The sequence below is a fragment of the Enterobacter sp. 22452 genome, from assembly GCF_052045065.1.
Classification (GTDB): domain Bacteria; phylum Pseudomonadota; class Gammaproteobacteria; order Enterobacterales; family Enterobacteriaceae; genus Enterobacter; species Enterobacter mori.
Map to the genome: position 1 here is coordinate 1 of NZ_JBQEOB010000005.1, position 57,671 is coordinate 57,671.

A 57,671-nucleotide genomic window follows, 5' to 3' on the forward strand; every position below is an offset into this window, starting at 1 on the left:
GCATAAGCGACTCCATAAACGGGTTCTTATGCCTTAGTTGTAAGTGTCTACCATGTCCCCGAACAAGTGTTCACTATGTCCCCGGACCGTACACCCACAGGGAGAGGGAGGAAATGGGATTTACCCTTCGTGCAGCCCGCACTCGCGCTTCAGCCCAAAGAATCGCGTCTCTTCTTCCGCCATTCCTGGTTCCCATTTGCGCGTGGTGTGGGTATCCCCCACCGACAGATAGCCCTGGTCCCACAGCGGATGGTACTTCAGCCCGTGTTTTTGCAGGTACTGATACACGGTGCGGTTATCCCAGTCGATGATCGGCAGCACTTTGAACACGCCGCGTTGAACCGCCAGCACCGGCAGCGTAGCGCGGCTTCCCGACTGCTCGCGGCGCAGACCCGCAAACCAGGTCTGAGCCTTCAGCTCTTTCAGCGCGCGGTTCATCGGCTCGACTTTGTTGATCTCATTGTATTTCTCAATGCCCTCAACGCCCTGCTCCCACAGCTTGCCGTAGCGCGCCTCCTGCCAGGCCGCACTTTCCGTCGCGCGGTAGACTTTCAGGTTCAGCTTGAGCTTGTCCGTGAGCTCATCGATAAACTGGTAGGTTTCCGGGAACAGGTAGCCGGTATCGGTGAGGATCACCGGAATGTCCGGGCTGATCTGATTCACCAGATGCAGGCTGACCGCCGCCTGAATACCAAAGCTCGACGACAGCACATAGTCTCCCGGCAGGTTTTCCAGCGCCCACGCCACGCGCCCTTCGGCGTCCAGCTTTTCCAGTTGAGCGTTGGTTTCTGCCAGCGCCAGAATGCGTTCGACTTTTGGCAGGTCATTAAGGGCGTTTAGATCGAGTACGGACATAAGAACCTCGTTTGCCTGTTTTGCCGGGCGGCACTGCGTTTGCCCGGCCTACAAAACCCGTAGGCCCGGTAAGCGAAGCGCCACCGGGCAAAGGATGGGTTACTCCCAGAAATCCCGTGCGGGATCGAGCACAGGGCGAATGATGCCCGCACGCACCGTAAAGTCGCCGAAGCCTTCACCCGCTTCGCGCTCTTTCGCCCAGCGCCCGACAAGCTCGTCGATGGAATCGAGAATTTCCGGTTCCGTAATATTTTCACGGTACATACGCGGAATGCGCGTCCCCATACGATTGCCGCCAAGGTGCACGTTGTAACGACCCGGCGCTTTGCCAACCAGTCCCAGCTCGGCCAGCATTGCACGACCGCAGCCGTTCGGGCAGCCGGTGACGCGCATCACGATATGCTCGTCCGGAATACCGTGTTTTTCCAGAATCGCTTCTACCTTGTCAGTAAATGACGGCAGGAAACGTTCCGCTTCGGCCATCGCCAGCGGGCAGGTCGGGAACGACACGCAGGCCATCGAGTTTTCACGCTGCGGTTTAACCGCATTCATCAACCCATGATCGCGCGCCAGCTTCTCGATTTTAGCCTTCTGGCTCTCCGGCACGCCGGCAATGATGAGATTCTGGTTGGCGGTAATGCGGAACTCACCTTTATGGATCTTAGCAATTTCCAGCAGACCGGTTTTCAGCGGGCGGCCCGGATAATCCAGAATACGACCGTTTTCAATAAACAGCGTCAGGTGCCATTTATTGTCGATACCTTTCACCCAGCCAATGCGATCGCCGCGACCGGTAAATTCGTAAGGGCGGATCGGCTCAAACTTGATGCCTGCGCGACGCTCCACTTCCTCTTTGAACGTCTCTACGCCCACGCGCTCCAGGGTGTATTTGGTTTTCGCGTTTTTACGGTCGGTACGGTTGCCCCAGTCGCGCTGCGTGGTCACTACCGCTTCCGCCACGGCCAGCGTGTGCTCCAGCGGCAGGAAGCCGAACTCGCTCGCGGTGCGGGCATAGGTTTTCTTGTTACCGTGCTCAATGGACAGGCCGCCGCCCACCAGCAGGTTAAAGCCAATCAGCTTGCCGTTTTCGGCAATCGCCACGAAGTTCATGTCGTTGGCGTGCAGGTCGATATCGTTCTGCGGCGGGATCACGACAGTAGTTTTAAACTTACGCGGCAGATAGGTCTGGCCAAGGATCGGTTCTTCGTCCGTGGTCGCGACTTTTTCCTGATCGAGCCAAATCTCTGCGTAGGCGCGCGTGCGCGGCAGCAGGTGCTCAGAGATCTTCTTCGCCCACTCATAGGCTTCGGCGTGCAGCTCGGACTCATACGGGTTCGAGGTGCAAAGCACGTTACGGTTCATGTCGTTGGCGGTTGCCAGCGCGTCCAGCCCGACCGAGTGCAGCATCTGGTGCACCGGCTTCACGTTCTTCTTCAGAATGCCGTGGAACTGGAAGGTCTGACGGTTGGTCAGGCGGATGCTGCCGTAAATCGTGTTTTCACCGGCGAACTTGTCGATCGCCTGCCACTGTTTGGTGGTGATCACCCCGCCCGGCAGACGGCAGCGCAGCAGCATTGCATGACGCGGCTCCAGCTTCTGTTCAGCACGCTCGGCGCGGATGTCGCGGTCGTCCTGCTGGTACATACCGTGGAAACGGATCAGCAGGAAGTTGTCGCCTTTGAAACCGCCGGTCAGACCGTCATTTAAATCTTCGGCAATGGTACCGCGCAGGTAGTTGCTCTCTACCTTCATGCGCTCGGCATCAGTCAGTTTGCCTTCGACCACCAGTGGGCCAGGATGTTTTTCGCTCATTAGTAGACATCTCGCTGATAACGGCGCTCAACGCGCAGCTCACTTAAAAATTCATCCGCCGTTTCGGCATCCATACCGCCGAATTCGGCAATCACTTCCAGCAGTGCCTGCTCAACGTCCTTCGCCATGCGATTGGCGTCGCCGCAGACATAAATGTGGGCACCGTCATTGATCCAGCGCCACAGCTCTGCGCCCTGTTCGCGCAGTTTGTCTTGTACGTATACTTTTTCTTTCTGGTCGCGGGACCAGGCCAGATCGATGCGGGTCAGTACGCCTTCTTTAACATAGCGCTGCCATTCAACCTGGTAGAGGAAATCTTCGGTAAAGTGCGGGTTGCCGAAGAACAGCCAGTTTTTACCTGGCGCTTCATCTGCCGCGCGCTGCTGCATAAAGGCGCGGAACGGCGCAATGCCGGTGCCCGGGCCAATCATGATGACCGGCGTTTCCGGGTTCGCAGGCAGACGGAAGTTGTCGTTGTGCTCAATGAAGACGCGCACTTCGCCCTCTTCTTCCACGCGGTCCGCCAGGAAACTTGATGCCCCACCCGCGCGGGCGCGGCCTTCGATGTCGTAGCGCACCACGCCGACGGTAACATGCACTTCACTCTCCACTTCGGCCTGCGAAGAGGCGATGGAGTACAGGCGCGGGGTCAGCGGACGCAGCAGGCCGATCAGCGCATCGGCATCCAGCTGAGCCGGAGAGAAACGCACCATATCGACAATTGGCGTCGTCGCGGCGTAATGCTGCAGTTTCGCTTTGTCGCCCACCAGCGGCAGCAAGGATTCGCTGCGCGTTAAGGTGGCGTAATTTTCGACGATATTCGGGGTGTTCACCGTCAGCTCGAAATGCCGCTGCAGCGCGTCTGAAAGCGGCTGGGTTTTGCCGTCAACGGTGACGGGCTCGTCACCCTTCAGCCACAGCAGCTCAACCAGCTCTTTCACCAGCGCCGGATCGTTCTGATACCAGACGCCCAGCGCATCGCCCGGCTGATAGCGCAGGCCAGAGTCGCCGAGATCGATCTCGATATGGCGCACGTCTTTTTCCGAGTCGCGGCCGGTAATTTTCTGATTCACCGACAGGCTTGCCGTCAGCGGTGCCTCTTTGGTGTACGGGCTGGTGTGAATGTCGTTGACGGCACCCGTTGCGGTGAAAGCGGCCTGCGCCGACGTCTCTTTCGGCACGCGCGCTTTCAGCACCTCAACAATGCGGGCACGCCATTCCGCGGCGGCGGTCTGGTACTCGACGTCCGCGTCAACGCGGTCCAGCAGGCGCTCCGCGCCCAGCTCCGCCAGCTTGCTGTCGAAGTCTTTACCGGACTGGCAGAAGAATTCATAGGAAGTATCGCCAAGGCCGAACACGGCAAAAGCCGTTCCATCCAGCTTCGGCGCTTTTTTCGAGAACAGGAACTTGTGCAGCGCAACCGCTTCTTCAGCGGGTTCACCTTCGCCCTGCGTTGAGGCCACAACCACCAGCAGTTTTTCTGACGCAATTTGTTTAAATTTATAATCCCCGGCGTTGACCAGGTTCACGTTCAGTTTAGCGGCGAGCAGGTCATCACGCAGCGCTTCGGCCACGCGGCGGGCGTTACCCGTTTGCGAGGCGGAAATGAGCGTAATGGCAGGAATTTCAACGGCCGTTGCCGGTGCACCCGCCACAGCGCCAGGCTGCTGATTGAGCATTCCCCAGAAATAACCGGAGACCCAGGCAAGCTGAGTGGGAGAAAAATCAGAGGTGGCAGCCTGAAGGCGCGCCAGTTGCTCCGGGTTCAGGGGAAGCAAATTTGAAGGTGGGGCCTGTGTTGTCATGCGTCGTTATGTTCCAGTAGCCAAGCGGACTTTAAGCGAATAAATCCAAACTGAAGATAAGGTTAACGGCGAGGATAATAACAATTAAAGAAGGGATGGAAATAATAAATAACCAAATGGACTAACCTGTTTTACTTATCGTTCTTAACAGTAAAAGTGATTAATTAACCTATTGAAATGTAATACGAAAATTAACAAAAAAAGGGCATGTCGCGGTTCAGTACCTATTGAGCCGTTTTAGTTAATGCTAAAAATTGTGCTTTCCGGTACTATGCGGCGGTTTTTTCCGCATTACTGAGAGCGATCATGTCCACCACACTGTTTAAAGATTTCACCTTCGAAGCCGCCCACCACCTTCCGCATGTCCCTGAAGGGCATAAATGTGGCCGCCTGCACGGGCACTCGTTTATGGTGCGTCTTGAGATCACCGGTGAAGTCGATCCGCATACCGGTTGGATCATGGATTTTGCCGAGCTGAAGGCCGCGTTTAAGCCGACCTACGATCGTCTGGATCACTACTATCTGAATGATATTCCAGGTCTTGAAAACCCGACCAGCGAAGTGCTGGCAAAATGGATTTGGGATCAGATGAAGCCGCTGGTGCCGCTGCTGAGCGCGGTGATGATCAAAGAGACCTGCACGGCAGGCTGCGTGTATCGCGGGGAGTGATGCTTGCCGGGTGGCGCTAACGCTTGCCCGGCCTACAAGAGCCTCGAACCGTAGGCCCGGTTAGCGCTAGCGCAACCGGGCTTTTTTTATGCAATATTCAGGTACTTGTGCGTCTGCATCGACAGGCGCCAGTTACGCGCAATACAGGTTTCAATGCACAGGCGCGTCGCGTCGTCTTTCTGGCTGATCGGCTGTAGCGCAATGACGCGCTGCTTTTCATCCGCAAGCGTTGCCAGCAGTTCATCCAGCGCTTCGATATCACGCACACGACCTACCGGATGTTTGATCTCATCAGCACGCTCAAGTGCCTGAGAGAGAACGTCATACCCGCCGCGCATATTCACTTTTGGCGATACCGTCACCCAGGTCGTATGTGAACAGCGCACTTCATGGGTGCCGCTGGTTTCAATCTGGCAGCTGTAGCCGTTCTTTTCGAGCAGCTCGGTCAGCGGCGTCAGATCGTGGATGCAGGGTTCACCGCCGGTGATAACCACGTGGCGCGCCGTCCAGCCCTGACGACCAATAATGGCCAGCAGATCTTCTGGACTGCCCGCGCCCCATTTATCGCTCTCTTTGGTTTTCGCCAGTATGCTAAACAGCGACACTTCCCGATCTGCGAGCTTATCCCACGTATGTTTGGTATCACACCAGGCACAGCCAACCGGGCATCCCTGTAAACGAATGAAAATAGCGGGAACGCCGGTAAAGTAACCCTCGCCTTGCAGGGTCTGGAACATCTCGTTAATCGGGTACTGCATAGTCATCTCAGTAAAGGGGATAAACGATAAGTATCGCAGATCCCCGCCGGATGGTCATGCTCCATCGGTGCTTTGCGAGCCAATCGCCGCCATAAAACGCTCGGTAATTTGCTGTGGACGGGTGATCGCGCCGCCGACGACGACCGTATGCGCGCCCAGCGCCAGACATCTGGCCGCGCGTTCAGGGGTATCCACATTGCCTTCGGCAACCACGGGAACCGTCACGGCAGCCAGCACGGCCTTCAGGAACGCGCAGTCATTCTCAGGAAGCGAATGCCCCGCCGTTTCCGCCGTATAGCCGTAAAGCGTGGTGCCAACGCAGTCAAAGCCAAGCGCCTGTGCCGTCACGGCTTCACCCACAGAGGCGATATCCGCCATCAGCAGTACCGCGGGATACCGTGAGCGGATGCGCGTGACCAGCGTTTCCAGGGATTCCCCACCGGGGCGCTCCCGCGCCGTCGCATCAAGCGCTATGATTTCCGGCGAGACGGTCATCAGCTCATCCACCTCTTTCATCGTGGCGGTGATAAACACCTCGCTTTCCGGGTAATCCCGTTTGATGATGCCGATAACAGGCAAAGATACCTGCTGCTTAATGGCCTCAATATCTACCACGCTGTTGGCACGAATAGCGGCGGCCCCGCCCTGCGCCGCCGCCAGCGCCATCCGCGACATAATAAACGGGCTATGCAGCGGTTCATTCTCAAGCGCCTGACAGGAGACGACCAGTTTTCCCTTCAGGTTATCCAGTACAGTTTTCATTACGATAAGATCTCTTCCACTTCGTTTTTGATAATCGTGACGTGCGGGCCATAAATGACCTGAACACCGTTACCGCGCACGATAACGCCGCGCGCGCCGGTGGCTTTCAGCGCTGCGTCATTCACTTTGCTACCGTCCTTCACCGTGACGCGAAGACGCGTAGCGCAGCAGTCCACCTCTTCCAGATTCTCTTTTCCGCCTAATCCGGCGATCACCGCCGCAGCGCGTTCGCTTTGCGGGAGGGTCACCTCGTCAGCCACTGCCTCCTTTTCACGGCCCGGCGTGGCGAAATCGAAGCGGTTAATCAGGTAACGGAAGGTGAAGTAGTAAAGGAAGAACCACGGCACACCGACCAGCGGAACGAACATCCAGTTAGTTTTGGCCTCGCCCTGCAAAATGCCGAACAGCACGAAGTCGATAAACCCGCCGGAGAAGGTTTGCCCGATGGTGATATGCAGCATGTGTGCGAGCATGAACGCCAGCCCGTCAAACAGCGCATGAATGACATAGAGTACCGGCGCAATAAACAGGAAGGAGAACTCGATGGGCTCGGTAATTCCGGTCAGGAACGAGGTTAACGCCGCAGAGAGCAGCAGCCCGGCAACGCGCTTTTTGTTCTCCGGTTTTGCCGTGTGGTACATCGCCAAACAGGCGCCGAGCAGGCCAAACATCATCGTAATAAAGCGCCCGGACATGAAACGTGACGTACCTTCGTAAAACTGACGCGTGGCAGGATCGGCCAGCTGGGCGAAGAAGATCCGCTGTGTGCCCTCAACCAGGTGACCGTTGACAATCTCACTGCCGCCGAGCGCGGTGGTCCAGAACGGCAGATAGAAAATGTGGTGCAAACCAAACGGACCCAGCATGCGTAGAATAAAGCCGTACAGCAGGGTACCCAGATAGCCGGTGGCATCCACCAGCCCGCCGAGACCAAAAATCAATTTCTGGAAATGCGGCCAGACCACGGTCATGAGCGCGCCGACGAGTATCGCCGCCAGGGAGCTGATAATGGGGACAAAGCGCGAGCCGCCAAAGAACCCGAGGAACTGCGGAAGCGCAATTTTATTAAACCGATGATGGAGCGTGCAGGTCACCAGACCAATCACCACGCCGCCAAACACGCCGGTCTCCAGCGTCTGAATCCCCAGCGTCATGCCCTGCCCCACAGCGCCCGGGTTCTCGTGCGCCAGTTTGCCGGTGAGGATCAGCAGCGCGTTGATGGTGGCATTCATCACCAGAAACGCGAGCAACGCAGCCAGCCCAGCCGTGCCCTTATCGCTTTTTGCCAACCCGACGGCAACCCCAACCGCAAACAGCACCGAGAGGTTTGCAAACACAATTGAACCGGCGCTGCTCATGATAGTGAAAATGGCCTGAAGCCAGCCCACATCTAAAAACGGATAAGCCGCCAGCGTATTGGGATTCGATAACGCACCGCCTATCCCCAGCAGCAGGCCCGCCGCGGGCAACACGGCGATGGGCAACATAAAGGACTTACCAAAGCGCTGCGCTTTTTCAAACCATCCTCCCGAAGAAGCGCCACTGAACATTTGCATCATTTTTTTCATCTCCCCATTAAACGATGAAAATTTTTACCATATAAATATCATGTAGTGAAAATTATCATCAAAAAGCAGGAAGCCGATCATACTTTTTCAAAATGACTGGCATCTTTCCCCTCCTTTCCGCCACACTAGTCGCAGCGAAACACATTAAGGACGTGGCATGTCGGACCATGAAAATCTGCTGCTGAAGCTCCGCCAGGAGGCTTCCGGGTATAGCCCAACGCAACAAAAACTCGGCGAGTTTGTCCTCAGCGATCCTGCCCGGGTGCTCTACCTGACGATCACTGAACTGGCGCGCGAGAGCCACACCAGCGAGGCCAGCGTCACGCGCCTTTGCCGGACGCTGGGCTGCAAGGGCTATAACGAATTTAAAATGGCGCTTGCGCTGGATATACAGCAGGGCCAGCCCGTGCGTCAGGCGGGGGATGAGATTGATAACGTCGTGGATGAGTCGGTGCAGGCTTTGCAGGATACCGCCAGACTCCTCGACCGCACGCTGCTTGAAAAGGCGGCGCTGGCGCTGCATCAGGCCCAATCCGTGCAAATTTATGGCGTCGCGGCCAGCGCGATCCTCGGGGAGTATCTGCATTACAAGCTGTTGCGGCTGGGCAAACCTGCACAGCTGTTTAGCGATATGCACCGCGCGGCCATGAATGCGACAACGCTTTCGAAAGAGACGCTGGTTGTGGCCATCTCCAGTTCGGGTTCAACGCGGGATTTACTCCACGTGGTGAAACTTGCCCGCAAGCGCGGCGTTAAGGTTCTGGCACTCAGCAATACGCCCCGCAGCCCGCTGGCGTCTCTGAGCGACATGCAGCTGGTTGCCGCCAAACCAGAGGGTCCCCTTAGCGCAGGCGCACTCAATGCTAAGGTTGGGGTGATGCTGCTGGTCGAGCTGCTGACCACGTCCATGATTGCGCTGGATGGTCATTACGGCGACGTTAGCCAACAAACAGCCAGCGCCACGCTTCCCTTGTTACTCTAAAAAACCCTTCGCAGGCTAAATAAAACAGCCTGCGATTTATGCCATCTGCTTTTAGTTAAGTGATGTTTAAATCATTTATTTGGTAAATGTTTGGTGTAACAAATTATTATATTTCTTACATTTTTAATCACGTTTTCCATTTGAGGAATACGCTACAAAAAACATTAAATTCAAAAGGTTAAAAATTAAATTTTAATAAAGTGAATTTTTACCCTTCCACTAATGTCAAATATATCCACTCGATTTCCTTTCCTTAAAATAAGCTTAAGATACTGTCGGTTTCGACGATTTATTATTTAAATGCCGTTTACTTTTGCGCACCTACAATCCGCCTCATCAATCATAATGAGACGGTATTAATGAAGATGTTATTGATTACAGGCGTGACCGGATTTCTGGGTGGTGCAGTTCTTGAAAAAATCCTGACCAACGATCAATCCGAAGAACTCCTTTTGCTTGCACGTGCTGGCGATCCGCAGAGCGGGCTGGAGCGCGTGCTGGAGAATATGCGCAAGTTCAACGTGCCTGAGGACAAACTGGCCTCCCTGAATGTGGATAATATCCTGATTGGCGACCTCAGCCAGCCTGAAGCCTTTCTGAGCGATCCCCGTCTGGATCGCGTCACGCATGTCGTTAACTGTGCGGCTGTCGCCTCATTTGGTAATAACCCGCTGATCTGGAAGGTCAATGTTGAAGGTACGCTCGCGCTGGCGCGCCGTATGGAGCAGGTCACAGGACTGCAGCGTTTCCTCCACGTCGGCACCGCAATGTCATGCACGCCGGAGCAGGATTCACTGGTCGCTGAAAGCGCGGAATTCAGAGAGAATGCTGAACACCTGGTGGAATACACGTTTTCGAAGTCAACCATCGAACAGCTGATGCGCCAGGAGTGTCCGAACCTGCCGCTGCTCATCGCCCGTCCGTCCATCGTTGTCGGCCATACCCGTCATGGCTGCACGCCGTCGAGCAGCATTTTCTGGGTCTTTAGCATGGGCCTGATGCTGCAGAAGTTTATGTGCTCAATGGAGGACCGGATCGACGTTGTTCCGGTGGATTATTGCGCCGAGGCGATGTTAATGCTGCTCAACAGCAACGCTCGTCCGGGGGAAGTGGTACACATTTCTGCGGGAGAAGAGAACAGCGTTCGCTTTGCGGATATCGATCGGGCTATGGCGCAGGCGCTGGAGAAAGCTCCCGTCGGGGATAAATATGCGCAGGTCAGCTACGAAACGCTGGTCAGAATGCGCCGCGAGTTGAAACATATTTTTGGTCCGTGCAACGAACGTCTGATGCTGAAAGCCATGCGTTTATACGGTGCGTTTGCCACGCTTAACGTGCGCTTCAGCAACGATAAGCTGCTGAGCATGGGGATGCCGAAGCCACCCCGGTTTACGGATTACATCGCCCGCTGCGTGCAAACCACCCAGGGGTTGACCATTCCGGAGCAAATGGCGGTTGATTTTAAATAGCCAAAAAAAATGCCAGTCATTCGACTGGCATTTTCATTTTAAGGCTTAAGCAATTATGCCTGGCCTTTGATCTCTTTCAGACCGTTGTATGGTGCTTTTTCGCCCAGCGCTTCTTCGATACGAATCAGCTGGTTGTATTTAGCAACACGGTCAGAACGGCTCATAGAACCGGTTTTGATCTGGCCTGCAGCGGTACCCACAGCCAGGTCGGCAATGGTAGCGTCTTCAGTTTCGCCAGAACGGTGAGAGATAACAGCGGTGTAGCCAGCGTCTTTCGCCATTTTGATCGCAGCCAGAGTTTCGGTCAGAGAACCGATCTGGTTGAATTTGATCAGGATGGAGTTAACGATGCCTTTCTCGATGCCTTCTTTCAGGATCTTGGTGTTGGTTACGAACAGATCGTCACCAACCAGCTGGATTTTGTCGCCCAGTACTTTGGTCTGGTATGCGAAGCCAGCCCAGTCAGACTCGTCCAGACCGTCTTCGATAGACACGATTGGGTACTGTTTGGTCAGGTCTTCCAGGAAGTGAGTGAACTCTTCGGAGGTGAATGCTTTGTTGCCTTCGCCAGCCAGAACGTATTTACCGTCTTTGTAGAATTCAGATGCTGCACAGTCCATCGCCAGGGTGATGTCTTTGCCCAGCTCGTAGCCTGCTGCTTTAACTGCTTCAGCGATTACAGCCAGAGCTTCTGCGTTAGAACCCAGGTTTGGCGCATAGCCACCTTCGTCACCAACAGCAGTGTTCATACCTTTAGCTTTCAGAACTTTAGCCAGGTTGTGGAACACTTCAGAACCCATACGTACTGCTTCTTTCAGGGATTTCGCGCCAACTGGCTGAATCATGAATTCCTGAATATCAACGTTGTTGTCTGCGTGCTCACCACCGTTGATGATGTTCATCATTGGTACAGGCATGGAGTATTTGCCTGGGGTGCCGTTCAGTTCAGCGATGTGCTCGAACAGTGGCTGGCCTTTCGCTGCTGCTGCTGCTTTGGCGTTAGCCAGGGAAACAGCCAGGATTGCGTTCGCACCGAAGTTAGATTTGTTTTCAGTACCGTCCAGATCGATCATGATCTTGTCGATGCCAGCCTGGTCTTTGGCGTCTTTGCCAAGGATTGCCTGAGCAATAGGACCGTTTACAGCGCCAACCGCTTTCAGTACGCCTTTGCCCAGGAAGCGGGATTTGTCGCCATCGCGCAGTTCCAGCGCTTCGCGGGAACCAGTAGAAGCACCTGATGGAGCAGCAGCCATACCAACGAAACCACCTTCCAGGTGAACTTCGGCTTCAACGGTCGGGTTACCACGGGAGTCGATGATTTCACGACCGATGACTTTAACGATTTTGGACATTAGATTTTCCTCAGTACAAGTTAAACTAAAACTCCAGACAAACAACGCGTACCAGAGGTACGCGTTGCCGTTCTAACTTTTTTTACTTCGCCTGACGCTTCTGGTAGTCGCTGGCGGCCTTCACGAAGCCTGCAAACAGCGGATGCCCGTCACGCGGCGTAGAAGTAAATTCCGGGTGGAATTGGCAGGCAACGAACCATGGATGGTTAGGCACCTCGATGATCTCGACTAACTGATCATCCCCGGAACGGCCCGCAACACGCAGACCCGCAGCTTCAATCGGTTTCAACAACATGTTGTTGACTTCATAGCGGTGACGATGGCGCTCGGTGATGGTTGGCTCGCCATACAGCTTGCGAACCACGCTATCGTCGGACAGCTGGCAGGCCTGTGCGCCAAGACGCATAGTGCCACCCAGATCGCTCTTCTCGGTACGGACTTCGACGTTACCTTCTTCGTCGCGCCATTCAGTGATAAGCGCCACTACAGGGTACTTACAGTCTGGCACAAATTCCGTAGAGTTCGCGTTTTCCATTCCCGCTACGTTGCGCGCAAATTCGATCAGCGCAACCTGCATACCCAGGCAGATGCCGAGGTATGGAATATTGTTTTCACGCGCATAGCGCGCGGTGGCGATCTTGCCTTCTACACCACGGTAGCCGAAGCCGCCAGGGATGAGAATCGCATCCAGATCTTTCAGAATTTCGACGCCACGCGTTTCAACATCCTGCGAATCAATCAGCTTGATGTTCACGGAGACGCGGTTCTTCAGACCACCGTGCTTCAGCGCTTCGATGACTGACTTATAGGCGTCCGGCAGTTCAATGTACTTGCCGACCATACCGATAGTCACTTCACCAGCCGGATTGGCTTCTTCGTAAATAACCTGTTCCCATTCAGACAGGTTAGCTTCCGGACAGTTCAAGCTGAATCGTTTACAAATATAATCGTCCAGGCCCTGTGATTTCAACAGGCCCGGGATTTTATAAATGGAATCGACGTCTTTCATTGAAATAACGGCTTTTTCAGGCACGTTACAGAACAATGCAATTTTCGCACGTTCGTTCGCCGGAACGGCGCGATCGGAACGGCAAACCAGGATGTCTGGCTGAATACCGATGGAGAGCAGCTCTTTTACTGAGTGCTGAGTCGGCTTGGTTTTCACTTCACCTGCGGCGGCCATGTACGGCACCAGGGTCAGGTGCATGAACAGCGCGTGCTCACGACCAATATCGACAGCCAGCTGACGAATCGCTTCAAGGAATGGCAGGGATTCGATATCACCCACAGTTCCGCCGATTTCGACCAGCACCACGTCGTGGCCTTCGCCGCCCGCAACGATGCGTTCTTTGATTGCGTTAGTGATGTGTGGGATAACCTGAACGGTTGCCCCCAGGTAGTCACCGCGGCGCTCTTTACGCAGAACGTCTGAGTAGATGCGGCCAGTCGTGAAGTTGTTACGACGGGTCATTTTGGTGCGGATGAAACGCTCGTAGTGGCCAAGATCCAGATCGGTTTCAGCGCCGTCTTCAGTAACGAACACTTCCCCGTGTTGGATTGGGCTCATGGTGCCCGGATCGACGTTGATGTACGGATCCAGTTTCATCATGGTCACATTGAGGCCACGGGCTTCAAGAATGGCTGCGAGGGAGGCTGCGGCAATGCCTTTACCCAGAGAGGATACGACCCCGCCGGTCACAAAAATATAGTTCGTTGTCATGCTGAACCTGAGAAGTTAGGGTGAAACGATGGAATAACCAGGACGGGAAAGTAGTATACCCGAACACGGCGAGCGCCACAAACTTTCATTCTCCGTCTCCATTCCAGGCCATGACAAACATAAGGAGTGAGAAAATAGCCCCTTTTGGGTAAATGTTTTTGACGCAAATCAAGCGCTTGTCATTTAAAAAATCACACAAATTGCGCTTGATCGCAAAATCTCGTTAGAGATCATGTTCCTGGCGTTTTACTTCCTGCCAGACTTCTTCCATGGCTTCGAGGTCGATTCCGGTCATTTCCAGGCCGCGCGAGGCCACAATCCGTTCAACTTCGCGAAAGCGTCGCTCGAACTTAATGTTGGCTTTTTGCAGGGCGGTTTCCGCTTTTACACCCAAATGGCGCGAAAGATTGACGGTCGCGAAAAGCAGGTCGCCCATCTCCTCTTCCAGCTTTGCTTCATCCACAACCGCCTGCTGCGCTTCATGCATCACTTCGTCGATCTCTTCATGCACTTTATCCAGCACCGGCCCCAGGGAGTCCCAGTCAAACCCCACGGCGGAGCAGCGTTTCTGGATTTTATGCGCGCGCATCAGCGCGGGCAGACTTAGCGGAATATCATCCAGCGCCGAGTGCTGGGATTTTTCGGCGCGCTCGGCGCTTTTTATCTGCTCCCAGCGAGCCAGCACTTCCGCGCTGTTGCCTGCGGTGGCATCGCCAAAAATATGCGGATGGCGGCGCTCCAGCTTGTCGCTGATGGCAGCGCAGATGTCGTCAAAGTTAAAGCGCCCTTCTTCCTGCGCCATCTGCGCATAGAACACCACCTGGAATAACAGGTCGCCCAGCTCGCCGCGTAGGTCGTCAAAATCCTCGCGTGAAATGGCGTCCAGCACTTCATAAGTTTCTTCGAGGGTGTACGGGGCGATGGTCGCGAAAGTCTGCTCCTTGTCCCACGGGCAGCCGTTTTCCGGGTCGCGCAGGCGTTTCATGATGCCGAGCAGGCGGTCGATTTGAGTCATAATCTGTTCCATTAAAAAACAAGCCGGGTGGCGGCAAAGCCTTACCCGGCCTACATAAGAAAGTGCAGTTAACCGCCGTGCAGACGACGCGCGTCTATCACATCCGGCACCTGGTTCAGTTTGCCGAGCACGCGGCCCAGCACCTGCAGGTTGTAGATTTCGATGGTCATATCGATGGTGGCAAGCTGCTCGCGGGTATCGCTGCGGCTGGCAACGCCCAGCACGTTAACCTTCTCGTTGGCGAGAATGGTCGTGATGTCGCGCAGCAGGCCGCTGCGGTCATTGGCGGTGACGCGCACCACCAGCGAGTAGCCGGCGGAGTAGCTTTCGCCCCAGACCGCTTCCACGATGCGCTCCGGCGCATGTGACTGCAGCTCTGCAAGCTGGTCACAGTCTGAACGGTGGATCGAAATCCCGCGCCCCTGAGTGATAAAGCCGACGATATCGTCACCTGGAATAGGCTGGCAGCAGCGGGCAATGTGGTGCATCAGATTGCCCACGCCTTCCACGACCACCCGGCCGTTATCTTTGCTGCGCTGCTGCGGCGCATGGGTTTTCTGCTGCAGCTGCTTCAGCGCTGCCGCATCCTGCTCCGCCGCACTTGGCTTGTTGAACTGCGCCTGCAGGAAGTTCACCATCTGATTCAGACGGATATCTCCGCCGCCAATGGCCGCTAACAGTTCGTCAAGCTCGTTGAAGTTGTAGCGTGGCAGCAGGAATTTCTCCGCCTCTTTCAGGCTGATCCCCACATGCTCCAGTTCGTCATCCAGGATCTGGCGACCGGCAAGGATGTTTTTATCGCGATCCTGCTTGCGGAACCAGGCGTGGATCTTGGAGCGCCCGCGGCTGGTGGTGACATAGCCCAGGTTCGGGTTCAGCCAGTCGCGGCTCGGGTTGGGCTGCTTCTGGGTGATGATCTCAATCTGGTCCCCCATCTGCAGTTGATAGGTGAACGGCACAATACGCCCACCGATTTTCGCCCCGATGCAGCGGTGCCCCACATCACTGTGGATGTGGTAGGCGAAGTCGAGCGGCGTGGAGCCCGCGGGCAGGTCGACAACGTCCCCTTTCGGGGTAAAGACGTAGACCCGGTCGTCGAAGACCTGGCTGCGCACTTCATCGAGCATTTCGCCGGAATCAGCCATCTCTTCCTGCCACGCAATCAGCTTACGCAGCCAGGCGATGCGGTCTTCGTGGCCAGAACGCGCCCCGCCGGACGTACCCTCTTTGTATTTCCAGTGCGCGGCCACGCCCAGCTCGGCGTCTTCGTGCATCTGTTTGGTGCGGATCTGGATCTCAACCGTTTTGCCGCCGGGGCCAAGCACCACGGTATGAATAGACTGGTAGCCGTTCGGTTTCGGGTTCGCCACATAGTCGTCGAACTCGTCCGGCAGGTGGCGGAAGTGAGTATGTACTATCCCCAGCGCGGCGTAGCAGTCCTGCAGACGCTCCGCCACGATACGCACGGCGCGAACGTCAAACAGCTCGTCAAAGGCAAGGTGTTTCTTCTGCATTTTGCGCCAGATGCTGTAGATGTGCTTAGGTCGACCGTAGACTTCGGCGCGCACATTCTCTTCTTTCATTGACTGACGCAGCCCGCTGACAAACTCGTCGATGTAGTGTTCACGATCGATACGGCGTTCATGCAGAAGTTTGGCAATGCGCTTGTATTCCGCCGGGTGCAGATAGCGGAAGCAGTAATCTTCCAGCTCCCATTTCAGCTGACCGATACCTAAGCGGTTCGCCAGCGGCGCATAGATATTTGTACACTCCTTGGCGGCAAGGACGCGCTCGTCTTCCGGCGCATCCTTCACTTCACGCAGGTGCGCAATACGTTCGGCAAGCTTGATGACCACGCAGCGGAAGTCATCCACCATGGCCAGCAGCATTCGCCGGACGTTATCAACCTGTTCTGAGGAGACGGAATCGGTATGGGCAGCTTTAAGCTGGCGGATGGCCGCCATATCGCGCACGCCGTGGATCAGCGCGACGACGGAGGTTCCGACGCTGTCACCCAGCACGTCTTCGCTGACCACGTCAGCATCGGCGAGCGGGAACAGAAGCGCGGCCTGCAGCGTTTCGATATCCATGTTCAGCATGGAGAGAATTTCGACCATTTCGATGCCGCGCCACAGCAGCAGCTCGGCGTCAGGATGTCCCTGCGTGGTGCGCAGACAATAGGCCCAGGTTTCGGTTAAGCGTTCACACGACTGCTGGCTGGAAATCCCCAGACTTGCGATCCATTTTTGAGGGTCAAACTCACCAGCTTTATTAAGATGTGCACTTCTTACCGCAACCATCGTCCTCTCCTTTAGGGACCAGGGCCTGTCGAAGTCGACAAGCCAAACAAATTAGATGTGCTCAAACAACGCCATCGATTCCAGATGTCCAGTGTGCGGGAACATGTCCAGCATTGCCAGACGCTGAATCTGGTAACCCGCACTGATTAATGCCTCGCTGTCCCGGGCAAGCGTCGCCGGGTTACAGGAAACATAGACCACACGCTTCGGCGCGAGTTTAATAATATGTGCCATTACGCCCGGAGCACCGGCACGTGCCGGGTCGAGCAAAATTTTATCAAAGCCCTGTTTTGCCCACGGCTGTTGAGTCACATCTTCCTCAAGGTTTTGATGAAAAAATGTCACATTTTGCAAGCCATTCTGTAGGGCGTTTTCCTGTCCTTTGGCGACCAGCGCCTCAACGCCTTCCACACCCACCACGTTTGCCGCTTTCTGCGCCAGGGGCAGCGTGAAATTCCCCATACCGCAGAAGAGATCGAGCACCCGGTCGGTCGGCTGGATATCCAGCCAGTCCAGCGCTTTTTCAATCATCTGCTGATTCACGCCGTCATTGACCTGGATGAAATCCCGCGGGCTGAACGTTAAGCGTAGCCCGTTTGACGCGTACCAGGGAGCCTCTCCCGTAACCTGCTCAAGTATCTCGCTTTGTGGTGCCAGGAAAAGCGCAAGCTTGTGGGAATGCGAAAAGCGTTCCAGTTTTTCGCGATCTTTTTCGGACAGCGGCGCAGTATGGCGCAGCACCATCAGCGGGCCGTTGTTAGCCAGAACCAGTTCCACGTGCCCGAGATGGCGTACACCCTCGAGCCCGGACAGACACTGGTGCACATCAGGGAGCAATGCCTCAAGTTGGGGCACCAAAACAGGGCACTGCTTTATATCCACGATATCGCTGGCGCTGGCTTTACGAAACCCCATCTCCAGCCGCTCGGTTTTTGGCTGATAACTGAGGCTCAGGCGCGCGCGCCGACGGTAGCCCCAGGGCTGCCCGGCGATAATCTCGTTAACCTCGTGCTTAAGCTGACGCGCCAGCGCGCTGCTTTTACTTTTTTGCTGTAAAACTACGCTGGCATGCTGTTGCTGGCAGCCCCCGCAGACGCCAAAATGGGGGCAGCGAGGCACTTCGCGTTCCGGGCTATCGCTCAGTCGGCGCTTTACCTGGCCGCGCGCGTACTGGCGTTTATCTTCCGTCAGCGTAATTTCTGCTCGTTCTGATGGCAGCAAACCTGTTATAAACAGTGTCTTACCGTTGTGCCGCGCCACCCCCTGACCAAAGGAATCGAGGTCCGTGGCTTCAACAGTTATGATCTGACGCGTCGTCACGCGTCGCTTTGCAGAGTAGAATTGCGCCATCGCTGAGATTTTTCTCACATATAAACATAATTGTCCTAATTGTCCCATAACGGAACGCCATGACCAACTACAGCCTGCGTGCACGCATGATGATTTTGATCCTCGCCCCCACCGTATTGATCGGTTTGCTGCTGAGTATCTTCTTTGTGGTGCATCGCTATAACGATTTGCAGCGACAGCTGGAAGACGCCGGAGCCAGCATTATCGAACCGCTGGCGGTCTCCAGCGAGTACGGGATGAACCTGCAAAACCGGGAATCCATTGGTCAGTTAATTAGCGTCCTGCATCGTCGTCACTCGGACATCGTGCGGGCTATCTCCGTTTATGATGAAAACAACCGTCTGTTTGTTACCTCGAATTTTCACCTTGACCCGACGTCCCTGAAAATTTCTGACGGCACGCCGTTCCCGCGTCATCTCACCGTATTGCGGCGAGGGGATATTATGATCCTGCGCACGCCAATCATCTCCGAGAGCTATTCTCCCGATGAATCCGCTCAGTCTGAAGCCAAATCCAGCAACAACATGCTGGGATATGTGGCGCTGGAGTTGGATCTCAAGTCAGTCCGGCTGCAGCAGTACAAAGAAATATTTATCTCCGGCGTGATGATGCTCTTCTGTATCGGCATTGCGCTGATTTTCGGCTGGCGACTGATGCGTGATGTGACGGGGCCGATTCGAAACATGGTCAACACCGTTGACCGTATCCGTCGCGGCCAGCTCGACAGCCGCGTGGAAGGGTTTATGTTGGGCGAGCTGGATATGCTGAAAAACGGCATCAACTCAATGGCGATGTCGCTGGCGGCGTATCATGAAGAGATGCAGCACAACGTTGACCAGGCCACCTCCGACCTGCGCGAAACGCTGGAGCAAATGGAGATCCAGAACGTCGAGCTGGATCTGGCGAAAAAACGCGCCCAGGAAGCCGCGCGCATTAAATCCGAATTCCTTGCCAATATGTCACACGAGCTGAGAACCCCGCTGAACGGCGTGATCGGCTTTACCCGTCTGACGCTGAAAAGCGAGCTTAACCCCACCCAGCGCGACCACCTGCACACTATCGAACGTTCGGCCAACAACCTGCTGGCGATCATTAACGATGTGCTGGACTTCTCGAAGCTGGAGGCGGGCAAGCTGATCCTCGAGAGTATTCCGTTCCCGCTGCGCGGCACGCTGGATGAAGTGGTGACGCTGCTTGCACATTCGTCACACGATAAGGGGCTGGAGCTGACGCTCAATATCAAAAACGATGTGCCGGATAACGTCATTGGTGACCCGCTGCGTCTGCAGCAGGTCATCACCAATCTGGTGGGTAACGCGATCAAGTTTACCGAGAGCGGCAATATCGACATTCTTGTCGAAAAACGGGCGCTCAGTAATAACAAGGTACAGATTGAGGTGCAGATCCGCGATACCGGTATCGGCATACCGGAGCGCGATCAGTCGCGTCTGTTCCAGGCATTCCGTCAGGCGGACGCCAGCATTTCCCGCCGCCACGGGGGGACCGGCCTGGGGCTGGTGATCACCCAAAAACTGGTAAAAGAGATGGGCGGCGATATCTCCTTCCACAGCCAGCCTAACCGGGGTTCGACCTTCTGGTTCCATATCAATCTCGATCTCAACCCGAACGTCATGACTGATGGGCCAGTGACCGACTGCCTGAAAGGGATGCGTCTGGCCTACGTTGAGCCAAATGCCGCAGCGGCACAGTGCACGCTGGACGTGTTAAGCACCACGCCGCTGGAGGTTGTCTACAGTCCGACCTTCTCTGCGCTTGCCGTTGAGCACTACGATATCCTGCTGATGGGGATCCCGGTGACCTTTACGGGCGAACTGACCATGCAGCAGGAGCGCCTGGCGAAAGCGGCATCCATGACCGATTACCTGCTGCTGGCCCTGCCTTGCCATGCACAAATTAACGCCGAAGAGTTAAAAAACGACGGGGCTGCCGCCTGCCTGCTCAAACCGCTCACGGCCACACGCCTGCTGCCAGCGCTCACCGAATACTGTCGTCTGAGCCAGCACGCGCTGCCGCTCGTCAGCGACGAGCAAAAGCTGCCGATGAGCGTGATGGCGGTGGACGATAACCCGGCAAACCTGAAGCTGATTGGCGTGCTGCTGGAGGATCAGGTTCAGCACGTGGAACTGTGTACCAGCGGTGCTCAGGCAGTGGAACAGGCTAAACAAATGCAGTTCGATTTGATTCTGATGGATATTCAGATGCCGGGTATGGACGGTATTCGCGCCTGCGAGCTTATCCGCCAGCTCCCGCATCAGCAGCAAACGCCGGTGATTGCGGTGACCGCGCACGCCATGGCCGGACAGAAAGAAAAATTGTTGAGCGCCGGGATGAATGATTATCTGGCCAAGCCTATCGACGAAGAGAAACTGCATAGCCTGCTGGTGCGCTACAAACCAGGGCATATTGGCGGGACGTACACGGTTGCAGCAGAATCGCCGGAGATTAGCGTCAACCAGAATGCCACCTTCGACTGGTCACTGGCGCTGCGCCAGGCGGCTGGGAAAACCGATTTAGCCCGCGACATGTTGCAAATGCTGGTCGCCTTCCTGCCGGAAATCCGTAATAAAGTTGAAGAACAGCTGGTGGGAGAAAACCCTGAAGAACTGCTGGAAGCCATCCACAAGCTGCACGGCAGCTGCGGCTATAGCGGGGTGCCGCGGTTGAAGAACCTTTGTCAGTTGCTGGAGCAACAGTTACGCGCCGGTACGCCAGAATCCGAGCTTGAACCCGAATTTCTGGAGCTGCTGGATGAAATGGATAACGTGACGCGGGAAGCGATGAAGGTGTTGGGGAGCTGATATAAAAGCCCGGTGGCGCTACGCTTACCGGGCCTACAATTGCGGATGCGGCCTGATGCCCTCACCCCGCCCCCACAGGGCTCAGGAATCCCCAGTAATTTTAAACAGAAGCAATAACGTTGTTTCAGAACGACTGAGGCTTTCAGCGATGCCCTGGTCCGGCTGTAAATCGCTGAGGCGTTTGCCTTCCGGCCGGGGCGAGGCGCAGGGATGCGCCGAGAGGGCGGGCTTTACATGGACGTTACCTCCGCCCGTCCCCGATAAGCCGGAAGGAATAAGCCGAGGGCACCGCGAAGCGGCGATTTACCGCCGGGAGCCCGGGTCGCCAGGGTGGTGGCGACTGAGCCACCCTGGCACGTTCACCGGTCATGACGTTGCAAAGTAGCAAGGAACATAAAGTGAACGGAATGACCACCAGAGCCGTATGTTCCCCCTCACCCCAGCCCTCTCCCTCAAGGGAGAGGGGGTCGTCCGTACAGGCATTATTTTGTGGGGAACCTCCAGCCCACAGGGAGAGGGAGAACTACATTCCCTGCCCCACTTTCAGCGCCGCCGCGATATTTCTTGCGGCCATCCTGACATTCTCGCTGGCATTTTCCAGCGCATCCTCCAGTGAACAGATGGTGTAAATCACGCTAAACACGGCGTCGATTCCGTGCTCATGTACCACACCGACATCCGCCGTCAGGCTGCCCGCAATCCCGATAACCGGTTTGTTAAAGCGTTTTGCGACTTTCGCCACGCCAACGGGCACTTTACCGTGGATTGTCTGACTGTCGATGCGGCCTTCACCGGTGATCACTAAGTCGGCATCGGCGACCTGATTCGCGAGATGCAAGGCATCGGTGACGATCTCAATCCCCTGACGCAGCTGAGCGCCGCAAAAGGCGTATAGCGCGGCCCCCATGCCGCCCGCCGCGCCGCCGCCGGACAGGTTCAGAACGTCAATATCCAGATCGCGGGCGATAACCTGCGCATAATGGGCAAGCGCGTTGTCCAGGGTGACAATCATCTCTGGCGTCGCCCCTTTCTGCGGGCCAAACACCGCTGTGGCTCCCTCCTCCCCCGTTAACGGGTTGGTGACATCGCAGGCAACCTCAATCCGGCACGCTTTCAGCCGTTTATCGAGACCGGTAAGGTCAATATGTGCCAGCGTGGCAAGTTCGCCGCCCCCGAGTCCGACAGGCTTCTGAGCGGCATCCAGCAATTTCGCGCCCAGCGCCTGGACCATGCCCGCGCCGCCGTCGTTGGTGGCACTGCCGCCAATGCCAATAATGATATGCTTAACGCCCGCGTCCAGCGCATGACGGATGAGCTCGCCGGTTCCCCACGAGGTCGTTTTCAGCGGGTTGCGCTGCGAAGGTGGCACAAGCTCCAGACCGCTCGCCGCCGCCATTTCAATAAACGCGCTTTGATCGTCACCGGATAACCCGTAGAACCCTTCGACAGGCTCCCCCAGCGGACCTGTCACCGGGACATGAATGATTCGCCCCTGAGTGGCCGCAACCATCGCCTCAACGGTGCCTTCGCCCCCATCGGCAACCGGTAATTTTACGTAGTTAGCCGAGGGAAAAATCTCGCGAAAGCCGCGTTCTATCGCTGTCGCTACCTCAAGAGCACTCAAACTTTCCTTATACGAGTCCGGTGCGATAACAATTTTCATAAGCCATCCTTACGCATAGTCATTACGTTAAGCATACACCACGTAAACGACCGCTCATGGGAGCGGTCCCAATGCGTTTATCGTACCATGCACGGACGTTTATTGTCGAATGTCCAGTCCGGGATCAAATACTGCATGGCTATCGCATCGTCGCGCGCGCCCAGGCCGTGTTTCAGGTACAGTTCGTGGGCTTTCATCACCTGGTCCATATCCAGCTCAACGCCCAGGCCCGGCGTGGTTGGCACCTGCACCATGCCGCCTTTGATTTCAAACGGCTGCTTAGTAAGACGCTGATTGCCCTCCTGCCAGATCCAGTGGGTATCTATGGCGGTGATCGTGCCCGGCGCGGCAGCGGCAACGTGAGTGAACATTGCCAGCGACACGTCGAAGTGATTGTTGGAGTGCGAGCCCCAGGTCAGGCCGAACTCGTGGCACAACTGCGCCACGCGAACCGAACCCTGCATCGTCCAGAAGTGCGGGTCCGCCAGCGGAATATCGACGGACTGAAGGGATAAGGTATGCCCCATCTGGCGCCAGTCGGTGGCGATCATATTGGTTGCCGTTGGCAAACCGGTGGCGCGGCGAAACTCGGCCATCACCTCGCGCCCGGAGAAGCCCTGCTCGGCCCCACACGGATCTTCCGCGTAGGCCAGCACGCCTTTAAGCTGCTTACCGATTTTAATCGCTTCATCAAGCGACCATGCGCCGTTCGGATCCAGCGTGACGCGCGCCTGCGGGAAACGTTTTGCCAGCGCGGTAATGGCCTCCGCCTCTTCTTCCCCTGCCAGTACGCCGCCCTTCAGTTTGAAGTCGTTGAAGCCATATTTTTCGTAAGCGGCTTCGGCCAGACGCACCACCGCGTCAGGAGTCATCGCTTCATCGTGGCGAACGCGGTACCAGTCGCAGTGCTCATCCGGCTGGCTCTGGTACGGCAGCGGCGTCAGTTTGCGGTTGCCGACAAAGAACAGATAGCCCAGCATTTCCACTTCGGTGCGCTGCTGACCCTCGCCCAGCAGGGACGCAACGTTCACGCCAAGATGCTGACCAAGCAGATCCAACATTGCCGCCTCAATACCGGTGACCACGTGGATGGTCGTACGCAGGTCGAAGGTTTGCAGCCCGCGCCCGCCCGCATCGCGGTCCGCAAAGGTGCTGCGCACGCTATTGAGAACATTTTTGTATTCGCCGAGGGTTTTCCCCACCACCAGCGGAATGGCGTCCTCCAGCGTTTTGCGGATCTTTTCCCCGCCCGGAATTTCGCCCACGCCCGTATGGCCGGAATTGTCTTTGATAATCACGATATTGCGGGTAAAGAACGGCGCATGCGCGCCGCTCAAATTCATCAGCATGCTGTCATGGCCCGCAACCGGAACGATCTGCATGGAAGTGACTACAGGGGTAGAAAATGTGCTCATGGTTCAATCCTTTTATCAGTGACGTCCAAAAACAGGGCGCTTACGGTCAAATGTCCAGCCGGGGATCAGGTACTGCATCGGGCCCGCGTCGTTACGCGCGCCGCCTGGCAACCTCTTATACGCCTCGTGCGCTTTGTGGATCTGATCCCAGTCAAGCTCCACGCCCAGCCCCGGCGCATCCGGTACGGCAATGCTGCCGTTTTTGATCTCCAGCGGATTTTTCGTCAGTCGGGCTTTCCCCTCCTGCCAAATCCAGTGGGTGTCGATGGCGGTCGGGTTACCCGGTGCCGCCGCGCCAACGTGGGTAAACATCGCCAGCGAAATGTCGAAATGGTTGTTGGAGTGACAGCCCCAGGTCAGCCCCCAGTCGTCGCACAGCTGCGCCACGCGCACCGCGCCGGACAGCGTCCAGAAGTGCGGGTCAGCCAGCGGAATATCCACCGAATTGAGCATGACCGCGTGCCCCATTTCACGCCAGTTGGTGGCGATCATATTGGTAGCGACCGGCAGCCCGGTGGCGCGGCGGAACTCGGCCATCACTTCACGACCAGAGAAACCCTGCTCGGCACCGCACGGATCTTCCGCGTAGGTCAGTACATCGCCCAGACCTTTACACAGCGAGATGGCTTCATCCAGTAACCATGCGCCGTTCGGGTCAACGGTGATCCGCGCATCGGGGAAACGCTTTTTCAGCGCGCGGGCAGTTTCAATTTCCTGCTCGCCGGGCAGCACACCGCCTTTCAGTTTGAAATCCTTAAAGCCGTAGCGGTCCTGTGCGGCTTCCGCCAGACGCACCACCGCCTCGCCGGTCAGCGCCTCCTGATGGCGCAGGTGATACCACTCATGGTTGCCCGGCGAACGTTCCAGATAAGGCAGATCGGTTTTAGTACGATCGCCAACGTAGAACAGGTATCCCAGCACCGTCACCGCATCGCGCTGTTTGCCTGGGCCCAGCAGTTCGCAGACCGGGACATTCAGCGCCTTACCGAGCAAATCGAGCAGAGCGGCTTCCAGCGCGGCAACCGCGTTGACGCGCAGTTCAAACGTCCAGGCACCTTTTCCGAAGGTATCAAAGTCAGCAGACTGGTTACCCTTATGCACCCGCTGAACCACTTTGTTCAGACGAGCCACTTCCTGGCCCACCACCTGTGGAATGGCATCAACCAGCGTCTGGTAAATCACCTCTCCGCCCGGCGCTTCGCCAACGCCGGTATTCCCCGCGCTGTCGGTCAGTACCACGATATTGCGGGTAAACCAGGCGTTATGCGCGCCGCCAATATTGAGCAGCATGCTGTCCTGTCCGGCCACCGGGATGACCTTCATCTCAGTGACGACGGGGCTTGATTGCGTTGTCATCATCCACGCTCCCCTACAGGTTTAAGTTCGACGCGTTTGATATCGCCGACCAGCACCAGGTAACTCAGCACCGCCACCAGCGCATGCACCCCTACGTAAATCAGCGCACCGTTAAAGGAGCCGGTGGTGCCGACGATGTAGCCGATAGCGATTGGCGTAACAATCCCCGAAATATTGCCGAACATGTTGAACAGACCGCCGCTCAGGCCGCTGATCTCTTTTGGCGCGGTATCCGCCATCACTGCCCAGCCCAGCGCGCCAATGCCTTTGCCGAAGAAGGCCATCGCCATAAAGCCGATAATCATCCACTCAGCGCTCACGTAGTTACAGAACACCATGGTCATGGAGAGCAGCATCCCGAGCACGATAGGCGTTTTACGCGCGATATTCAGCGAGCCGGTGCGGCGCATCAGCCAGTCGGAAATCACCCCGCCGAGCACGCCGCCCACGAAGCCGCAGATGGCCGGGATCGAAGCGACAAACCCCGCTTTCAGAATCGACATACCGCGAGCCTGTACCAGATAAACCGGGAACCAGGTGATGAAGAAGTAGGTTAAGGCGTTGATGCAGTACTGGCCCAGATAGATACCGATCATCATGCGCGAGCCAACGAGCTGTTTGATCTGCGCCCATTTCTGGCTGAACGGGACTTTTGCTTTTGCGGATTTCTGATCCATGTTGATCAGCGCTCCGCCTTCAGCGATGTACTCCAGCTCCTTCTTGTTCACGCCCGGGTGTTGATTGGGTTCATGGATCACTTTCAGCCAGATAAAGCTGATGACGATCCCAAGCCCCCCCATGAAGAAGAAGACGTGTGACCAGCCCACCTCATGCGTCAGCCAGCCCATGATTGGCGCGAAGATCACCGTGGCGAAGTATTGTGCGGAGTTGAAAATCGCGACCGCGGTTCCCCTCTCCTGTGCCGGGAACCAGGCTGCGACAATGCGGCTGTTACCCGGGAAGGAAGGCGCTTCCGCTAACCCTACCAGGAAGCGCAGCGTGAAGAGCGCAACGATAATGCCGAAGCCGCTGAAGATATCGACGAAACCCTGCAGCAGGGTAAACATCGACCAGATAAAGATGGACCAGAAATAGACCCGTTTTGAGCCAAAGCGGTCAAGCAGCCAGCCGCCAGGAATTTGGCCGATGACATAGGCCCATGAAAACGCAGAGAAAACGTAACCCATGCCGACCGGATCAAGTCCGATATCTTTTGCCATCTCAGAACCAGCAATCGACAGCGTGGCGCGGTCACCGTAGTTGAAGGATGTGACGATAAACAGCATCACCACTATCCAGTAGCGAGCGTTAGTGCGCTTTTCTGCGCTGCTCGCCGCCTGGCTTAATGAACTCATAGTTGCACTCCTGAATCATAGCTTTCGCCTGGTTCATTCTGTACAGCACCTGTAGGGTAATCAGAATGAGAGATAAGTGTTCGGCAGTATTGGTACGGCTGAAGGCCGTTTTATGGTGAAGCGCTGCCTTATTGGGTAACTGACGGGAAAAGTATATGAAGGAGTGGAGCTCTTCCTCACCGTGCATCGACACAACATTGAAGGGAGAGTGAGACGTGGTTTGGGGCATAAGCCCAAAGCAGTGGAAGATGGTTCACGGAATTGAGGTTTTCGTGCGGCTTTGTTGCCGGGTGGCGGCTTCACCTGACCCGGCCTACAAACTACAAAACTATTTGAGCAGCGTTGCCCAGTGCTCAACCCACGGGTTTGATTCGCTTTCTGGCTCCGGGTGTTCGCCTGCGTCAATCAGCAGCATCTCGCCGACGCGCTGGGCGCTCTGCTCCTGCAAAAGGGCATCGAACTGTTTACCGCCGCCGCAGAAGTTGGCGTAAGAGCTGTCACCCAGGGCAATGATGCCGTAGTGCACGTTCGGCTGATAGCCAAGCTGGTCTTTAATGCCCTGGAACAGCGGCACGATGCTGTCCGGCAGGTCGCCCTGCCCGGTCGTAGAGGTCACCACCAGAATGTATTTATCTTGATACTTTTCCCAGTCTGCCAGTTCCGGGTCTTCATAGACCGTGGCTTTATGGCCCTGGCTGGCGAGTATTGCCTCAGCTTCTTCCGCTACCAGCAGCGAGTTGCCGTACATTGTGCCGACAAAAATGCCTACTTCAGCCATGCTTTGCTCCCTTAATTATTGCGCTTGCTGTTCATCCTGAACGTTGCCTGATACAAACTCAACCCTTTCATTTTCGGGGAGTTGCCCCAGCCAGCCAAATTGTGACAGCGCCTGCATCCAGACGTCATCCAGCCCCGCGCGGATAGTCAGCGGTTCGCCGGTGAACGGGTGCGTCAGGCTTAACTCACTGGCGTGCAGCATCAGGCGATGGCAGCCAAAATGTTCGGCCGCGCTGCGGTTCTGGCGCAAATCACCGTGCTTGCTGTCGCCAATAATTGGGTGGCGCAGATGCGCAAGGTGGCGGCGAAGCTGGTGCTTGCGCCCGGTTTTAGGCAAAAGCTCAACCAGGCTGTAGCGTGTGGTCGGAAACTTACTGGTCGCCACCGGCATTTCGGTCGTCGCCATGCCGCGATAATCCGTCACCGCTGGCTGCGGGCCTTTATCATCACGGGCAAATTTATCGGCGATTTTATCCAGTTCCTCCACCAGCGGATAATCGAGCGTGGCGGCTTCCGTCAGCCAGCCGCGCACAATCGCGTGGTAGCGCTTTTGCATCTGATGCTGTTCAAACTGCTGCGAAAGCCGACGTCCCGCCTCGCTGGAAAGCCCCATCAGCAGTACGCCGGAGGTTGGACGATCCAGACGATGGGCGGTAAATACATGCTGACCAATCTGGTCGCGAACGGTCTGCATCACCACCACTTTCTCATCGCGATCGAGCCAGCTGCGGTGCACCAGCCAGCCTGACGGCTTGTTGACTGCCACCAGCCACTCATCCTGATAGAGGATCTCAAGCGTCATGCATCGTCACCGGCAAAGAGCGCATCCAGACGTTCTAACTCAACCAGCATAACCTCGCGGGCGGGATGGGTCGCTTCCAGCGCCATTTCATAATAGGGAGAGACGGCAAATGCCTGCGGCAGCGGATGACCACCGTCCAGCAGAGCGTGCATGCGCGGAATCAATACCCACTGCAGCCACTCAAAGGGAGCCAGCTTATCCAGGCAGAATGGCTGGGTACTTGCGAATGCTTCTGGCTGCGGCGCGATCTCCTGCCACAGCTGATGTTGGCGCAAGAGTGCTTCGATGGCGTGCAACTGGGCACGAACGCTATCGTGTTGCGTCATAGTCACCTCAACTGAAAAACTGAACGGCGCGCAGCATAGCATTGCAGAACGCAGAAATAAAAAAGGGAGCACTGTAAAAACAGTGCTCCCGGTTCGTTCCGCAGCATTCCAGCTACAATTCGTGCTCCCTGCTCATCCGTGACAACTTTTCCTGAAGCCCGAAGGCCCGGTCATCCGTCTACCTTTCGCATCCTGCTCACATCATCCTGACGTGATTGTTTCATCCTGAAACGTCCTGGCCGTCCTGACCCACCGACCATCCTGACCGGCTCTCGTTCTCCTTCCTGGAGGTGTCCTTTACGCATCCTGCGCGATCCACTTTGCTTCATCCTGAAGCCTTCCTGCAGCGCCATCCTGAAGCCTTCCTGCAGCGCCATCCTGACGAGTCCTGAGTAAGAAACGCCATCATCCTGATGTTCGTTTCTCGTGTCGGCTTCCTGTCGACGGAGATAGAATCCGCTATTCCGCTTCGTCTTACAACCCACCTCGTGAGCGCTGTAAGACGTCAGGAATCCCTAAAAACGATGCGATGAACAAGTAATCCATTGAAAAACAGCGTAATATTAATCTTAATTAAATGAGGTAATACTGAATGATCCAGCGATCTCTCACAAACCTTGTAAGAGATCTCTCACACGCGCCGTAGCATCATGGATTACAGAAGTGGCTCAAGTTGGGTGAGGAAATCCGCAAGAGAGGGGGCGAGAGTCTCGCGATTGCGGGTACCGATCGTCTCTTTAACCACTTCACCGGACAGGTTGCAGACGGAGATAACATCCAGTTCGCTGTCCAGCGTGGCAATAAAGAGCGTCGGAGAAAGCTTAAGGCGCTTTTGCGTGACCAGGTGACCAATCAGGTTTTCCTGTACACGCTGCAGATCGTCTTCGCTCCAGGTCTGCAACAGCGTCAGCGGAATATCGGCAAAGCGCGCAGGCATATCCCCTGCAAACTGCGCGGTATAAAACGCGTGAACCGCTGGTTGTACCACAATGTCCATTGCCCGTTCAACCGCATTTACATTTTGCTCGCCTGCAAAGGGTTTCGGCTGCCAGATAACGTAATCGTCGAGCGAAGAGATAATGCACGGCGAGGGTACGCCATATAAATCAGCGCTTTGCGGCCACTTCCCCTGTTTTTCATGCCATGCATCGCAATAGCGGGTCGTGAAGGTCGTCAGGGCATTTGCAGTTTCGATATCCACCGATTTCTCTCTTCTTGTAAGACAGGATAAACTCAGGCCATAAGTGTACCTGTAAAGTGGCTATGAAACATGTCTTACGAAAATCATCAGGCGTTAATCGGCTTAACGCTGGGTAAATCGACCGATTACCGCGACACCTACGATGCAAGCCTGCTGCAGGGCGTGCCCCGCAGCCTGAACCGCGACCCGCTTGGGTTACACGCGGACGCGCTGCCGTTTGTCGGCGGCGACATCTGGACGCTGTACGAACTCTCCTGGCTTAACGCGCGCGGGCTGCCGCAGGTGGCCGTCGGCCATGTGGAGCTGGATTACGCCAGCGTTAACCTTGTCGAGTCCAAAAGCTTCAAGCTTTATCTCAACAGTTTTAACCAGACAACATTCAACAGCTGGGAAGACGTCCAGGCTACGCTGGAGCGGGATTTACGCGCCTGTGCACAAGGAAACGTTGCCGTATCGCTGTATCGCCTGAATGAGCTGGAAGGGCAGCCTATCGCCCACTTTAACGGTGCCTGCATTGACGATCAGGACATTGAAGTTGAAAGCTATGAGTTCAGTACCGACTACCTCGAAAACGCGGCAAGCGGGAAGGTGGTTGAAGAGACGCTGGTGAGCCATCTGCTGAAGTCTAACTGCCTGATCACTCACCAGCCAGACTGGGGCTCGGTGCAGATCCAGTATCGCGGGCCGAAAATCGACCGGGAAAAATTGCTGCGCTACCTGGTGTCGTTCCGCCATCACAACGAATTCCACGAGCAGTGCGTGGAGCGCATCTTTAACGACATTATGCGTTTCTGCCAGCCAGAAAAGCTGAGCGTTTATGCGCGCTACACCCGCCGTGGTGGACTGGACATCAACCCGTGGCGTACCAACACCGATTTTGTGCCTGCAACGGGCCGTCTGGTGCGTCAATAATATAAATATTTTCACAATATGCGCGGTATCTTCCGCGCTTTAGGTTGTGAAACGTCACGCGCCAGGGCTATTGTAATCAACAGGGAAAGACGATAATCGTCCCGTAAGGAGCTCACTTGATTACACATATTAGCCCGCTTGGCTCAATGGATATGTTGTCGCAGCTGGAAGTGGACATGCTTAAACGCACGGCCAGTAGCGATCTCTATCAACTGTTTCGTAACTGTTCACTTGCCGTACTGAACTCCGGAAGCCTGACCGACAACAGTAAAGAACTGCTGTCTCGCTTCGAAAGCTTTGACATCAACGTGCTGCGCCGCGAGCGTGGCGTGAAGCTTGAAGTCATCAACCCGCCGGAAGACGCCTTTGTCGACGGGCGCATTATTCGCTCTCTGCAGGCCAACCTGTTTGCCGTGCTGCGCGACATTCTGTTCGTTAACGGGCAGATCCACAACGCTGGCCGTTTCCAGCATCTCGACCTGGAAAGCTCGGTCCATATCACCAACCTGGTGTTCTCGATTCTGCGTAACGCCCGTGCCCTGCACGTGGGCGAAGCACCGAACATGGTCGTCTGCTGGGGCGGCCACTCCATTAACGAGACCGAATACCTGTATGCGCGTCGGGTAGGCACCCAGCTTGGCCTGCGCGAATTGAATATCTGTACCGGCTGTGGTCCGGGCGCGATGGAAGCGCCAATGAAAGGTGCCGCAGTGGGACATGCGCAGCAGCGCTATAAAGAAGGACGTTTTATCGGTATGACCGAGCCGTCCATCATCGCGGCTGAGCCGCCTAACCCGCTGGTTAACGAACTGATTATCATGCCGGATATCGAGAAACGTCTTGAGGCGTTTGTCCGTATCGCTCACGGCATTATCATCTTCCCGGGCGGCGTGGGCACGGCGGAAGAGCTGCTTTATCTGCTGGGTATTTTGATGAACCCGGCCAACAAAGATCAGGTTCTGCCGCTGATCCTGACCGGGCCGAAAGAGAGCGCAGACTACTTCCGCGTACTGGACGAATTTATCGTGCACACGTTGGGTGAAGCCGCGCGTCGTCACTATCGCATCATCATTGACGATGCCGCAGAAGTGGCTCGCCAGATGAAGAAAGCAATGCCACTGGTGAAAGAGAACCGTCGTGATACCGGGGATGCTTACAGCTTTAACTGGTCAATCCGCATCGCGCCGGATCTGCAGATCCCGTTTGAACCTTCGCATGAAAATATGGCGAACCTGAAGCTCTATCCCGATCAGCCAGTGGAAGTGCTGGCAGCCGATCTGCGCCGCGCCTTCTCCGGCATTGTGGCGGGTAACGTGAAAGAGGTGGGGATCCGCGCCATTGAAGAATTTGGGCCGTATAAGATCCACGGTGACCCGGAGATGATGCGTCGCATGGATGACATGCTGCAGGGCTTTGTCGCACAGCACCGCATGAAGCTGCCGGGCTCGGCCTATATTCCTTGCTACGAAATCATCAAATAAGATTTCACCCTGCGCTTTTAAAGCCGGATCCTGTCCATCAGGGTCCGGCTTTTTTATTACTGATGCAATTCATAGACATCATTTATGTTATTTATATCTTTCACCCCCACGCAAACGATTACCTCGTTTTCGGAACCGTAAAATATCAGCCTTAATCTAAATTACCTGCCAGAAAATCCTAAAAACCCATTTCTTTACAGCGTAACCCTCCTAACTCGCGGGCCAGCCTTTCAAGCTACATGTCGTTAATGGTAGCCTTCGCGCCCGTAAATTCTCTTTGACGTTTTTTTGACAGATAAATGGTCTAAACATGCCCACATAGAGAGTGGATTATTGCAATTGGGATCAGGATCACTGAAGGATTCATAACGAAAATGTATCTTTCCGCCCGCCAACAGTTACGGGTGAAAATTATTAAAAAACCGTCACTGAACGAATTTCATATTACCGTCAGGCACTTTTTCATCGGATTTGACTAAAAACCTGACAATTTGCTTCCTCCAGGAGATACAGATGGAAACCACTCAAACCAGCACCGTTGCTTCGATTGATTCCCGAAGTGGTTGGCGCAAAACGGATACCATGTGGATGCTTGGCCTTTACGGCACAGCAATCGGCGCTGGTGTACTGTTCCTTCCTATCAACGCAGGCGTCGGCGGTCTGATCCCGCTGATCATCATGGCTATCATCGCTTTCCCGATGACCTTCTTTGCACACCGCGGCCTGACCCGCTTCGTGCTGTCCGGTAAAAACCCGGGCGAAGACATCACTGAAGTAGTTGAAGAGCACTTTGGCGTCGGCGCAGGTAAACTGATTACCCTGCTCTACTTCTTCGCGATTTACCCAATTCTGCTGGTTTACAGCGTGGCGATCACTAACACCGTTGAAAGCTTCATGACGCACCAGCTGCAGATGACGCCGCCACCGCGCGCCATTCTGTCTCTGATCCTGATCGTCGGCATGATGACCATCGTGCGCTTCGGTGAGCAGATGATTGTGAAAGCAATGAGCGTACTGGTCTTCCCGTTCGTTATTGCTCTGATGGTACTGGCCTGCTACCTGATCCCGCAGTGGAACGGTGCCGCGCTGGAAACCCTGTCCCTGAGCAGCGCATCCGCAACCGGTAACGGCCTGCTGATGACCCTGTGGCTGGCCATTCCGGTCATGGTGTTCTCCTTCAACCACTCGCCAATCATCTCCTCCTTCGCAGTAGCGAAGCGCGAAGAGTACGGCAATGGCGCAGAGAAGAAGTGCTCCAGCATCCTGGCGCGCGCTCACGTGATGATGGTACTGACCGTGATGTTCTTCGTCTTCAGCTGCGTACTGAGCCTCTCCCCGGTGGATCTGGCGGCAGCGAAAGAGCAGAACATCTCTATTCTGTCTTACCTGGCGAACCACTTTAACGCACCGGTCATTGCCTGGATGGCGCCAATCATCGCGATTATCGCTATCACCAAATCCTTCCTGGGTCACTACCTGGGCGCACGTGAAGGCTTCAACGGTATGGTGATTAAATCTCTGCGCGGTAAAGGCAAGAGCATTGAAATCAACAAGCTGAACAAAATCACTGCACTGTTCATGCTGCTCACCACCTGGGCGGTAGCGACCCTGAACCCAAGCATCCTGGGCATGATTGAAACCCTGGGCGGCCCGGTTATCGCGATGATTCTGTTCCTTATGCCGATGTACGCGATTCAGAAAGTCCCTGCGATGCGTAAATACAGCGGCCATATCAGCAACGTATTCGTTGTGATTATGGGTCTGATTGCCATCTCCGCCATTTTCTACTCGCTGTTCAGCTAATATCTCCAGCGCCGTCCTCGGGCGGCGCACTCCTCCCCTCTGACTGATAGCAATGGACGCATCATGATTAGCGTATTCGATATTTTCAAAATCGGTATTGGTCCTTCCAGCTCTCACACCGTCGGACCAATGAAAGCCGGTAAACAATTCACGGATGACTTGATTGCACGCGGCATCTTGCACGACATCACCCGCGTGGTCGTCGATGTATACGGTTCCCTTTCCCTGACCGGTAAAGGCCACCATACCGATATCGCCATTATCATGGGCCTGGCGGGTAACCTGCCGGATACCGTTGATATTGATGCGATCCCTGGCTTCATCCAGGACGTAAACACCCACGGTCGCCTGCTGCTGGCGAACGGCGAGCACGAGGTTGAATTCCCGGTTGACCACTGCATGAATTTCCATGCGGACAACCTGTCGCTGCACGAAAACGGCATGCGCATTACCGCGCTGGCGGGCGACAAAGCGGTATACAGCCAGACGTATTACTCTATCGGCGGCGGTTTTATTGTCGACGAAGACCACTTTGGTCAAACCAACACTTCCGCTGTTGACGTGCCTTATCCGTACAAAAACGCGGCGGATTTGCAGCGTCACTGCCAGGAGACAGGCCTGTCCCTTTCCGGCCTGATGATGAAAAACGAACTGGCGCTGCACAGCAAAGAAGAGCTGGAACAGCACTTTGCAAACGTCTGGGACGTGATGCGCAGTGGTATCGAGCGCGGGATCACTACTGAAGGCGTCCTGCCAGGTAAACTGCGCGTACCACGCCGTGCGGCAGCGCTGCGCCGTATGCTGGTGAGCACCGACAAAACCACGACTGACCCGATGGCTGTGGTGGACTGGATCAACATGTTCGCGCTGGCGGTAAACGAAGAGAACGCCGCGGGCGGCCGCGTTGTTACCGCACCCACCAACGGTGCGTGCGGTATCGTTCCGGCGGTGCTGGCGTACTACGACAAGTTTATCCGCGAAGTGAACGCAAACTCACTGGCGCGCTATATGCTGGTCACCAGCGCGATTGGCTCACTGTATAAAATGAACGCCTCCATTTCCGGTGCGGAAGTGGGCTGTCAGGGTGAAGTCGGCGTAGCCTGCTCCATGGCGGCGGCGGGTCTGGCTGAGCTGCTGGGCGCAAGCCCGGCTCAGGTGTGCATTGCGGCTGAAATCGGCATGGAGCATAACCTGGGGCTGACCTGCGACCCGGTCGCCGGACAGGTGCAGGTACCGTGCATCGAACGTAACGCGATTGCCTCCGTGAAGGCGGTGAACGCGGCACGTATGGCGCTGCGCCGCACCAGCGAACCGCGCGTCTGTCTCGATAAAGTTATCGAAACCATGTACGAAACGGGTAAAGATATGAACGCCAAATACCGCGAGACCTCACGCGGTGGCCTGGCGATGAAGATCGTGACCTGCGATTAAGCTTCTCAGGAAGCCTCGTTTTGCGAGGCTTCTTCCTGTTTTCCCCTCCATTCATAGTTTCATGCTGCTGACAGTGTTACCCTTCACGCATTAGATAGAAGGGAGATTATCTGTGGCCGTTCATTTACTTATCGTCGATGCACTCAACCTGATTCGCCGTATCCATGCGGTACAGGGCACACCCTGTAAGGACACCTGCCTGCACGCGCTGGAACAGCTTATCCGCCACAGTGAACCCACCCACGCGGTCGCGGTATTTGATGACGAAGCCCGCAACACGGGCTGGCGACACCAGCGTCTGCCCGACTACAAAGCCGGACGCGCACCGATGCCGGACGATCTTCATGCAGAGTTACCCATGATACGCGCGGCATTTGAACAGCGCGGCGTCCCCTGCTGGGGCGCACACGGAAATGAAGCCGACGATCTCGCGGCCACTCTGGCCGTAAAGGTAGCGAGCGCCGGGCATCAGGCCACTATCGTTTCAACTGACAAAGGCTACTGTCAGCTGCTCTCGCCGACGGTCCGCATTCGCGACTATTTTCAAAAACGCTGGCTGGACGCGCCGTTTATTGCCGGTGAGTTCGGGGTCTCGCCTGAGCAACTGCCGGATTACTGGGGGCTGGCAGGCATCAGCAGCTCTAAGGTTCCGGGTGTTGCCGGTATTGGGCCGAAAAGCGCCGCGCAGTTGCTGACCGATTTTCAAAGTCTGGAAGGGATTTACGCCCGTCTGGATGAGGTACCGGAAAAGTGGCGCAAGAAGCTGGAGGCGCATAAAGAGATGGCGTTTATCTGCCGGGAAATCGCAACGCTACAGACGGATTTACAACTGGACGGGAATTTACAGCAGTTGCGATTAGAACGTTAAAGCGACTACAGGATGTTGTAGGCCCGGTAAGCGCAGCGCCACCGGGCAAAACAAAGCACGCACTATCGCTCGTCGCGACGTCCGCCGACCGCAGCCCACCAGCGACGAATATGCACCGTCACCTCTTCACGGTCGTGATACAGCTGACGCGCCTGAATCTCCACGTTAATACCGTGTTCATCCATCTGCTCCTTAATGTACGCCAGATTCTGCGAGACTTCCTCGTAGCGCTTTTTCATCGGCAGTTTAAGGTTGAAGATTGTCTCACGACACCAGCCGTTCACCAGCCAGGAGGCCATCAGCGCGGCCACTTTCGCCGGTTTCTCAACCATATCACACACCATCCATGAGATGTTGTTGCGGGTTGGACGGTAGCGGAAACCGTCTTCACGCAGCCAGGTGACCTGTCCGGTGTCCATCAGGCTTTGCGCCATTGGGCCGTTATCGACAGACGAAACCCACATATTGCGTTTCACCAGCTGATAGGTCCAGCCGCCCGGGCACGCGCCAAGGTCGACGGCATACATGCCGTTTGCCAGACGCTCATCCCACTCATCCGCCGGGATAAAGACGTGGAACGCCTCTTCCAGCTTGAGCGTGGAACGGCTCGGCGCATCGGACGGGAAGCGCAAACGCGGGATGCCCATAAAGAAGGGCGAGTTGTTGGTGGTATAGGAATAGCCGGTATAGCAGCAGCCAGGGGCGATAAAGAAGATATGCACCACCGGACGCTTCGGCGTTTCGTAGTTCGTCAGCACGCCCGCGTCACGCAGCGCCGCACGCAGCGGCACGGTAAATTTGCGGCAGAACTTCATCAGTTCTTTGCTTTCGTTGGTATCGGCAACCTCAACGCGCAGATCGCCCCCCTTCTCCACCACGCCCTGCAGCATGCCGACAATCGGCGTGATGCGGTCTTCCGGCGGCAGATCTTTCAGCAGCTCACCCGCGACAAACATCTGACGCGCGAAGATCAGCGAGCTGAAGGGCAGCTCACGTGCCAGCTTGTCGGCATCTTCAGGCTGATAACATTCGAATATCACATAACCCGCGTTCTCTTTTACGCGAGCAAAACCGAAGACTTCGCGCTTCGCGGCTTTATCCGTAATTTCCGCGGCGCACTCTTTCTCAAACCCCGGGCGACAATATAAAACAACCTTATTCATGAACAACGCCCTTGCGTTTCAGACGGATAGCTCCGATAAACATTAATACCCATCCCGCCAGGAAGCTGACGCCGCCGACAGGAGTAACAAACGCCCACAGGCGCAAATGAGAGAGTGCAAGGCAGTACAGGCTACCGCTGAATAGCACGGTACCCAGCGCCATAAACACGCTACTCCAGTAAAACCAGATGCTGATGCGGCGCTGCATTGCCACCGCCAGCCCAAAGATTGCCAGGGTGTGAAACGCCTGATATTCAAGGCCGGTCTGGATCCAGCCCATCTCTACCACCCCTAAAGTTTTGCTTAACACATGCGCGCCAAAAGCACCCAGTGCCACAAAAATAAAGCCACTCACCGCGGCAAAAATCAGCATGAATCGGCTGGTCATGTTTCAGTCCTTAAGTGATGCGTGCACAGCACACAAAAGTTATTGTTCATACCTGAAGCGGAATTTTTCTTGCTCGTTTGCCGCTTTAGACAGGATCCACTGTCGGAAGGCGGCTATTTTACCCAGTTCTGCCTGACTGTCATGACAAACCAGATAAAACGCATTCTTGCTGACCAGAACATCATTAAACGGGCAGACCAGACGGCCAGCCTCAATTTCGGACTGTGCCATCACGTTATTCGCCAACGCGACGCCCTGCCCGTGAATAGCAGCCTGTAACACCATCGCGCTGTGGCTAAAAATGGGTCCCTGCTGCACATTTATATGGTTAAGACCTAATTGGCGGGTATAAGTTTGCCAGTCACGGCGAGAAGCATCATGCAAAAGCGTATGTTGCGCCAAATCAGCGGGCGTTTTCAGCGCCTTGTCGCCTGTCAGCAGCAGCGGCGAACAAACAGGCAGCAGATATTCTGCGTATAATTTTTCAACACGCAAGCCCGGCCAGTTGCCGCGGCCATAAAAAATAGCGACATCCACATCGTCAGCCAGTTTGTCTTCCTGACGATCCACGGCCTGGATTCGAACGTCGATTCCCGGATAAGCTGAGTTAAAGCTTGAGAGTCTTGGCACCAGCCACTGAATGGCAAAACTGGGCAATAAACTGACCGTCAGCGCGCCTTTGGCACTCCTGGCCTGCAGTTTCCGCGTGGCTTCCGTCAGTTGGGAAAAAATCTCTTTAATATCCTGAAAATAGCTCTGGCCTTCTTCAGTCAGAAGCAAGGAGCGGTTGCGTCGACGGAACAGCTTAAGCCCCAGAAAATCCTCCAGGGACTTGATTTGATGACTTACTGCGGCCTGAGTCACAAAAAGCTCATCTGCTGCGCGGGTGAAACTCAGGTGACGTGCTGCTGCATCAAAAACACGTAATGCATTAAGAGGTGGCAATCGCTTCGACATGGTTATCTGGCTTAGATGTTAACAAGATTTAACATATAGGAAACAACGTTTAACCTATTAGTTTTTTTTATCTGAGCCATTATAATTTGTCCGTTGAGGAACTACCAGCAAATACCTATAGTGGCGGCACTTCCTGAGCCGGAACGAAAAGTTTTTTGGAATGCGTGTTCTGAAGGGCTTTTGGCTTACGGTTGTGATGTTGTGTTGTTGTGTTTGCAATTGGTCTGCGATTCAGACCACGGTAGCAACGCTACCAATTTTTCACTTCCTGTACATTTACCCTGTCTGTCCATAGTGATTAATGTAGCACCGCCAACTTGCGGTGCTTTTTTTTCGCTTATCTCGCTGTTAATGCTCGATTTCTTTCATCTCTTTCACATCACTGCGATTGATTTGCTGTTTGTTCCCGTTTGCATCTTTGTACGAAATCATCCCAGTATCATTATCGGTAGACGGTTTCCCTTCCGAAACGATAGATCGACCATCGTTGGTATGCATCACGTAGTTATTACCGGAACAGGCGCTCAGGGCAAAAGTAAACACACAGGCTGAGATGATTGCGGCTGTCTTTTTCATGATTATTCTCCTTTAGCAATTAATGCTATTCAAACCTCGATTTATAACAGGCTAAAACATCCACCTAACACTATTTAGCATAACCTGCTTTTCCGAGGTCGCCAGGATATGCAGACAAATCTTATAGATACCAACCTCCTTGCCCTGCCGATGAAATTGCGCGACGATCTCTTTATCGACACGAGGAATTCCATGAACGCTTTCAGTCCTGCGCACTTTCGCGCACAGTTTCCGGCGCTGGCCGATGCCGGTATTTACCTTGATAGCGCTGCCACGGCCCTGAAGCCTCAGGCGGTCATTGAAGCAACGCAGCAATTCTACAGCCTGAGTGCAGGCAATGTGCATCGCAGCCAGTACGCTGAAGCGCAGCATCTTACTGCGCGCTATGAGGCCGCTCGCGATCGGGTCGCACGGCTGATTAATGCCGAAAGCGGGAAAAATATTGTCTGGACGCGCGGCACCACCGAGGCCATCAATATGGTGGCCCAGTGCTACGCACGTCCGCGGCTTCAACCGGGCGATGAAATCATTGTCAGCGAGGCTGAACATCATGCCAACCTGGTGCCGTGGCTGATGGTGGCAGAGCAAACGGGCGCGCGCATTGTGAAGCTCCCGCTGGGTGCCGATTTACTGCCGGACGTGGCACGTTTACCAGAGCTTATCACCCCCCGCAGCCGGATTCTGGCGCTGGGGCAGATGTCTAACGTTACCGGTGGCTGTCCAGATCTGGCTAAAGCCATTGCGATCGCCCATGCCAGCAATATGGTGGTGATGGTCGACGGTGCGCAGGGCGTGGTGCATTTTCCGGCGGATGTGCAAATGCTGGATATTGATTTCTATGCCTTTTCAGGACATAAGCTGTACGGGCCAACCGGCATCGGGGCCTTATACGGCAAGCCTGAACTGCTGGCGCAAATGACGCCGTGGCTCGGCGGCGGAAAGATGATCGCCGAAGTCACCTTCGACGGCTTTAAAACCCAGGAGGTGCCTTACCGTATGGAAGCCGGTACGCCGAACGTGGCGGGCGTGATTGGCTTAAGCGCGGCGCTTGAGTGGCTGGAAGAAACGGACGTGGCTCAGGCTGAAAGCTGGAGCCGGGGTCTGGCTACGCTTGCAGAAGAAGAGCTTAAAAAACGCCCCGGTTTCCGCTCGTTCCGCGTGCAGGATTCCAGCCTGCTCGCCTTTGACTTTGCAGGTGTGCATCACAGTGATATGGTCACGCTGCTGGCGGAATATGGCATCGCCCTGCGCGCCGGACAGCACTGCGCCCAGCCGCTGCTGACGGCGCTTGGCGTTAGCGGTACGCTACGTGCTTCCTTCGCGCCTTATAACACACAAAGCGATGTTGACGCGTTGGTTGCCGCCGTTGACCGCGCCCTTGAATTATTGGTGGATTAATGACTAGCGCTGCTTTAGCCGGACATCCGTTTGGCACGGTCATCACAGAAGAGACCTTAAAACAGACCTTCGCCCCGCTCCAACAGTGGGAAGATAAATATCGTCAGTTGATCCTGCTGGGTAAACAGCTCCCTGCGCTTTCAGACGATCTCAAAGCGCAGGCAAAAGAGATTGCAGGCTGTGAAAACCGCGTCTGGCTGGGGTATAGCCTCTCCGGCGAGAAACTGCACTTCTTTGGCGACAGCGAAGGCCGTATCGTCAGAGGGCTGCTGGCGGTGCTGTTAACCGCAGTGGAAGGGAAAAACGCGGCGGAATTGCTGGCACATTCGCCGCTGGCCTTGTTTGATGAGCTTGGGCTGCGCGCGCAGCTCAGCGCCTCGCGCGGTCAGGGGTTGATCGCGCTCAGCGACGCGGTACAGGACGCAGCGCGTCAGGCTCAGGCCTGACGTTCCGCCTTCGCCATCATCTTCTTCAGGGCGTGAGAGACCGCCACAAAGCCAAAGGAGGCGGTCACCATGGTGGCTGCCCCAAAGCCGGAGGCGCAATCCATTCGTTTTGGCCCTTCAGCCGTACTCTTCATCGCACAGACAGACCCATCTGCCTGGGGATAAACCAGCGCTTCAGTTGAGAACACACAGTCAACACCCAGCTTGCCTTTGCTGTTCTTCACCACGTTGAAGTCGCTTTTCAGGCGTTCGCGAAGCTTCGCGGCCAGCGGATCCTGGATCGTTTTCGCCAGATCGGCCACCTGGATCTGCGTCGGATCGATTTGACCGCCCGCCCCGCCCGTCGTGACCAGCGGCACCTTGTAGCGACGGCAGTATGCGATCAGTGCCGCTTTTGGCCGCACGCTGTCGATGGCGTCAATCACATAGCTGTAGCCTTTGCTCATGTACTCCGCGACGTTATCTGCCGTCACAAAGTCGTCGATCACCGTCACGCGGCACTCGGGGTTGATGAGACGAATACGCTCCGCCATCACCTCAGACTTCGCCAGGCCGACGTTATCACGCAGGGCGTGAATTTGACGGTTGGTGTTGGTCACGCAAACGTCATCCATGTCAATCAGCGTGATTGCGCCAATACCGGTTCTCGCCAGCGCTTCTGCCGCCCACGACCCTACACCACCAATGCCCACGACGCAGACATGCGCATCCGCAAACAGCTGGAGGGCTTTTTCACCATATAAACGTGCCGTACCGCCAAAACGCTGGCGCCAGGCGTCGCTGATTACCACAGACATAAAACCTCAGATGTAAAAAGGGTGAGGTTTTCCTCACCCTGAACAGTAATCCGTATTGCGCTCAGAATACCACAATCAGCCGCTGAATACGTTTCCGGCACCCGGTGCCGCCTTCAGCACCCATACGCGTCCGTAGTGGTTATACCAGCCCGCACGATGGCCTGCGTCAGGGCCAATACCCTGATAGATGTCGAAGTGCTGGCCTTTGATTGCGCCGCCGACGTCCAGCGCCACCATCAGGCGTAACTCATACTTGCCGTTAAATTTGCCGTTGTTGTCCAGCAGAGGAACCTCAGCAAGCAGCGTAGTGCCCGCAGGAATAATCGACCGATCCGAGGCGACCGATGCGCGACCAATCAACGGTACCGCACTCGCCCCTTTCACCGGCGCGAAGTTTTGCGGTTTAAAGAAGACGAACGACGGGTTCTGCTCCAGCAGCTCACGCACTTCTGCTTCGCTGTGTTTTTCGCCCCACTCGCGGATCGCCTGCATCGACATATCTTCTTTCTTTACTTCGCCACGGTCGATCAGCACCTTACCGATGCTGCGATAGGCATGACCGTTTTTACCGGAATAGCTGAAGAAGTTAAGCGGCGAACCATCACCGAAATCAATGTACCCGCTGCCCTGAACATCCATGATGAAGTTATCCATCAGCGAGTTGCTGTAGGCCAGGATGTAATTTTCGCTCAGCGCACCGGAGTAGATCTCAGCACGAGACGGCAAGCGGCCGCGTTTTGGCGGCATACGGTAGATAGGATACTGGAACTCGCCCTGGCGGGTGTGTCTCGCCTGAATCACTGGCGTGTAATATCCGGTGAACTGAACGTTGCCGTAATTATCCGCCCCTTCCATCTGCCAGGCATCAATACCAAACTGGCGCATATTGCGCGTATCACCGCCCGCACGCAGCCAGTCCTGTACCGCGCTATAGACATTATTCTGTGAGCCATACAGACGCGGTGACGCATTGCGGATCTGGTAGACCTGCTCGGAGAAATCTCCGGCATTGATCGGTGCGCCGACCGCATCAGGCTGATTAACTAAAGAGAAAGGCTGGGATAACTTCCCGTCTTTATACTGTTGACCGCGATCGGTCGGTTTGGAAGAACAGGCCGCAAGAATCGCTACCATTGCGCCCGTCATCAGATACTTCGCCCAACGTCCTTTCATTATATCTCGTCTTTAAGTTGCCCTTATCCGCGTGATGAAGATAACAAACCGCCAGGGCTAATGAAATGCAATCACATGCCCTTTGGCAAATTTTGCGCAAAAAATAGTCCAAACAAAGCCATGTCGTTCAATTTGCATACAAAATCATGATTTATGTGAAAAAGGGGTTGCATCACAAACCTAACCGAGTATAGTGCGCATCCACGGACGCGGGGTGGAGCAGCCTGGTAGCTCGTCGGGCTCATAACCCGAAGGTCGTCGGTTCAAATCCGGCCCCCGCAACCAATTAAAATTTGATGAAGTATCTTCTACGACTGTAGAAAGACGGACGCGGGGTGGAGCAGCCTGGTAGCTCGTCGGGCTCATAACCCGAAGGTCGTCGGTTCAAATCCGGCCCCCGCAACCAATCAAATTTGAAGAAGTAAGTTTCTACGACTGTAGAAAGACGGACGCGGGGTGGAGCAGCCTGGTAGCTCGTCGGGCTCATAACCCGAAGGTCGTCGGTTCAAATCCGGCCCCCGCAACCAACACTTCTAAAAACAATAAACACCCTTAAGGGTGTTTTTTTGTATCTGCAGTTTGTGAAACTGCCGGGCGATAACCCGGCGTACAGCACTAACCACGTCGCGCCAGCGTCGCCCCGTCTGAGAAATACGCCCGAATCCCTGCCAGAATCGACTCCGCCACTTCCTGCTGGAATTTTGCCGTCTTGAGCTTACGCTCCTCTTCAACGTTACTGATAAACGCGGTTTCTACCAGGATGGACGGAATATCCGGCGCTTTCAGTACCGCAAACCCGGCCTGCTCGACGCTGTTTTTATGCAGCTTATTGATATTGCCCAGCTTGCCCAGCACCGCTTTGCCAAATTTCAGGCTGTCGGTGATGGTTAATGATTGCACCATATCGAACATGGTGTGATCGACGTAGCGGTCGCCGCTCTTGCCCACGCCACCAATTAAGTCCGAGGCGTTCTGCGTATCCGCAAGGTATCTTGCCGCAGTACTGGTCGCCCCTTTGGTCGAGAGTGCAAAAACCGATGAACCACTCGGTTGGCGACTGGTAAAGGCATCCGCATGGATGGAGACGAACAGATCCGCGCGCTGCTTCTGCGCTTTCGCCACGCGAACTTTTAGCGGAATAAAGACATCCTCATTACGCGTCATGTAGGCGCGCATATTGCCTTCTTTATCAATCAATGCCTTCAGGCGACGGGCGATCTGCAGCACCACATCTTTTTCACGGGTGTGATATTTCCCGACGGCACCGGAGTCTTCCCCGCCGTGGCCGGGATCGAGCATGATCACAATAGGACGATCGCGCCCTGCTTTACCCGGCTGTGGGCCGCTTTGCGCGGGCGGAACCTGACGTTCGAGATCGCCTTTGTTGTAATCCTCCAGAAGCGCCAGGAGCGGATCCTGGATGTCCGTTGCGTTGGCGGGATAAAGATCCATCACCAGACGCTCTTTAAACGTTGCTACCGGCGCAAGCGCAAACAGCTGCGGTTTCACGTTCTGCTTCAGTTCAAACACCATACGAACCGTCTGCGGATCAAACTGGCCAACGCGCGCTGACTTGATAAAAGGATCGTCACCGCGGATCTGCGCCGCCATCCCCTTAAGCACGGAATTGAGGTTTACACCTTCGAGATCCACGACCACACGTTCAGGATTGCTGAGGGCAAATTGCTTATATTTCAGCACGCGATTGGATTCGACCGTCACGCGCGTATAGGTCGACGACGGCCAGACGCGCACCGCCACCACCTGGCTTGTGGCAGCAAGACCGACCTGACTGACGCTAAGCAACCACATTGCCCCGGCCCCTTTTAACAAACGGCGGCGGCTTATTGCTGAATTGGATCCCGACATGCTTCTCCCGAGCAAGAAAACGAACTGATATACAAAATGTCCAGATTGACCGAAAACTTTAACGAATGACGCATAAACTGTCATCTATAAAAGGGTAAACAATCATACGTTAACACACGGATTACTTATTCTTTTCTGTGTGTCGCAGAAAATTTAGGCTTGCACACGCGGTCATAATCGAATAAAAATACAGAAATTACGAATAAACATTCATTAAGGGTTGTGCCATGGTGAAGGAACGTAGAACCGAACTGGTCCAGGGATTCCGCCATTCTGTTCCCTATATCAACGCCCATCGGGGGAAAACGTTCGTCATCATGCTCGGCGGCGAAGCCATTGAGCATGAAAATTTTTCCAGTATCGTCAATGATATAGGTCTTCTACACAGCCTCGGCATCCGCCTGGTTGTTGTGTATGGCGCACGCCCGCAGATCGATGCCAATCTGGCCTCTCATCAGCATGAGCCTATTTATCACAAACATACCCGCGTGACGGATGCGAAAACGCTTGAACTGGTGAAACAGGCTGCGGGTCTGCTGCAGCTGGACATTACCGCCCGCCTGTCGATGAGCCTGAACAATACGCCGCTGCAGGGGGCGCATATTAACGTCGTGAGCGGCAACTTCATCATCGCTCAGCCGCTTGGCGTGGACGACGGCGTGGATTATTGCCACAGCGGTCGTATTCGTCGTATCGATGAAGAGGCTATTCACCGCCAGCTGGACAGCGGTGCCATCGTGCTGATGGGTCCGGTCGCGGTTTCTGTAACGGGCGAAAGTTTTAACCTGACGTCTGAAGAGATCGCCACCCAGCTTGCTATCAAGCTGAAAGCGGAAAAAATGATTGGGTTTTGTTCCTCGCAGGGTGTCGAAAACGATGAAGGGATGATTGTGCCTGAACTATTCCCCAACGAAGCGCAGGCGCGCGTTGAAGCGCTCGAAGAAGCGGGAGATTACCACTCCGGCACCGTGCGCTTTCTGCGCGGAGCAGTGAAAGCCTGCCGCAGCGGCGTGCGCCGTAGCCACCTGATCAGCTATCAGGAAGACGGTGCGCTGCTGCAAGAGCTGTTCTCCCGCGACGGTATCGGTACGCAGATTGTGATGGAGAGCGCCGAGCAGATCCGCCGCGCGACCATCAACGATATTGGCGGCATTCTGGAACTGATCCGTCCGCTGGAACAGCAGGGAATTCTGGTTCGCCGCTCACGCGAGCAGCTGGAGATGGAGATCGACAAATTCACCATCATCCAGCGCGATAACCTGACCATCGCCTGTGCCGCGCTCTATCCGTTCCCGGAGGAGAAGATCGGTGAAATGGCCTGCGTTGCCGTGCATCCTGACTACCGCAGCTCTTCCCGCGGCGAGATGCTGCTGGAGCGTGTGGCAGCTCAGGCGCGGCAGATTGGGCTCAGCAAGCTGTTTGTTCTGACGACCCGCAGCATTCACTGGTTCCAGGAACGCGGCTTTACGCCGGTCGATATTGATTCACTGCCGGAAAGTAAGAAAGAGATGTACAACTATCAGCGTCGTTCAAAAGTGCTGATGGCTGACCTGGGATAATACAGCGCCCTCACCGTCCGGTGAGGGCGTTTTACTTAGAGGGACTCGAATATCGCACTTAAGCCGCTTCGACGTTCCGTTCGCGCGGCAATGGCCTGTACCAGAACGCGTTCATCGGTATAGAGCGACAGCCGCTGGCGCGCGCGGGTAATGGCGGTGTAAATCAGCTCTCGGGTGATGACGGGTGACAGCTGCGTAGGCAGGATCAGCGCCGCATGATTAAACTCAGAGCCCTGGGATTTGTGTACCGTCATCGCCCACGCCGTATCATGCTCGGGCAGACGGCTTGGCTGTACGGACTTCACGCTTCCCTCCGGCATCATGAACCAGACGCGCAGCCCCTGACCGCGATCGAGCGCAATTCCGATATCCCCGTTAAACAAGCCCAGCGAGCTGTCATTGCGGGAGATCATCACCGGTCGCCCCTCGTACCAGCGCGAATGCGGCAAACAGTTGATTTTACGCTTCTGCGCCAGCAGCTGTTCCAGCCTGTCGTTTAGCCCACTGACGCCAAACGGCCCCTCCCTCAGCGCACACAGGAGCTGATATTCACCGAACGCGGCAATAACCTGCTCCGGCGTATTTTGCTGTTGTACACAGGTCAGGAAGTACTGATATCCCTGCAGCGCGTCATCCAGCATCGCCTGATACTCTTCAGTGCTTTGCAGCGATTTTTTCTCGATGTCGGTAAAGGTGCCGTCAAACACCCCGCGCGTGCTGTGCCGATCGCCGCGGTTTACCGCAGCAGCCAACTGGCCGATGCCGGAGTCGCTGCCGAAACGGTAACTTTTTTGCAGCAGGCACAGGCTGTCGCGCAGCGCCCCCGCTACCGGGGAGTTATCGGGCTCGAGCGCGCAGCCGGTCAGGCGTGCCAGCTCCTGAGCACGCGCAGCGGTATAGCCAAAACTGGCGTAGGTGCAAATGTCCCCCAGCACCGCTCCGGCTTCCACAGAGGCAAGCTGATCGCGATCGCCAAGGAAAATAACCCGCGCGTGAGGCGGCAGCGCATCAATCAGCCGCGACATCATCGTCAGGTCGATCATTGAGGCTTCATCCACCACCAGCACGTCCAGATGCAGCGGGTTGCCAGCATGATATCGCAGCCGCTGGCTGCCCGGCTGTGCGCCAAGCAGACGGTGTAAGGTGCTGGCCTCATTGGGGAAAAGCGCAAGCTGCGCCTCGGTAAGCGGCAATTTTTGCAGCGCCCCACCCAACGACTCCGTGAGTCGAGCCGCGGCTTTACCGGTAGGTGCGGCCAGCCGGATACGGCATTTCTGCTCGCCAGATAGCTGAATCAGCGCCGCGAGGAGTTTTGCCACCGTAGTGGTTTTCCCCGTGCCCGGGCCGCCAGAAATCACCGAAATCCGCCGCGTTAAGGCCACGGCCGCCGCCACTTTTTGCCAGTCGATGGCCTCGCCCGAGCTAAACAGGCCATCCAGCGTTTGGCGAAGCTGCGCTTCATCACACGGAAGCGGGGCATTCGTTTCGCTGAAAAAGCGCGCCACCGTCAGCTCGTTGCGCCACAGGCGGTTAAGGTATAAACGCTCGCCGGTCAGGATCATCGGCGTTTGCGTTTCGGCCCCGCTGACGGCGGGAGAGCCGAGTAATACAGCCTGCCAGTCCACCGATTCCCCCAGCAGAACGAAACAGGACTGCAATGCCGCAGGCATTTGTTCATCTGGCACCAGACGCGAAAGCGGCAGGCAAACGTGCCCTTCTCCCGCGTCTTTGCTGAGGAGAGCGGCAGCGAGCATCACCTCCGGCTCCTCGCCCGCCACCATCATGGCGAACTGAACGTCAAGGGGGCGCAGCACGCGTTGTTCCACGGCTTCCAGCAAAAGTTCCTGCATCGTCATGCCATCTCCTCCGTGGTTGTGGCAAACAACTCATCCATCTTTTCTATCAATGCCGCGTCCGGGCGGGTGCTGAAAATGCCGGAGTTGGGATCCGTAGCGTCCACCCCGCGCAGGAAGAGATAAATAACGCCGCCGAAATGTTCTTCATAACGGTAATCAGCAATGCGGTGGCGCAGATAGCGATGCAGAGCCAGCGTATAAAGCTGATACTGCAAATCGTAGCGATGCTGTTGCATGGCTGATGCCATCGCGTCTTGCGTGTAGGCGTCGCTGCTGTCCCCCAGCCAGTTCGATTTGTAATCCAGCAGGTAGTAACGCCCTTCGTGGCGGAAAACCAGGTCGATAAAACCTTTTAACATCCCCTGTACCTGGCGGAAATTCAAGGGCGGGCAGCCAGCGGAAAGCGGATCGTACTCACGGATCAACGCATCAAGCGCATCGGCTTTAAGCGGGCTGGCGATAGGGAGATAAAACTCCATTTCCACCTGTTTGTCTTTAGCGGTCAACTGGCTGAGCGAAATCCCCTGCTGCGTGAGCGGTGCCTGTAAAATCGCAGTGACCCAGTCGGTGAGGACGGGCTGCCATTTCTCGTCAAAGCCGCCGCTCTGGAGCATTTTCAGCACCCACTCCGTAGAAACCGGCTGGGTGAAATCCAGTTCTTCAAACAGGCTGTGTAAAAAGGTGCCGGGTGACGCGCCGCGTGGGAACTGATGCGGAGTCAGGGCAGGCTCAGGGAGTACGTCTCCCACTCCGGCGGCATCCACATCCAGCTTCGGCATCAGATCCAGCGCAATGCTCTGCCCATGCTGCTGTAAACCGGAGTAACTGGTTACGCGCCAGTCGTCAGCGAGAGTTCGCTGGATTTGCCGGGCATTCAGATCGGCAACAGGCTGCTCCGGCATCTGCCAGCGGCTGTTATCCGGCGATGAGGGAATATGCAGAGCAATATGGTCACCACACAGCGCCTCGATGCACTGGCGCAGGCCAGCCGCATCTTTTGGCTCTCCGAGCTGAATAAGACGTCCCAGCGCGCTTAAGTGGAAATCGGTCTCTCCTGACTTCTCACCACGGCGACGGAACAGCGGCGCAATACCCAGACTGCAGTGCCAGATCGAGCGGGTCAGCGCCACGTAGAGCAGGCGTAAATCCTCTGCCAGACGTTCAGCCTCCGCCAGCTCAATGCTGGATTCCGCTTTACTGAGATCGAGCACGGCTTCAAATGATTCACGGTCATGGTAGAAGGCCTGGTCCTGCACGCGATAGTTGGCGATAAACGGGAGCCAGACCAGCGGATACTCAAGACCTTTCGACTTGTGAATGGTGACGATCTGCACCAGATGCTTATCGCTTTCGAGGCGCATCTGCTGACTGGATGAATTGCTGTTCGGATCGGCAATCTGCTGTGACAGCCAGCGCACCAGCGCATGCTCGCTTTCGAGCTGCGTTCCCGCTTCCTGCAACAGCTCGCTGATATGCAGAATATCGGTCAGGCGCCGCTCGCCGCCTGCCGTGGCGAGCATATTCTCCGCAATCTGACGCTTCGCCATCAGCTCGCGCAGCATGGCCATTACGCCGCGTTTTTGCCAGCGTTCACGGTAGTGGGCAAACTCTTCAACGACATTATCCCAGGCTTCCTCGTCGTTGTTTAGCGCGTCAATATCACGGGCATTCAACCCCATCATTGCGCTGGCCAGGGCGCTGCGAAGCGTGCTTTCACGCTCGGGGGCCAACACGGCCTGCAGCAGCCATAGCATCTCCTGAGCTTCCAGAGTTTCAAAAACGCTGTCACGATTCGAGAGATAGACGGACGGGATGTTGAGCAAGGTCAGCGCATCGCGGACCAGCGCCGCCTCCTGGCGACTGCGCACCAGCACCGTAATATCGGATGCCTTGACGGGGTTCGCCTGCTCCCCTCGCCATAACACGGCTTCACCACGCGCTCCGGCACTCAGCCAGTCGCGGATCTGTGCGGCGCAGTGCTGCGCCATCGCACTTTGATAATCCCCCACGCCACAGCCTTCACCATCAAGTAGCCAAAGGTTCATGGCTGGCTGAGTCACGCCATTGAACTCAAAGCGCAACGAGGCATTTTTTTCAGCAAACTTGACCGGCAGGAAAGGAATTTCACGGAACATAAACGCCGCGTCCATCTGCTTAAAGAGCGTGTTGACGCTTTCCACCATACCCGGAGCCGATCGCCAGTTAGTCTCTAAGGTGTAATGGGCTGCAACTTCGCTACGGGCCTTCATGTAGGTAAAAATGTCGGCACCACGGAAGGCGTAAATCGCCTGCTTCGGGTCACCGATCAACAGCAGCGCGGTGTCGGGCTGCTGACGCCAGATACGGCGAAAAATACGGTACTGCTGGGGGTCCGTATCCTGAAACTCATCGATCATCGCCACCGGAAAACGCGTGCGGATTGCCGCAGCGAGCGCTTCGCCATTTTCACTGCACAGCGCGGCGTCCAGACGGCTTAGCATATCGTCAAAGCCCAGCTCACCCCGACGGCGTTTTTCACGCGCCACGGCTTCACGGATTTCCGTCATGGCGCGGGTAATCATTAAGTCGTTAAGCGTTAACGGCTCAGCCAGTAGACTCTCGATGGCAACAAAAAGAGGATGCTCTGGCACGATGCCATCGGCTTTCGTCCGCTCGGTCAAAAAACGCTGGGAGAACTTTTCCAGAGCATCCGGAAGCTGATAGCCTCGCGTCTCTTCCTGTGCCCAGGCGCTGATCTTGTCGATCCATTTGCCCTGATTGCCGCGGTTAAATTTTTTCCTGTCAATACCGGAGTTTTCAAGGATCGAGGCAATTTCACCGACGGACGCATTCCACTTTTGCTTCAGGGTCGCAATTTGCGTGACGATCTTTTCATGGCGTGATGCGAGCGTTTCGTCCGCTGGCGGCGGTGATTTGATGACGGGCGCTTCCCCCTGGAGATAGCGATCGATAGCACGCAAAAGCTCTTCAGGGCCTTTCCACAACGCATGCACCGCTTCGGCGATGTCACGCTGCAGGGGGTAGCAGTGGCGGCGCCAGAAATCTGCGCAGGCCTGATAGCGAAGCTCAGACTCGTCTTCAATGAGCTGCTGTTCAAATAGCATGCCGGACTCAAAGGCATTCAGGCTCAGCATGCGCTGACAAAAGCCGTGGATGGTGAAAACGGACGCTTCATCCATTTGCCGTTCCGCCAGCAGCAGCCAATGCGCAGCCTGCTGCTTATCGGCAATTTCTTCCAGAAGGCTGGCGTAAAGCGGGTTATCGGTGCTCTGTCGCAGGCAAGCGATGCGCAGCTCGTGAATATTGGCACGGATACGGCCACGCAGCTCGGCGGTAGCTGCTTCGGTGAAGGTCACCACCAGCAGCTCCTCCACGCTTAACGGACGTGGAAAAGCGGCAGTACCGCCAAGCCCTAAGAGCAGACGCAGATAGAGCGCGGCGATAGTGTAGGTTTTTCCCGTTCCCGCTGAGGCTTCAATCAATCGTTCACCCTGTAGAGGTAAACGTAAGGGATCAAGGGACTCAGCGGTATCGGTCATTCTTTCTTACTCCAGGGCATTGATTGCTGCAGCGCAGTGACGCTCTTCCAGATTTTCCAGCCTTTCGGGTTTACGTAATCCGTTTTGCCATTTTGGCTACCGGAAACCTGAGACAGAATGGCGATCCCCTGCGGTTTAATCACCGCCTGATGGAAGAAGTCGGCAACCTTCTGAGGCGTCAGCTGTTTTATTTCGGCCACTACTTTATCACGCGAATCAAACTTCAGATTACCCCGATCAAAATCTTTGCTCAGTTGAGAAGCTTCCTCACCCAGCGTTTGCGGTGCCTGCATCACCTGCGCGATGACCGCCTGCTGGATCTGGGCAAACTCGTCTGGCTTCATGGCGCGCAGTTTTGCTTCCGCCTGCGGGAAGAAAGCCTGATAGCGCTGCCAGAGGTAGGCAGGCTGTTTATCACTGCTTTGCAGCAGGAAGCCAAGACCCCACTGGCGGCCCACGTTCATGGAAAAGGCGAAGACCGCATAGCCAAGCTGCTCTTCAGTACGCAACTGGTTGTAGAACCATGGCTGGATGATTTGTCCGAGAACAGCACTCTGCGCAGAGCTGGCAAACTCATCATACCCGGTCGGAACAAACACGGCGGCCAACGCGGAATCGGTGCTGCTACCCGCTTTTTCGAAAATCACATTCTGCTTTTTCTCAACCAGCACGTCCTGATTGCGACACCACTCGTCACCTTTTGAACCCAGCTGTGTACGGACATTTTGCGCCAGCGTTTTGGCCTGATCCTCACTCATGTTGCCGACGATCAGGAACTCCGGACGCGTGTTGGTTTTCAGCGCCTCACGGTAAGCCAGCACGTCTTTTAAGGTGATCGAAGGCAACAGCGCGCGGCGGTCTTCTCGCTGGAAATAAGGAACTTGCGACAGCATTTGCGCTGGCATAAGCGCCAGATCGTAAGCTTTGCCCTTCTCCGCAGAATCCATCATCTGCGCATACCACGATTTGGCCTGCTCAAGCTGCTCTTCCGTCGGCGTGTAGCTGAAATACCCTTCAAGCAGTGCCTGGAACAGCTGAGGCAAACGCTGGGTATAGCCGTTTGCATTGAGCATCAAACCGTTGTTGGCGTTGGTGGAGAAACTGATGCCGCCCACGGCCGCCTGGTTGCTAAGCTGATCGAGCGCAATCCCGGCGAGATAGTCATTGAGCGCGAACATTACCTGATTTTTAGCGCTATTCATCGCTTTCGGGTTACGCAGCACCACGCTGACATCGGCTTTTGGCTCGCTTGCGAAATAGCGGCTGGGGGTATACACCACGCGCAGCGTCGGCTCATCAATGATAAGCGCCGGATGTGGGTAATCTTTAGTCGTTTTGGTCAGCGAGAAGTCATCCGGAATATAAGGGTTCAGCTCCGGCAGCTTTAACGCAATCTCTCCGGCCTTCTTCTGCCAGTCGGCGAAGGTCTGCGCGCTTATTTTATCCACCTGATAGGGGGCATCGACAAAATATGCCGTCTTGTTATGCGGTTCGTTCGGGCTGATGTACCAGATGCGGGCATTCTCCGGCGTCATCATCGCCAGGCGGGCTTTTACCGCCTCGGCGTCATACCGGTCGGCAATATTGACCGCATCAAGGGTGTGTTCAACCGGCACGCGGATCATGGTGTCCGCCAGCCACTCAACGTAATCCATGTCGCGGGTAATGGACGGGTAACGGAAATCGAGATCCAGCACGTGGGCGAGTTCATCAAAGTAGCGCTTATCGACGCCTTTCTCGCGCAGTAAAGAGAGGTAGCTGAAAATCGCTGCTACCACTTCATCACGGTTTGCCAGCCCTTTGTCGGTGAGGGTGGCGGAGATCGCCAGCACGCCGCTATTGCCGTTCACAACCGGATCGGAATCGGCGCGAATACCTTCCACCAGCCCCTGTTTTTGCAGCCAGTCAGAAAGCGTACCCGGGCTACGGTTCCCTATCAGGTAGGTCACGAGCTCATCGGTTTTACTGCGAAACTGTGCGGTGTTGTTATCGATGCGGAATTCCACGCGCAGCACTTTGCGCGGCAGCGCCGGCACGTAGTGGATAACGATCCCTTTTTGCGCGTCAGTGACTACCGGGACGTCTATCTGCGGCCGGTCGATATTTTTATTCGGCACCCGACCAAACGTTTTAGCCGCCATGCCTGCCAGTTCTGGCAACGGTTTATTGCTGTAGATGACCGCTTTCATCAGGTTGGCGGAGTAATATTTATCGCGGAACGCGTGCAGGGCATCAAGCACCGGGCTGTTCGGTTTGTCGCTTAACGTCTCCAGGTTACCGCCGGAGAAACGCGAACCCGGGTGCGCAGGGTTGATGGTTTCAGCGCTGACCTGGGCCATGCGCATACCGTCTCGCGTGCGGGCCATGGTCAGCTCAGCATTCACCGCATTGCGTTCACGATCGGCATACTTTTTATCCAGCAAGGGGGCGGCGATGGAATCAGCGAGGCGATCGACCGCTCCTTCCAGCGCATCATTTTCGACTTCAAGATAAAAAGCCGTACGGTACGGCGCCGTGCTGGCATTGTGGCTGCCACCATGCATTTTCAGAAATTCGGACAGGCTATCTGGCTGCGGGTATTTTTTTGACCCCATCAGGGTCATATGTTCCAGATAGTGTGCAAGCCCAGGATGAGCCTCAGGATCTTCCAGCGATCCAACCGGCACCACTAATGCCGAAAGGGATTTCACCGCCTGCGGATCGGAAACCAGCAGTACGGTCATGCCGTTATCAAGACGAATAGCCTGATATTGGCGGGTATCTTTTTCGCTTTTACGAATAGTTTCCTGAACGGGTTGCCAACCGGAGTCTGCCTGAGTGACGGGTACCCAGAGGGCGAAAAACAAAACAAACGCTTTAAACAAGGTGCTACCTCTTTATCACGGCTACATCATTAATACATTGCGTGCCGGGCACGCCAACATCTTTTTTATTGGGTACATCAGTCCGTGATAAGAAGTGCATCATAAATGAACACCTCATACTGCGCAATTTTTATACAGCACTCAGGACTGATTAAATTGGAACAACGGTAACAGGTAGCGCTGTGCCTCTTCAGTGATCATGTCGAAGTATTCTGGCTCAAGCGTTCGCCACAAACGTTGATACCAGACATCTTCCCCTTCGCCACGCACCATCATGTTCCCTTCGTAGGCCTGCACAAACTTATTCCGCGCTTTCTGCAGTGAAGCATCATCCGTTAACATGGCATCATTCTGCGCGTCATAACAGGCTTTTATCCACGCGCCACCGCTTTCCGGCAACAGGAGCAGAGGTTTTTTCATTCCCCGGCGGTAACCGTCGATGTAAAGCGACAAATAACACAAAGCCTGCTCAGCCTCCATCGGCGGAAAACGCCATTCGCCCTCTTTGCGCACGAAAATTCGGCTTTCACCCGCATTGCCGCCAGCACTGTAGACAAGATGTTCGAGCCAGAGTTGCAAACCCTGTGAAACGCTGAGCATCGAGGGCCGCCAGCGCAGCAGTCCGTCCGGCTGAACCTGCGTCAGCCAGCCGGTCAAATGGACACCGTTACAGTCAAGGTCGATTTCGATGCTTTTACCGGGTTGTCTGCACTCAATGACGCGTTCAGCAAGTGCCTTCATTTCCTGACACTGCGCCTCCCAGACAATCTCCCCGAACGCACCGTAAGGCAACTGGCCCGCGGCACGGTAGCGGCGAAATAGAGTGGCAGCATCTTCCTGTTCTACCAGGGCATTCAGGAGCTGGAGGTTCAGCTTGTAGCGCTCTAACCCATCCAGAATAAAGGGTTCGGCATCAGGAATTTCACTCTCTTCAGAACGGAAGTTGACCTGCAAACGCTGCTGGAAGAACGCGCGCACCGGGTGTGCCCAAAAACGCTGAAGCTGTTCGAAGGTCAACGTTTCCAGGGGGAGTTCATCCAGTTCCTGAATGAAATCGGTATGCGCCATCCCTTCTTTCTTCGCAGCCGGAAGCCACTCGCGCGCATAGCTCTGGTGTTCATTGGCGACATAGTTCACCGGATCGAAAGGCATACGGCTATGACAGCAGGTAATGTGGGCCTTCACCCGCTGCTCGCTCTCATCACAATTACGTGCTTCGTCTCCCGGCAAATAGTGGCTCTGCCCGATATAGTCCACCAGCTCCTGCACAAGAACCGACGGGAAACGTTCACTGTTGTCCTGAATCGACCGGCCGATGTAGCTGATATACAGTTTGCTCTGCGCTGAAATAAGCGCTTCCAGGAATAGATAACGGTCGTCATCACGGCGGCTGCGGTCGCCCCGCTTCGGTTTAGGACTCATCAAGTCAAAGCCTAACGGCGGTAATGCCCGAGGATAAATGCCGTCATTCATCCCGAGCAGACACACCACTTTGAACGGGATGGATCGCATCGGCATCAGGGTACAAATATTGACCGGCCCTGCCAGGAAACGCTGGCTAATACGCTCCTGATCGAGACGCAGGGTCAACTCATCACGCAGAAGCGACAAAGGCACCGCCTCCTGATAGTGCGAATTCACGCCCTCATCCACGATGGCCTGCCACTGCTTTTCAATGAGCGCCATCGCCGCTTCTGTTTCACTGTCCGGCAGGAAGAAATCTGTGAGCATTTCCCGGCACACTGGCAGCCAGGCGTCCAGCGGGCGCGGCTGCATCAGCTCCCGTCGCCAGCGGTTGAGCTGCATCAGCAACGAGGCTAAATGCCCGACCAGCTCCGCGATTAACCCGGTGGACTCGTCGTAGGGCAGAACGTCATTCCATTCCCCCTGGCTGCTCTCCATTGCGTACCCGAGCAGCATTCGCGTCAGGCCAAACTGCCAGGTGTGCTGCCCCGTTGGTGGGAGTTCAAACTCCTGCACGTTGTCGTCATCAATCCCCCAGCGAACGCCGGATTCGTTAACCCACTGGCGAAGATAGCGTAGCCCCTCTTCATTAATGTTGAAACGGGCGGCCAGAACAGGGACATCCAGTAGCGCCAGCACATCTTCAGAGATAAACCGGCTGTCAGGCAGCGACAGCAGGGAGACAAATGCCTGCAAAGCCGGATGGGACTGACGTGCACGACGGTCAGAAATGGCGTAAGGAAGGTATCTCTCCCCCGTCGCGCTGCCAAAAACGGCCTGAATAAAGGGGCTATAGCTGTCGATGTCAGCCACCATTACCACAATGTCGCGCGGCGTGAGCTCAGGATCGTCCTGTAGCATTGCCAGCAAGCGATCGTGCAGGATTTCCACCTCACGCTGTGGGCTATGGCAAACGTGAAGGGTAATACTCCGATCGTCAGGATCCAGCTTCCGTTTCCTGTCGCTGCATTCGAACTCTTTCTCCGTCACGCCCAT

Annotated in this window: 42 protein-coding genes and 3 tRNA genes (1 of these 45 running past the window's edge); 15 read left to right on the forward strand and 30 right to left on the reverse strand. The window is 55.6% G+C overall.

The features are described 5' to 3' along the window. Positions 1–120 precede the first annotated feature (120 nt). The 3 genes from cysH to cysJ form a co-directional block, all read right to left on the reverse strand. Positions 121–855 (reverse strand): phosphoadenosine phosphosulfate reductase, encoded by a 735-nt coding sequence (gene cysH, locus ACTJJA_RS15090; protein ID WP_010434558.1) that lies wholly within the window; start codon positions 853–855, stop codon positions 121–123. Between the two features lie 99 nt (positions 856–954). Next, entirely contained in the window at positions 955–2,667 is a 1,713-nt protein-coding gene (gene cysI, locus ACTJJA_RS15095; RefSeq protein ID WP_089601195.1) for an assimilatory sulfite reductase (NADPH) hemoprotein subunit, read from the reverse strand. Beyond that, a complete protein-coding gene (gene cysJ / locus ACTJJA_RS15100) occupies positions 2,667–4,472 on the reverse strand; it encodes an NADPH-dependent assimilatory sulfite reductase flavoprotein subunit (RefSeq protein ID WP_440668571.1) in 1,806 nt (601 codons plus the stop codon). Before cysJ ends, cysI begins: the two co-directional genes overlap by 1 nt. Before the next feature lie 306 nt (positions 4,473–4,778). On the opposite strand from cysJ, the gene queD reads away from it, so the two are divergent. Continuing rightward, entirely contained in the window at positions 4,779–5,141 is a 363-nt protein-coding gene (queD, locus tag ACTJJA_RS15105; protein ID WP_010434567.1) for a 6-carboxytetrahydropterin synthase QueD, read from the forward strand. Between the two features lie 86 nt (positions 5,142–5,227). Here the strand turns inward: queD and queE are convergent, their stop codons facing one another. The 3 genes from queE to ACTJJA_RS15120 are packed head-to-tail and all read right to left on the reverse strand — an operon-like array spanning position 5,228 to position 8,220. Beyond that, the gene (gene queE, locus ACTJJA_RS15110; RefSeq protein WP_420985606.1) at positions 5,228–5,899 is read right to left on the reverse strand and encodes a 7-carboxy-7-deazaguanine synthase QueE; all 672 of its coding nucleotides are present in this window, start codon (positions 5,897–5,899) and stop codon (positions 5,228–5,230) included. A gap of 54 nt (positions 5,900–5,953) precedes the next feature. Further along, complete coding sequence (locus ACTJJA_RS15115; protein WP_440668572.1) at positions 5,954–6,661, reverse strand: N-acetylmannosamine-6-phosphate 2-epimerase; 708 nt, start codon at positions 6,659–6,661, stop codon at positions 5,954–5,956. Then, positions 6,661–8,220 (reverse strand): PTS transporter subunit EIIC, encoded by a 1,560-nt coding sequence (locus tag ACTJJA_RS15120; protein WP_100166300.1) that lies wholly within the window; start codon positions 8,218–8,220, stop codon positions 6,661–6,663. The genes ACTJJA_RS15115 and ACTJJA_RS15120 overlap by 1 nt, the downstream gene beginning before the upstream one ends. 166 nt (positions 8,221–8,386) lie before the next feature. Here ACTJJA_RS15120 and ACTJJA_RS15125 point away from each other — a divergent pair, with 166 nt between their 5' ends. Both ACTJJA_RS15125 and ACTJJA_RS15130 read left to right on the forward strand, forming a co-directional pair. Beyond that, a complete protein-coding gene (locus tag ACTJJA_RS15125; RefSeq protein ID WP_421510938.1) occupies positions 8,387–9,211 on the forward strand; it encodes a MurR/RpiR family transcriptional regulator in 825 nt (274 codons plus the stop codon). A 359-nt stretch (positions 9,212–9,570) separates the two neighbouring features. Then, positions 9,571–10,680, forward strand: coding sequence for an SDR family oxidoreductase (locus tag ACTJJA_RS15130; protein WP_440668573.1), 1,110 nt, complete (start codon positions 9,571–9,573; stop codon positions 10,678–10,680). 53 nt (positions 10,681–10,733) lie between these two features. Here the strand turns inward: ACTJJA_RS15130 and eno are convergent, their stop codons facing one another. The 5 genes from eno to rlmD all read right to left on the reverse strand — a co-directional run bounded on the left by eno (position 10,734) and on the right by rlmD (position 18,417). Then, the gene (gene eno / locus ACTJJA_RS15135; protein WP_010434599.1) at positions 10,734–12,032 is read right to left on the reverse strand and encodes a phosphopyruvate hydratase; all 1,299 of its coding nucleotides are present in this window, start codon (positions 12,030–12,032) and stop codon (positions 10,734–10,736) included. Positions 12,033–12,114: 82 nt separating this feature from the next. Then, positions 12,115–13,752 (reverse strand): glutamine hydrolyzing CTP synthase, encoded by a 1,638-nt coding sequence (gene pyrG / locus ACTJJA_RS15140; RefSeq protein WP_010434601.1) that lies wholly within the window; start codon positions 13,750–13,752, stop codon positions 12,115–12,117. Between the two features lie 223 nt (positions 13,753–13,975). Next, positions 13,976–14,767: a nucleoside triphosphate pyrophosphohydrolase gene (mazG, locus tag ACTJJA_RS15145; protein WP_108416369.1), complete on the reverse strand. Its 792-nt coding sequence runs from the start codon at positions 14,765–14,767 to the stop codon at positions 13,976–13,978. 68 nt (positions 14,768–14,835) lie between these two features. Further along, positions 14,836–17,067, reverse strand: a complete 2,232-nt coding sequence (gene relA, locus ACTJJA_RS15150; protein WP_440668574.1) for a GTP diphosphokinase — start codon at positions 17,065–17,067, stop codon at positions 14,836–14,838. A 51-nt stretch (positions 17,068–17,118) separates the two neighbouring features. Next, entirely contained in the window at positions 17,119–18,417 is a 1,299-nt protein-coding gene (rlmD, locus tag ACTJJA_RS15155) for a 23S rRNA (uracil(1939)-C(5))-methyltransferase RlmD (RefSeq protein WP_440668575.1), read from the reverse strand. 59 nt (positions 18,418–18,476) lie between these two features. On the opposite strand from rlmD, the gene barA reads away from it, so the two are divergent. After that, positions 18,477–21,236 (forward strand): two-component sensor histidine kinase BarA, encoded by a 2,760-nt coding sequence (gene barA, locus ACTJJA_RS15160; RefSeq protein ID WP_440668576.1) that lies wholly within the window; start codon positions 18,477–18,479, stop codon positions 21,234–21,236. A 523-nt stretch (positions 21,237–21,759) separates the two neighbouring features. Here barA and ACTJJA_RS15165 read toward each other — a convergent pair. The 8 genes from ACTJJA_RS15165 to syd all read right to left on the reverse strand — a co-directional run bounded on the left by ACTJJA_RS15165 (position 21,760) and on the right by syd (position 30,131). Continuing rightward, positions 21,760–22,899, reverse strand: a complete 1,140-nt coding sequence (locus tag ACTJJA_RS15165) for a glycerate kinase (protein ID WP_440668577.1) — start codon at positions 22,897–22,899, stop codon at positions 21,760–21,762. A gap of 77 nt (positions 22,900–22,976) precedes the next feature. Then, positions 22,977–24,314, reverse strand: a complete 1,338-nt coding sequence (gene gudD, locus ACTJJA_RS15170; RefSeq protein ID WP_440668578.1) for a glucarate dehydratase — start codon at positions 24,312–24,314, stop codon at positions 22,977–22,979. A gap of 15 nt (positions 24,315–24,329) precedes the next feature. After that, a complete protein-coding gene (locus ACTJJA_RS15175) occupies positions 24,330–25,670 on the reverse strand; it encodes an enolase C-terminal domain-like protein (RefSeq protein ID WP_440668777.1) in 1,341 nt (446 codons plus the stop codon). Next, positions 25,670–27,025, reverse strand: coding sequence for a galactarate/glucarate/glycerate transporter GudP (gudP, locus tag ACTJJA_RS15180; protein ID WP_089601178.1), 1,356 nt, complete (start codon positions 27,023–27,025; stop codon positions 25,670–25,672). The genes ACTJJA_RS15175 and gudP overlap by 1 nt, the downstream gene beginning before the upstream one ends. 328 nt (positions 27,026–27,353) lie before the next feature. Beyond that, on the reverse strand, positions 27,354–27,803 hold the full coding sequence (locus ACTJJA_RS15185) for a flavodoxin (RefSeq protein ID WP_221551397.1): 450 nt from the start codon (positions 27,801–27,803) through the stop codon (positions 27,354–27,356). 15 nt (positions 27,804–27,818) lie between these two features. Further along, a complete protein-coding gene (gene truC, locus ACTJJA_RS15190) occupies positions 27,819–28,604 on the reverse strand; it encodes a tRNA pseudouridine(65) synthase TruC (protein ID WP_440668579.1) in 786 nt (261 codons plus the stop codon). Next, complete coding sequence (locus ACTJJA_RS15195; RefSeq protein ID WP_089601302.1) at positions 28,601–28,930, reverse strand: YqcC family protein; 330 nt, start codon at positions 28,928–28,930, stop codon at positions 28,601–28,603. Before ACTJJA_RS15195 ends, truC begins: the two co-directional genes overlap by 4 nt. Before the next feature lie 655 nt (positions 28,931–29,585). After that, positions 29,586–30,131: a SecY-interacting protein gene (syd, locus tag ACTJJA_RS15200; RefSeq protein ID WP_440668580.1), complete on the reverse strand. Its 546-nt coding sequence runs from the start codon at positions 30,129–30,131 to the stop codon at positions 29,586–29,588. 69 nt (positions 30,132–30,200) lie between these two features. Here syd and queF point away from each other — a divergent pair, with 69 nt between their 5' ends. The 5 genes from queF (at position 30,201) to xni (ending at position 36,626) form a co-directional block, all read left to right on the forward strand. After that, on the forward strand, positions 30,201–31,043 hold the full coding sequence (queF, locus tag ACTJJA_RS15205) for an NADPH-dependent 7-cyano-7-deazaguanine reductase QueF (RefSeq protein WP_440668581.1): 843 nt from the start codon (positions 30,201–30,203) through the stop codon (positions 31,041–31,043). Between the two features lie 116 nt (positions 31,044–31,159). Next, complete coding sequence (gene ppnN / locus ACTJJA_RS15210; protein ID WP_100166313.1) at positions 31,160–32,524, forward strand: nucleotide 5'-monophosphate nucleosidase PpnN; 1,365 nt, start codon at positions 31,160–31,162, stop codon at positions 32,522–32,524. Between the two features lie 513 nt (positions 32,525–33,037). Continuing rightward, the gene (locus ACTJJA_RS15215) at positions 33,038–34,327 is read left to right on the forward strand and encodes an HAAAP family serine/threonine permease (RefSeq protein ID WP_010435092.1); all 1,290 of its coding nucleotides are present in this window, start codon (positions 33,038–33,040) and stop codon (positions 34,325–34,327) included. A gap of 63 nt (positions 34,328–34,390) precedes the next feature. Then, the gene (locus tag ACTJJA_RS15220) at positions 34,391–35,758 is read left to right on the forward strand and encodes an L-serine ammonia-lyase (RefSeq protein ID WP_440668582.1); all 1,368 of its coding nucleotides are present in this window, start codon (positions 34,391–34,393) and stop codon (positions 35,756–35,758) included. Between the two features lie 112 nt (positions 35,759–35,870). Further along, positions 35,871–36,626, forward strand: a complete 756-nt coding sequence (gene xni / locus ACTJJA_RS15225; protein WP_253178984.1) for a flap endonuclease Xni — start codon at positions 35,871–35,873, stop codon at positions 36,624–36,626. Between the two features lie 62 nt (positions 36,627–36,688). Here the strand turns inward: xni and rlmM are convergent, their stop codons facing one another. From rlmM to ACTJJA_RS15245, 4 genes are all read right to left on the reverse strand, one after another. Further along, positions 36,689–37,789, reverse strand: coding sequence for a 23S rRNA (cytidine(2498)-2'-O)-methyltransferase RlmM (rlmM, locus tag ACTJJA_RS15230; protein ID WP_440668583.1), 1,101 nt, complete (start codon positions 37,787–37,789; stop codon positions 36,689–36,691). Next, positions 37,782–38,177 carry a DUF423 domain-containing protein gene (locus ACTJJA_RS15235; protein ID WP_010435099.1) on the reverse strand — a complete coding sequence of 132 codons (396 nt, stop codon included), beginning with the start codon at positions 38,175–38,177 and terminating at the stop codon, positions 37,782–37,784. Before ACTJJA_RS15235 ends, rlmM begins: the two co-directional genes overlap by 8 nt. Before the next feature lie 39 nt (positions 38,178–38,216). Beyond that, on the reverse strand, positions 38,217–39,134 hold the full coding sequence (gene gcvA, locus ACTJJA_RS15240; RefSeq protein WP_010435102.1) for a glycine cleavage system transcriptional regulator GcvA: 918 nt from the start codon (positions 39,132–39,134) through the stop codon (positions 38,217–38,219). A gap of 348 nt (positions 39,135–39,482) precedes the next feature. Further along, entirely contained in the window at positions 39,483–39,710 is a 228-nt protein-coding gene (locus ACTJJA_RS15245) for a YgdI/YgdR family lipoprotein (protein WP_010435104.1), read from the reverse strand. Positions 39,711–39,902: 192 nt separating this feature from the next. Between ACTJJA_RS15245 and csdA the strand changes: the two genes are divergently transcribed. Continuing rightward, entirely contained in the window at positions 39,903–41,108 is a 1,206-nt protein-coding gene (gene csdA, locus ACTJJA_RS15250) for a cysteine desulfurase CsdA (protein WP_440668778.1), read from the forward strand. Beyond that, positions 41,108–41,554 (forward strand): cysteine desulfurase sulfur acceptor subunit CsdE, encoded by a 447-nt coding sequence (gene csdE / locus ACTJJA_RS15255; RefSeq protein ID WP_214594573.1) that lies wholly within the window; start codon positions 41,108–41,110, stop codon positions 41,552–41,554. The genes csdA and csdE overlap by 1 nt, the downstream gene beginning before the upstream one ends. On the opposite strand, the gene tcdA is transcribed toward csdE, so the two are convergent. Both tcdA and mltA read right to left on the reverse strand, forming a co-directional pair. Further along, positions 41,545–42,351, reverse strand: coding sequence for a tRNA cyclic N6-threonylcarbamoyladenosine(37) synthase TcdA (gene tcdA / locus ACTJJA_RS15260; RefSeq protein WP_006811804.1), 807 nt, complete (start codon positions 42,349–42,351; stop codon positions 41,545–41,547). The two genes, csdE and tcdA, sit on opposite strands and share 10 nt — an antisense overlap. A 75-nt stretch (positions 42,352–42,426) precedes the next feature. Then, positions 42,427–43,524 carry a murein transglycosylase A gene (gene mltA, locus ACTJJA_RS15265; RefSeq protein ID WP_010435113.1) on the reverse strand — a complete coding sequence of 366 codons (1,098 nt, stop codon included), beginning with the start codon at positions 43,522–43,524 and terminating at the stop codon, positions 42,427–42,429. A gap of 208 nt (positions 43,525–43,732) precedes the next feature. Here mltA and ACTJJA_RS15270 point away from each other — a divergent pair. From ACTJJA_RS15270 to ACTJJA_RS15280, 3 genes are all read left to right on the forward strand, one after another. Further along, a tRNA-Met gene (locus ACTJJA_RS15270) sits at positions 43,733–43,809 on the forward strand. 44 nt (positions 43,810–43,853) lie between these two features. Then, positions 43,854–43,930, forward strand: a tRNA-Met gene (locus tag ACTJJA_RS15275). A 44-nt stretch (positions 43,931–43,974) separates the two neighbouring features. Then, positions 43,975–44,051, forward strand: a tRNA-Met gene (locus tag ACTJJA_RS15280). Between the two features lie 88 nt (positions 44,052–44,139). Here the strand turns inward: ACTJJA_RS15280 and amiC are convergent. Further along, positions 44,140–45,393 carry an N-acetylmuramoyl-L-alanine amidase AmiC gene (amiC, locus tag ACTJJA_RS15285; protein ID WP_089601161.1) on the reverse strand — a complete coding sequence of 418 codons (1,254 nt, stop codon included), beginning with the start codon at positions 45,391–45,393 and terminating at the stop codon, positions 44,140–44,142. Positions 45,394–45,620: 227 nt separating this feature from the next. Here amiC and argA point away from each other — a divergent pair, with 227 nt between their 5' ends. Continuing rightward, positions 45,621–46,952 carry an amino-acid N-acetyltransferase gene (gene argA / locus ACTJJA_RS15290; RefSeq protein WP_010435120.1) on the forward strand — a complete coding sequence of 444 codons (1,332 nt, stop codon included), beginning with the start codon at positions 45,621–45,623 and terminating at the stop codon, positions 46,950–46,952. A 35-nt stretch (positions 46,953–46,987) separates the two neighbouring features. Here argA and recD read toward each other — a convergent pair whose 3' ends face one another. The 4 genes from recD to recC all read right to left on the reverse strand — a co-directional run. Next, entirely contained in the window at positions 46,988–48,808 is a 1,821-nt protein-coding gene (recD, locus tag ACTJJA_RS15295) for an exodeoxyribonuclease V subunit alpha (RefSeq protein WP_440668584.1), read from the reverse strand. Further along, positions 48,805–52,347: an exodeoxyribonuclease V subunit beta gene (gene recB / locus ACTJJA_RS15300; RefSeq protein ID WP_440668585.1), complete on the reverse strand. Its 3,543-nt coding sequence runs from the start codon at positions 52,345–52,347 to the stop codon at positions 48,805–48,807. The genes recD and recB overlap by 4 nt, the downstream gene beginning before the upstream one ends. Continuing rightward, a complete protein-coding gene (gene ptrA / locus ACTJJA_RS15305) occupies positions 52,344–55,211 on the reverse strand; it encodes a pitrilysin (RefSeq protein ID WP_440668586.1) in 2,868 nt (955 codons plus the stop codon). Before ptrA ends, recB begins: the two co-directional genes overlap by 4 nt. A 141-nt stretch (positions 55,212–55,352) precedes the next feature. After that, a protein-coding gene (gene recC / locus ACTJJA_RS15310) for an exodeoxyribonuclease V subunit gamma (RefSeq protein ID WP_440668587.1) crosses the window boundary here: on the reverse strand, positions 55,353–57,671 show its 3' portion. Its footprint extends 1,056 nt past the window's final position; only the last 2,319 of its 3,375 coding nucleotides appear in the window; its start codon lies beyond the right edge, outside the window; the stop codon is at positions 55,353–55,355.

Coding starts and splice junctions, on each gene's coding strand:
- recD (WP_440668584.1), bottom strand. CDS start 48,808: ATGACGATGCAGGAACTTTTGCTGGAAGCCGTGGAACAACGCGTGCTG.
- mltA (WP_010435113.1), bottom strand. CDS start 43,524: ATGAAAGGACGTTGGGCGAAGTATCTGATGACGGGCGCAATGGTAGCG.
- ACTJJA_RS15175 (WP_440668777.1), bottom strand. CDS start 25,670: ATGACAACGCAATCAAGCCCCGTCGTCACTGAGATGAAGGTCATCCCG.
- cysH (WP_010434558.1), bottom strand. CDS start 855: ATGTCCGTACTCGATCTAAACGCCCTTAATGACCTGCCAAAAGTCGAA.
- pyrG (WP_010434601.1), bottom strand. CDS start 13,752: ATGACAACGAACTATATTTTTGTGACCGGCGGGGTCGTATCCTCTCTG.
- eno (WP_010434599.1), bottom strand. CDS start 12,032: ATGTCCAAAATCGTTAAAGTCATCGGTCGTGAAATCATCGACTCCCGT.
- gudD (WP_440668578.1), bottom strand. CDS start 24,314: ATGAGCACATTTTCTACCCCTGTAGTCACTTCCATGCAGATCGTTCCG.
- amiC (WP_089601161.1), bottom strand. CDS start 45,393: ATGTCGGGATCCAATTCAGCAATAAGCCGCCGCCGTTTGTTAAAAGGG.
- recB (WP_440668585.1), bottom strand. CDS start 52,347: ATGACCGATACCGCTGAGTCCCTTGATCCCTTACGTTTACCTCTACAG.
- queD (WP_010434567.1), top strand. CDS start 4,779: ATGTCCACCACACTGTTTAAAGATTTCACCTTCGAAGCCGCCCACCAC.
- queE (WP_420985606.1), bottom strand. CDS start 5,899: ATGCAGTACCCGATTAACGAGATGTTCCAGACCCTGCAAGGCGAGGGT.
- ACTJJA_RS15130 (WP_440668573.1), top strand. CDS start 9,571: ATGAAGATGTTATTGATTACAGGCGTGACCGGATTTCTGGGTGGTGCA.
- tcdA (WP_006811804.1), bottom strand. CDS start 42,351: ATGTCTGTGGTAATCAGCGACGCCTGGCGCCAGCGTTTTGGCGGTACG.
- ACTJJA_RS15165 (WP_440668577.1), bottom strand. CDS start 22,899: ATGAAAATTGTTATCGCACCGGACTCGTATAAGGAAAGTTTGAGTGCT.
- truC (WP_440668579.1), bottom strand. CDS start 28,604: ATGACGCTTGAGATCCTCTATCAGGATGAGTGGCTGGTGGCAGTCAAC.
- cysI (WP_089601195.1), bottom strand. CDS start 2,667: ATGAGCGAAAAACATCCTGGCCCACTGGTGGTCGAAGGCAAACTGACT.
- ACTJJA_RS15215 (WP_010435092.1), top strand. CDS start 33,038: ATGGAAACCACTCAAACCAGCACCGTTGCTTCGATTGATTCCCGAAGT.
- rlmM (WP_440668583.1), bottom strand. CDS start 37,789: ATGAATAAGGTTGTTTTATATTGTCGCCCGGGGTTTGAGAAAGAGTGC.
- ACTJJA_RS15195 (WP_089601302.1), bottom strand. CDS start 28,930: ATGACGCAACACGATAGCGTTCGTGCCCAGTTGCACGCCATCGAAGCA.
- ACTJJA_RS15235 (WP_010435099.1), bottom strand. CDS start 38,177: ATGACCAGCCGATTCATGCTGATTTTTGCCGCGGTGAGTGGCTTTATT.
- csdA (WP_440668778.1), top strand. CDS start 39,903: ATGAACGCTTTCAGTCCTGCGCACTTTCGCGCACAGTTTCCGGCGCTG.
- ACTJJA_RS15115 (WP_440668572.1), bottom strand. CDS start 6,661: ATGAAAACTGTACTGGATAACCTGAAGGGAAAACTGGTCGTCTCCTGT.
- relA (WP_440668574.1), bottom strand. CDS start 17,067: ATGGTTGCGGTAAGAAGTGCACATCTTAATAAAGCTGGTGAGTTTGAC.
- barA (WP_440668576.1), top strand. CDS start 18,477: ATGACCAACTACAGCCTGCGTGCACGCATGATGATTTTGATCCTCGCC.
- gudP (WP_089601178.1), bottom strand. CDS start 27,025: ATGAGTTCATTAAGCCAGGCGGCGAGCAGCGCAGAAAAGCGCACTAAC.
- queF (WP_440668581.1), top strand. CDS start 30,201: ATGTCTTACGAAAATCATCAGGCGTTAATCGGCTTAACGCTGGGTAAA.
- ACTJJA_RS15245 (WP_010435104.1), bottom strand. CDS start 39,710: ATGAAAAAGACAGCCGCAATCATCTCAGCCTGTGTGTTTACTTTTGCC.
- gcvA (WP_010435102.1), bottom strand. CDS start 39,134: ATGTCGAAGCGATTGCCACCTCTTAATGCATTACGTGTTTTTGATGCA.
- ACTJJA_RS15120 (WP_100166300.1), bottom strand. CDS start 8,220: ATGATGCAAATGTTCAGTGGCGCTTCTTCGGGAGGATGGTTTGAAAAA.
- cysJ (WP_440668571.1), bottom strand. CDS start 4,472: ATGACAACACAGGCCCCACCTTCAAATTTGCTTCCCCTGAACCCGGAG.
- argA (WP_010435120.1), top strand. CDS start 45,621: ATGGTGAAGGAACGTAGAACCGAACTGGTCCAGGGATTCCGCCATTCT.
- ACTJJA_RS15125 (WP_421510938.1), top strand. CDS start 8,387: ATGTCGGACCATGAAAATCTGCTGCTGAAGCTCCGCCAGGAGGCTTCC.
- rlmD (WP_440668575.1), bottom strand. CDS start 18,417: ATGGCGCAATTCTACTCTGCAAAGCGACGCGTGACGACGCGTCAGATC.
- ACTJJA_RS15185 (WP_221551397.1), bottom strand. CDS start 27,803: ATGGCTGAAGTAGGCATTTTTGTCGGCACAATGTACGGCAACTCGCTG.
- csdE (WP_214594573.1), top strand. CDS start 41,108: ATGACTAGCGCTGCTTTAGCCGGACATCCGTTTGGCACGGTCATCACA.
- mazG (WP_108416369.1), bottom strand. CDS start 14,767: ATGACTCAAATCGACCGCCTGCTCGGCATCATGAAACGCCTGCGCGAC.
- ACTJJA_RS15220 (WP_440668582.1), top strand. CDS start 34,391: ATGATTAGCGTATTCGATATTTTCAAAATCGGTATTGGTCCTTCCAGC.